At 38.5% G+C, this 41319-nt stretch carries 35 protein-coding genes, 2 rRNA genes and 1 riboswitch (1 of these 38 cut by a window edge); of the genes, 15 read left to right on the forward strand and 22 right to left on the reverse strand.

Annotation, left to right across the window (positions count from 1 at the left end; genetic code table 11):
• Both A37Q_RS0103015 and rsmB read left to right on the forward strand, forming a co-directional pair.
• Window positions 1-703, forward strand: the 3' portion of a protein-coding gene (locus A37Q_RS0103015) for an inositol monophosphatase family protein (RefSeq protein ID WP_018298794.1). It extends 89 nt beyond the left edge of the window; 703 of the gene's 792 nt are visible here — the last part of the coding sequence; its start codon lies beyond the left edge, outside the window; it ends in the stop codon at window positions 701-703.
• Window positions 704-706: 3 nt separating this feature from the next.
• On the forward strand, window positions 707-2005 hold the full coding sequence (rsmB, locus tag A37Q_RS0103020; protein WP_018298795.1) for a 16S rRNA (cytosine(967)-C(5))-methyltransferase RsmB: 1299 nt from the start codon (window positions 707-709) through the stop codon (window positions 2003-2005).
• Here the strand turns inward: rsmB and A37Q_RS0103025 are convergent.
• A complete protein-coding gene (locus A37Q_RS0103025; protein WP_018298796.1) occupies window positions 1995-3332 on the reverse strand; it encodes a hypothetical protein in 1338 nt (445 codons plus the stop codon). The genes rsmB and A37Q_RS0103025 overlap by 11 nt on opposite strands.
• A gap of 243 nt (window positions 3333-3575) precedes the next feature.
• The gene (glnA, locus tag A37Q_RS0103030) at window positions 3576-4988 is read right to left on the reverse strand and encodes a glutamate--ammonia ligase (RefSeq protein WP_018298797.1); all 1413 of its coding nucleotides are present in this window, start codon (window positions 4986-4988) and stop codon (window positions 3576-3578) included.
• 155 nt (window positions 4989-5143) lie between these two features.
• Here glnA and A37Q_RS0103035 point away from each other — a divergent pair, with 155 nt between their 5' ends.
• Together A37Q_RS0103035 and ptsP are read left to right on the forward strand one after the other, a co-directional pair.
• Window positions 5144-5617 (forward strand): RNA pyrophosphohydrolase, encoded by a 474-nt coding sequence (locus A37Q_RS0103035; RefSeq protein WP_026196484.1) that lies wholly within the window; start codon window positions 5144-5146, stop codon window positions 5615-5617.
• 15 nt (window positions 5618-5632) lie between these two features.
• Complete coding sequence (ptsP, locus tag A37Q_RS0103040) at window positions 5633-7897, forward strand: phosphoenolpyruvate--protein phosphotransferase (RefSeq protein ID WP_018298799.1); 2265 nt, start codon at window positions 5633-5635, stop codon at window positions 7895-7897.
• A gap of 22 nt (window positions 7898-7919) precedes the next feature.
• Here ptsP and A37Q_RS0103045 read toward each other — a convergent pair whose 3' ends face one another.
• From A37Q_RS0103045 to trpC, 7 genes are all read right to left on the reverse strand, one after another.
• The gene (locus A37Q_RS0103045; RefSeq protein WP_018298800.1) at window positions 7920-8222 is read right to left on the reverse strand and encodes an HU family DNA-binding protein; all 303 of its coding nucleotides are present in this window, start codon (window positions 8220-8222) and stop codon (window positions 7920-7922) included.
• A 112-nt stretch (window positions 8223-8334) separates the two neighbouring features.
• Window positions 8335-9261: an arginine deiminase-related protein gene (locus A37Q_RS0103050; RefSeq protein WP_018298801.1), complete on the reverse strand. Its 927-nt coding sequence runs from the start codon at window positions 9259-9261 to the stop codon at window positions 8335-8337.
• Window positions 9258-10559, reverse strand: a complete 1302-nt coding sequence (locus tag A37Q_RS0103055; RefSeq protein ID WP_018298802.1) for an arginine deiminase — start codon at window positions 10557-10559, stop codon at window positions 9258-9260. Before A37Q_RS0103055 ends, A37Q_RS0103050 begins: the two co-directional genes overlap by 4 nt.
• 10 nt (window positions 10560-10569) lie before the next feature.
• Window positions 10570-11646 (reverse strand): ornithine cyclodeaminase, encoded by a 1077-nt coding sequence (locus A37Q_RS14500; RefSeq protein ID WP_154648609.1) that lies wholly within the window; start codon window positions 11644-11646, stop codon window positions 10570-10572.
• A gap of 221 nt (window positions 11647-11867) precedes the next feature.
• Window positions 11868-12227, reverse strand: a complete 360-nt coding sequence (locus A37Q_RS0103065; protein ID WP_154648610.1) for a hypothetical protein — start codon at window positions 12225-12227, stop codon at window positions 11868-11870.
• 16 nt (window positions 12228-12243) lie between these two features.
• Window positions 12244-12678, reverse strand: a complete 435-nt coding sequence (locus tag A37Q_RS0103070) for a hypothetical protein (protein ID WP_018298805.1) — start codon at window positions 12676-12678, stop codon at window positions 12244-12246.
• A 250-nt stretch (window positions 12679-12928) separates the two neighbouring features.
• Window positions 12929-13678, reverse strand: coding sequence for an indole-3-glycerol phosphate synthase TrpC (gene trpC, locus A37Q_RS0103075; protein WP_018298806.1), 750 nt, complete (start codon window positions 13676-13678; stop codon window positions 12929-12931).
• Window positions 13679-13829: 151 nt separating this feature from the next.
• On the opposite strand from trpC, the gene cdd reads away from it, so the two are divergent.
• Entirely contained in the window at window positions 13830-14246 is a 417-nt protein-coding gene (cdd, locus tag A37Q_RS0103080) for a cytidine deaminase (RefSeq protein WP_018298807.1), read from the forward strand.
• Here the strand turns inward: cdd and A37Q_RS0103085 are convergent.
• The 3 genes from A37Q_RS0103085 to nrdA are packed head-to-tail and all read right to left on the reverse strand — an operon-like array spanning window position 14222 to window position 17913.
• Window positions 14222-14467 (reverse strand): 2Fe-2S iron-sulfur cluster-binding protein, encoded by a 246-nt coding sequence (locus A37Q_RS0103085; RefSeq protein ID WP_018298808.1) that lies wholly within the window; start codon window positions 14465-14467, stop codon window positions 14222-14224. The genes cdd and A37Q_RS0103085 overlap by 25 nt on opposite strands.
• 2 nt (window positions 14468-14469) lie before the next feature.
• Window positions 14470-15618, reverse strand: coding sequence for a class Ia ribonucleoside-diphosphate reductase subunit beta (nrdB, locus tag A37Q_RS0103090; protein WP_018298809.1), 1149 nt, complete (start codon window positions 15616-15618; stop codon window positions 14470-14472).
• A 15-nt stretch (window positions 15619-15633) separates the two neighbouring features.
• Window positions 15634-17913, reverse strand: coding sequence for a class 1a ribonucleoside-diphosphate reductase subunit alpha (gene nrdA / locus A37Q_RS0103095; RefSeq protein WP_018298810.1), 2280 nt, complete (start codon window positions 17911-17913; stop codon window positions 15634-15636).
• Window positions 17914-18086: 173 nt separating this feature from the next.
• Window positions 18087-18295, reverse strand: a riboswitch (cobalamin riboswitch).
• 142 nt (window positions 18296-18437) lie between these two features.
• Here nrdA and A37Q_RS0103100 point away from each other — a divergent pair.
• Genes A37Q_RS0103100 through A37Q_RS0103110 form a run of 3 tightly spaced genes read left to right on the forward strand, consistent with a single transcriptional unit; the run spans window position 18438 to window position 24683 of the window.
• Window positions 18438-19085 (forward strand): alpha/beta hydrolase, encoded by a 648-nt coding sequence (locus A37Q_RS0103100; protein WP_018298811.1) that lies wholly within the window; start codon window positions 18438-18440, stop codon window positions 19083-19085.
• Window positions 19070-20005: an oxygen-dependent coproporphyrinogen oxidase gene (gene hemF, locus A37Q_RS0103105; protein ID WP_018298812.1), complete on the forward strand. Its 936-nt coding sequence runs from the start codon at window positions 19070-19072 to the stop codon at window positions 20003-20005. The genes A37Q_RS0103100 and hemF overlap by 16 nt, the downstream gene beginning before the upstream one ends.
• Window positions 20006-20063: 58 nt before the next feature.
• Entirely contained in the window at window positions 20064-24683 is a 4620-nt protein-coding gene (locus A37Q_RS0103110) for an EAL domain-containing protein (protein ID WP_018298813.1), read from the forward strand.
• A gap of 199 nt (window positions 24684-24882) precedes the next feature.
• Here A37Q_RS0103110 and A37Q_RS0103115 read toward each other — a convergent pair whose 3' ends face one another.
• Entirely contained in the window at window positions 24883-25323 is a 441-nt protein-coding gene (locus tag A37Q_RS0103115; protein WP_018298814.1) for a hypothetical protein, read from the reverse strand.
• 90 nt (window positions 25324-25413) lie between these two features.
• Window positions 25414-25752 (reverse strand): P-II family nitrogen regulator, encoded by a 339-nt coding sequence (locus A37Q_RS0103120; RefSeq protein WP_018298815.1) that lies wholly within the window; start codon window positions 25750-25752, stop codon window positions 25414-25416.
• Between the two features lie 76 nt (window positions 25753-25828).
• Between A37Q_RS0103120 and A37Q_RS0103125 the strand changes: the two genes are divergently transcribed.
• The 6 genes from A37Q_RS0103125 (at window position 25829) to A37Q_RS0103150 (ending at window position 33036) form a co-directional block, all read left to right on the forward strand.
• Window positions 25829-26089: an accessory factor UbiK family protein gene (locus A37Q_RS0103125; RefSeq protein ID WP_018298816.1), complete on the forward strand. Its 261-nt coding sequence runs from the start codon at window positions 25829-25831 to the stop codon at window positions 26087-26089.
• Window positions 26090-26091: 2 nt separating this feature from the next.
• A complete protein-coding gene (locus A37Q_RS0103130; protein ID WP_018298817.1) occupies window positions 26092-27594 on the forward strand; it encodes a YifB family Mg chelatase-like AAA ATPase in 1503 nt (500 codons plus the stop codon).
• A gap of 13 nt (window positions 27595-27607) precedes the next feature.
• Entirely contained in the window at window positions 27608-28528 is a 921-nt protein-coding gene (locus tag A37Q_RS0103135; protein ID WP_018298818.1) for a lysophospholipid acyltransferase family protein, read from the forward strand.
• Window positions 28525-29583, forward strand: a complete 1059-nt coding sequence (gene hemE / locus A37Q_RS0103140) for a uroporphyrinogen decarboxylase (protein ID WP_018298819.1) — start codon at window positions 28525-28527, stop codon at window positions 29581-29583. Before A37Q_RS0103135 ends, hemE begins: the two co-directional genes overlap by 4 nt.
• Before the next feature lie 52 nt (window positions 29584-29635).
• Window positions 29636-31390, forward strand: coding sequence for an NAD-dependent malic enzyme (locus tag A37Q_RS0103145; RefSeq protein WP_018298820.1), 1755 nt, complete (start codon window positions 29636-29638; stop codon window positions 31388-31390).
• 293 nt (window positions 31391-31683) lie between these two features.
• The gene (locus tag A37Q_RS0103150) at window positions 31684-33036 is read left to right on the forward strand and encodes a metallophosphoesterase (protein WP_018298821.1); all 1353 of its coding nucleotides are present in this window, start codon (window positions 31684-31686) and stop codon (window positions 33034-33036) included.
• A gap of 1 nt (window position 33037) precedes the next feature.
• On the opposite strand, the gene rlmH is transcribed toward A37Q_RS0103150, so the two are convergent.
• From rlmH to glnE, 5 genes are all read right to left on the reverse strand, one after another.
• A complete protein-coding gene (gene rlmH, locus A37Q_RS0103155) occupies window positions 33038-33508 on the reverse strand; it encodes a 23S rRNA (pseudouridine(1915)-N(3))-methyltransferase RlmH (RefSeq protein ID WP_018298822.1) in 471 nt (156 codons plus the stop codon).
• Window positions 33505-34278 carry a peroxide stress protein YaaA gene (yaaA, locus tag A37Q_RS0103160; RefSeq protein ID WP_018298823.1) on the reverse strand — a complete coding sequence of 258 codons (774 nt, stop codon included), beginning with the start codon at window positions 34276-34278 and terminating at the stop codon, window positions 33505-33507. Before yaaA ends, rlmH begins: the two co-directional genes overlap by 4 nt.
• A gap of 83 nt (window positions 34279-34361) precedes the next feature.
• A complete protein-coding gene (locus A37Q_RS0103165) occupies window positions 34362-35405 on the reverse strand; it encodes a YeiH family protein (RefSeq protein WP_018298824.1) in 1044 nt (347 codons plus the stop codon).
• A 121-nt stretch (window positions 35406-35526) separates the two neighbouring features.
• On the reverse strand, window positions 35527-36177 hold the full coding sequence (locus A37Q_RS14505; RefSeq protein ID WP_018298825.1) for a polysaccharide deacetylase family protein: 651 nt from the start codon (window positions 36175-36177) through the stop codon (window positions 35527-35529).
• On the reverse strand, window positions 36174-38894 hold the full coding sequence (gene glnE / locus A37Q_RS0103175; protein WP_018298826.1) for a bifunctional [glutamate--ammonia ligase]-adenylyl-L-tyrosine phosphorylase/[glutamate--ammonia-ligase] adenylyltransferase: 2721 nt from the start codon (window positions 38892-38894) through the stop codon (window positions 36174-36176). Before glnE ends, A37Q_RS14505 begins: the two co-directional genes overlap by 4 nt.
• A gap of 116 nt (window positions 38895-39010) precedes the next feature.
• On the opposite strand from glnE, the gene A37Q_RS0103180 reads away from it, so the two are divergent.
• The gene (locus A37Q_RS0103180) at window positions 39011-39697 is read left to right on the forward strand and encodes a 5'-methylthioadenosine/adenosylhomocysteine nucleosidase (RefSeq protein WP_026196491.1); all 687 of its coding nucleotides are present in this window, start codon (window positions 39011-39013) and stop codon (window positions 39695-39697) included.
• A 10-nt stretch (window positions 39698-39707) separates the two neighbouring features.
• Here the strand turns inward: A37Q_RS0103180 and A37Q_RS0103185 are convergent, their stop codons facing one another.
• The 3 genes from A37Q_RS0103185 to A37Q_RS0103195 all read right to left on the reverse strand — a co-directional run.
• A complete protein-coding gene (locus A37Q_RS0103185) occupies window positions 39708-40685 on the reverse strand; it encodes a lipase family protein (protein ID WP_018298828.1) in 978 nt (325 codons plus the stop codon).
• Between the two features lie 347 nt (window positions 40686-41032).
• A 5S ribosomal RNA gene (gene rrf / locus A37Q_RS0103190) occupies window positions 41033-41147 on the reverse strand.
• Between the two features lie 39 nt (window positions 41148-41186).
• Window positions 41187-41319: ribosomal RNA gene (locus A37Q_RS0103195) — 23S ribosomal RNA — on the reverse strand; the annotation flags it as partial.

A 41319-nucleotide genomic window follows, 5' to 3' on the forward strand; every position in this document is an offset into this window, starting at 1 on the left:
AGTTCATGAAAAGGCAAAAAATAACTATGTGACTAATGTTGATTTAGAAGTTGAAAAACATATTTTATCTGTATTACAAAAAGCCTTTCCAGATCAATATTACATTACAGAAGAGTCTGGATCATTTGGCAACGAAGAGAGTGATCACACTTGGATTATTGACCCAATTGATGGCACAAACAACTTTATCCATGGTTTACCGCACCATTGTGTTTCAATTGCCATGCAATTTAGAGGAAAAACAGATCTTGCAGTAATCTATAACCCTTATCTGGACCAGCTATTTACAGCAACAAAAGGCTCAGGGGCACAGCTAAATGGTCAGAGAATTCGTGTCGCCAAGCGAAAAGAATTCTCAAGTTCTTTATTTTCAGGCGCTTTGAAATACAGCTCAAAAGTATTTAAAGAATCCTACCCACAAGCGATTTTAGAGCTATACAAAGAAATCTCAGGGCTTCGCTACTCCGGCTCATTGGCTCTTGATATGTGCTATGTTGCAGCTGGCTACTTGGATGCAGTTTGGACCTCAAGGGATGCCAAAATATGGGATACTGCTGGCGCTGCGCTGATGATTAAAGAAGCAGGTGGCATGTTATGCGGCCTTGATGGTGGACTTAATTTCCTAGAAGATGGTCGATTAATTGGCGGAAATCCAAAAATTGTTGCCAAATTAACCACCTATTTGGCGCCACATATTCAATAATTCATGTCTTCTCTTACTAACCCACGTGCTATTGCCTGCACGATTATTCATGATATCCTACAAAATAAAGACTCTCTGATTCATCTAGATAAAAGACTGAATGCTTATCAGCTCTCTGAACAAAATAGAAAGCTTGTTTATCTTATTACTTACGGTGTTTTTCGCCACTATTTTTATCTGACAACCTTATTACACTCGATGCTTGAGAAAAAGACAAAAGCAAAAGTGAAAACCATGTTATTAGTTGGGCTTTATCAGCTTATTTTCATGAAAAAAGCCAAGGAAAGCAGCTATGCTATTGTCGATGAAACACTCAAGGGGCTAGATCAACTTCAACTCTCTCAAGCAAAGGGCTTTATCAACGCGCTTCTTCGCAAAATTGATAAGAATAAGCTCACGCAATATACCCCTGATACTGACGCTCCTGATTGGCTCATTGGCAAGCTCAACAAATACTACGGCGCCCAAAAAGCCAAAGAGATTATTCGCGAATCTAACCTACAGGCAAGTACCTTTTTGCGTCTTAATGAAAGGCACAACATCAAAGAAAGTCTACAGCTCCTAAGCGCGGAAAATGTCACCTATAAAGAAACTACACTTCCAAATTGTATTGAGCTTATTGGGAACTATAACATCGCGCAGTTAGCTGGTTTTCCTGAAGGGCGTTTCTCTGTACAGGATTTCTCCGCGCAATTTGCGGCACATATACTAGACCCCAAAGCAGATGAATGTATTTTAGATGCCTGTGCAGCCCCAGGCGGGAAAAGCACACACTTACTGGAAAAGTGTAAAGAGATTTCACTTTATATCATGGATAATAATGAAAAGCGCTTCTCTCGTATTTATGAAAATATTGCTCGCCTACAGCAAAGTGATTTGAATATTCACTATCTTTGTCAAGATGCAAGTTTGCCACTAGATAATACACCTCAATTTGACAAAATTCTCCTTGATGCGCCTTGTAGTGCAACAGGTGTTATTCGCAGACACCCTGATATCAAAGTGCTAAGAGAAGCTGATGAAGTAAAAGAAATCACTAAAATACAAGCTAAAATTTTGCGTAATCTATGGCTCTATTTAAAACCAAATGGTCAGCTGCTTTATGCCACCTGTTCGATTTTACCCGAGGAAAATGAAAAGCAAATTCATGCATTTCTCAGTGAAACAGCAGATGCAAAGCATGAAGATATTGCAGCTCTATCACAACAAACTAAACTCCAATACGGCTATCAGCTACTTCCTCAATCACATAAAGGGGATGGGTTTTATTACTGCCTGCTTAGGAAATCACTTATTGCATAAGTTCACGCTCTTTCTCTTTCGTTAAATCTGTAATTTTGCGCTGAATATAAAGTAATGCCTTATAAAACTCACTTCTATCTGAAGCATTGAACCATTTTTTATTAAACCAGCTAGGCCCTTCATGTAAATAACGAGCTGCTCTATGAGTAACGATCGCTTCATTTACATGATACCTCCAGTTGATTCCTTGACCTCTTGCATTAATAACGCGCCCTCCTAAATGGTGAATTTGATTCTCAATAATCGTTTCAAGCTCATCTGGAGTCTTGCACAGAGGAACTATCTCCCTTATAGCTAAAGCCCTTTCTCTATGATTAATCCTACGCCGGTTTAGATAACCAGACAATAAATTTATCATCATGCGCTTTATCTTTTCAAAATAGACTTCTGATGTCACAATTTCTGTTGCTCTCAGCGGTAATGGATATGGCTCATACAAAGAGTTTCGGTTTTGCTCCGGCTTATCATGCCCTCTGCATAGCACAATTATAACATTAGAAATTGAGAAAATACGCTGATTGTTTAAAATATCAAACAATCTACTAATACGATCTGCTGACTGCTTAGTAATCACACTCACATGGTTATGATATAATGCATCATTCAACAGATTAAAGCAGTCATTTTCAGTCTTTACAAAACTCCAATAGGTCTCTGGTATTTCATCAAGTGCTCCCCCATGGAACTTTGCATACACAGCCTCTTTTACCCTACCAGTACTAAGTTTTTCATTACCTTGCACCTCCTGTTTGACTGTTTCTTTCATCACACGATAACCATATTGACTGGTAGGGTACATTTTTGTTTCATTATTCTTATGCTCAATAGTATAGACATTTGAAACTTGTCCATTATGTTTCCCATAGGCAACAGTTCCTACAGCACTTGCAAATGTAACAGACTTAAAATACTTCCGATCATATCTGAACTTTCCTGCCACAGTTGTACCATGCCCATGCACTCTCATTCTAATTGGTGCTTCTCTTTTAATTGACTCTAGCGTTTCTTCTGTAAAAAAATAACACACCTCATTGTCATCATCTTCCACATAAAATACATTTTGTGCTGAAGTTGCTAACTGACTATTTACTCTGGGATCTTTAACTGCGCTTATTGGAAATTTATGATATGTACATGCAAAACCATTAAAGATAATCTCTCCTATTTCACAGCGTTCTAACTTAATACTCACATATCTACCCACAACAGCGTGACGAGCATTATCACTTCTCTGCTCTGCCTGTATTGGAATATTGATAGACCAATCTTCATTTTCAATTGCACTTTGAGACAGTTCTAGTGGATTTATTTCAATATCTACTGGCATTACTATTATCCATTTAAATTAATGAGTACAGCATAATAAATGAAACTTTGTTCAGGCAAGATAAGATATGCTCTTAGCATGGATTTTTTCGCCTTTATAACAATATGTATAACTTTTGATATCTACATTGGCGAACTGGATATAAATGAGCAATCTTAGACAACCTAAGCTAGCTTGAACCTAGGCCACCTAATATATTGGGAAAGTGCTTGCCCACTATCAGCAAGCATTGTGGTATAAATACTACAGACTATAGTACATTTCAAATTCAACCGGATGTGGCGTCATATTTAAACGCTGCACTTCTTCCATTTTAAGATCGATATAAGCATCAATCATATCATTAGAAAAGACACCGCCTGCTGTTAAGAACTCGCGGTCATGATCAAGGGCAGTTAGTGCTTCTTCTAAAGAAGCTGCAACCGTTGGAATATCTACAAGCTCCTCTGGTGGAAGGTCATATAAGTTCTTGTCCATTGCATCACCTGGATGAATCTTGTTTTTTATCCCATCAATGCCTGCCATCAGCATTGCTGAAAAAGCAAGATAAGGGTTTGCCATTGGATCACCAAAGCGAAGCTCAATACGACGTGCTTTTTCGCTATTAACATAAGGAATGCGAATAGAGGCTGAGCGATTTCTGGCTGAATAAGCTAAAAGGACAGGTGCTTCAAAGCCTGGCACCAAACGTTTATAGCTATTTGTTGATGGGTTACAAAATGCATTTAACGCCTTTGCATGTTTGATCACGCCACCGATATAATAAAGTGCTTCCTCTGAAAGCCCTGCATAACCATTGCCAGCAAAAATATTCTTTCCAGCCTTTGATAACGATTGATGAACATGCATCCCTGAGCCATTATCATTTGGAACAGGCTTTGGCATAAATGTCGCCGTTTTGTTATAAGCATGCGCAACATTGTGAACAACATACTTGAAGGCTTGAATTTGATCTGCTTTGTCTGTCAAGGTAGAGAATTTTGTTCCAATCTCACACTGCCCTGCGGTGGCAACCTCATGGTGATGGACTTCAACTTCCATGCCAACCTCTTCTAGAATGGTACACATCTCTGAGCGAATATCCTGCAAAGAATCAACAGGGGGCACAGGGAAATAGCCGCCTTTTACGCCAGGTCTGTGTCCTTTATTACCATTTTGTGGCAAATCATTTGAAGACCATGCGGCCTCATCAGAATGTACACGATATTCAGAACCCTGCATGTCAGATTTAAACGTCACATCATCAAAGATAAAAAATTCCGGTTCAGGTCCCATCAATACACTGTCGGCAATACCCGTTGATTTTAAATAATTCTCTGCTTTTTTAGCAATAGAGCGTGGGTCACGATCATAGGACTGCATGGTCGCAGGCTCTAGGATATCACAACGTATAATTAAAGTTGGCGCTTCAAAGAAAGGATCTAGCACCAAAGTGCTTGCATCTGGCATCAAAATCATATCTGATTCATTAATGCCTTTCCAGCCTTCAATTGAGGAGCCATCAAACATTTTTCCATCTTCAAAGAAGTCTTCATCTACCGCTTTGACAGGAATGGTGACGTGCTGTTCTTTACCTTTAGTATCGGTGAATCTCAGATCAACAAATTCGACATTATATTCATCAACCATTGATTCAAATTTAACAAAATCTGACATACATTCAGCTCCTTAGACATTATATTGAGAACAAATCACCTTGAATTAGCATTCTAACAGATTTTTTTTGAAAGTTTTAGCAAGATTTTCAAGGAAATATCAGACACTTTACGGTATGCTAGAAGGTAGTATTGAGTAGCTTTTTAGGAATGATCGTGATAGATCAAGAAGGTTTCAGAGCCAACGTTGCGATTGTGATTTTAAACAATCAAAATAAAGTGTTCTGGGGTCGGCGTGTTAACCAAAGCTCATGGCAATTCCCACAAGGGGGGCTTAATTCTGGCGAAACTCCCATTGAAGCTATGTACCGAGAGCTAAAAGAAGAAGTAGGTCTTAAGCCTCATGATGTAGAAGTGATTGCAGCAACAAGAAATTGGTTACGCTATCGATTGCCTAGATTTTTAATTCGGCGTAATTGCCCACTTTGTATTGGACAAAAACAAAAATGGTTTTTACTGCGTTTGAAGTCACCTGATAGCGCAATTAATCTGTATGCAAATAAGAAGCCTGAGTTTGATGATTGGCGCTGGGTGAACTATTGGTATCCTGCTGATAAAGTGGTTGCGTTTAAACAACATGTTTACACCAAGGCACTAACCCATTTTTTTCCTTTTATAAAACAAAAGTAAGGTGTTACGCTTAGCATGTTTTGGCAGCCACTTATAAAAATTGTTGAGTCTAGACAAGAGCTAGATGTTATGCTGTCACTTATGGTTGAAGAGCTGTGCAAACTAAGTGAGGTCAATGCTTGCAGTATTTTTACACTTGAGGAGCATGAGCATATCTATACACTGGGCGCATCCACTTTAGCCCCAAGCATCAAACATGGCATGATCTATCTTGATGCCAATGAGGACTTGATTGGTAAGGTGGCTTTAAGAGAGGAGCCTATTGCGATTGATTACACCAGTCAATCAAATGTCTACAGCATGCTCTACACGCTTTCACGAAAGCGCTTTCACTCCCTTTTTGCGACGCCGATTGTCTATAAAAGTGAAGTCATTGCCATCTTAGTACTACAGCATGTAGACAAACAGGCTATTTCAGAGTCAATTAAGACTGATATTATTACCTTTTGCGCTAATGTCTCTTTGCCATTAAATCGTGCTTTACATGCCGATGACATTCTTGAGCAAATTGAAGAAACACCAAGTAATGCATTATACTTTAACGGTGTGAGTGCAAATGATGGCGTTACCAGAGGGAACGCGTTTGCACGGTACAATATTACAGACATAGATAACATCCCTGATAAAGGCACTCAAGTAGAGGATGAGGAGACGCTTTTTATCAATGCTGTCAATGAAGTGAAAGCAAATATCACTGAGATGCTAAGGCGTGTAACCAAGATGGCTGGAGAAGATGAAGGAGCGCTTTTTGATGCCTATTTACAAATTATTGACAGCCGCAGATTCTATGATGCTATTATTAATCTAATCAGAGAAGGCATATGGGTACAAAGTGCTGTAAAACAAGTGACCCTAGAGCAAGCATCTATTTTTGAAAAAATGGATGACCCTTATTTAACCGAGCGCGCAAGTGATATTAAAGATCTTGGCAAACGCATTTTGCTTGCACTTGAGAATAAAAGCATTAAAAAAAGCCTTTATCCACAAAAGACAATCCTTGTTGCCAACGAAGTCACCGCATCGATGATTGCAGAGGTTCCAAAAGGAAAACTCAAAGCAGTAATCACAGAGCATGGCTCAGCTTATTCACACGCCGCTATTATTGCAAAAGCACTTTCTATTCCATTTATCACCAACATCAATGCCTTACCGGTAAGTTTTATCGATGGAAAAGAAGTGATTGTTGATGCTTATCGCTCACGCATCTATGTCAACCCAACAAAAGGGGTCGTGCAGGCTTATGATCGCATTATTGCTGCCGAATCACAAAAAACCTCAGAGCTTCAACTGATTAAGAATCTGCCAAGCAAAACCACTGATGATCATCTTTTAATATTAAATGCAAACGTTGGCCTCATTGCAGATTTGGATTTAGCTATCTCTCAAGGTGCAAACAGTATTGGACTTTATCGCTCTGAAATACTCTTTATGATAAGAGACCGCTTTCCAGGAGAAGAAGAGCAGCGCATTATTTATCAACAAGTTCTTTCCTCCTTTCCAAACCAAGCGGTGACGTTGCGCGTACTTGATGTTGGCGCAGATAAAACCTTGCCTTACTTTTATGAAGAAGAGCACAATCCAGCCCTAGGCTGGAGAGGCATTCGAATGATGCTCGATCAATCAGATTTGTTCCTGACACAAGTAAGAGCAATGCTAAAAGCCAGTGTTAATGTTGATAATTTAAATATCTTGTTACCGATGGTCAGCACCATTGATGAGATTAAAGAGGCTAAGACCCTTATCCACCAAGCATATCAAGAAATCATCGAGGAAGGGCTTAATATTGCTATGCCAAAAGTTGGTGTTATGATCGAAGTGCCCTCTCTTTTAATCCTTATTGATAAAGTTTTCGAGCAGGTGGATTTCATCTCTATTGGCTCGAATGATTTAACACAATACATGCTTGCTGTTGATCGCACAAATGAAAAGGTCTCTTCATTATACAGCCAGCTGAGCCCTGCTATGCTAAAGGTATTTTATTATCTTGCCAAACAGGCGCATAAGCATCAAAAGCAAATCTCTCTATGTGGTGAGATTGCTGGAAACCCACTTGCTACACCACTTCTTATTGCCATGGGCTTTGACAGCCTTAGCATGAATAGTAGCAGCCTACTCAAAGTGAAGTATGTGCTTCGCCATTTGAGTAAAAAGAGGTGTAATGCAGTTCTAAAGAAAGTGATGATGATGTCTACAACTGAAGATGTGAAAGCCTATTTGGAAAACTTTCTTATGAAGAATAATCTTGGCCAGCTGATAAGAGCTGGCATTCTAACAAATTAAAGTATACCCTAAGATAGATTTTTTATTTATTCACTGCTTCTTTTAGCACTTTTCCTGGGCTAAATTTAACAACATTTGAGGCTTTAATCTTAATCTTTTGTCCTGTTTGCGGATTACGCCCATCTCTTGCAGCGCGATGTCCAACTTCAAATGAACCATAGCCGACAAAGCTCACCCTATCTCCTTTAGCTAAAACTTCCTCCAGTGAATCAAATACGGCATTAAGCGCTTTGGTTGCATCCGCTTTTGTCAGGCCTGATTTTTCTTTCACTAGGTTTAAAAATTCATCCTTACTGTAAGATTTTACTTGTGATTTTTTTGCCATGTTAGCACTCCTTGATTGGTTTATCCTCTTAAAACATAGTGAGTAAAGAGAATATTATCAACCCAATCACCTAGTTTTTTGCCTTTTTGACAGATAATTTGTCTAAATTAGCCTAAAAAACCTCTGCCAACATACATCTAACACTGCCGCCACCTACTGTTTCAATTGTTGGAATGTCACAAGGAAGGCGCGTAACATATCGATCAATTATCTGCGTTTGCGCTTTGCTAAATGCTTGATTTGCACTTTCTGATAATAATAAAAAGTGTTTCTCTTTATCATTAACAAGCTCTAATACATTCGCTGCCATTTGATATATCTGCTCATAGCTTAAAATGATAATTTCTTTACCCATGGCCTCTAAAGCACTTTCTACATTGTCTCTTTCATCTTTATTAGCAATTGACTCCAAACATACAAAAGCAAGCTTCTCTCCTATGCTCATCATCACATTGGTATGGTAAATAGGCGCACCGGTTCGATCAACACTATGAAAACTAATGAGCCGATAGCCCAATTGATCTGTAACCTTTCTTGCCAGCTCTATATCTGCTCTTTGAGAAAGAGATAAAAATGCATATTTCTGCTGATGATCAAAAATAAATACGCCAGTCCCCTCTAGCGCGCGATTACCTGCGTTTTCCCTAAAATCCACCACCTGATAAGGCACATTCATCTTCTGCTCTAAGGCATTTTTCAAGCACGCTATCTGCACTTCAGCCTGCCTATTCTTAGAAAACATAGGATAAATATATAAATAGTGCTTCCCTAAAATAACATGGGTGCTAAACCAGTTATTTGGAAATACAGCATCAGGGGTGTGGCACTTTGGAGAATCAAGCTCAATAACATTAATACCAACAGCTCGCATTTTTTTCACCATACTGGAAAACTCATCCATTGCCAAAGCACTGATATCCAGATTGGTTAATTTGGTTTGAAACGCATTATTCACCGCTGTTTCGTCATTAAAAGAAAAATGCTGTGGTTTGACCATCACGACTGTATTTGCAATCACCCTATTTATTGCATCTATCATAATTTACTACGCTCCAACGGCATTGACATACACCTTGGGCCCCCTCTGCCACGAGAAAGCTCCGAGCATGGCATTTTATGCACGCTAACACCACGATTTTCTAAAATTTGATTTGTCATCCTATTTCTTTGATAAACAAACACTTCACCGGGTTTCACTGCTAAGGTATTTGCGCCATCACTCCACTGCTCACGAGAGCCATTGATACTATCTCTACCACCGCAGTAAATGATCTGAATATCTTTATCCAACTCATTTGCAAGTGTGTTCTCAATTGAGCCTGCAAGTAAACGGGACTCAACATTCCTATGCATACCCGGAGTTAACCTATAGATTTGCGTCTTCCCAACAATGCCTTGATGCATTGTCATCTTATGTAGATCTACTTGTGTCAATACTGTATCAAGATGCATAAATGCACGCGATGATGGGATATGAAATGCTAAAATTTTATTAATTTGATGATGCACTTTTAACTCATCATTAAAGAATAGCTCAAAAGCAAACTTCTCAATTGCATGAGCACTTGTTCTTTGAGAAATGCCAATGGCCAAAGTATGTTTATCAAGCACCAAAATATCTCCCCCTTCAATTGAAGCATTAAAGGCACTACTGTTCAGCACTTTATTGTGTTTAAAACCTGAGTGATGTTTGAATATACTTTCAATAAATAAACTCTCTCGTTTTCTGGTTTTGGCAAACATGCTATTTAAGAGCACCATGTTACCGATACTTGAAGCTGGATCACGCGTGAAATACAGATTTGGCACAGGGTTTAGCCAGAAAAGATCAGCTTTATTTACCTGTCCGTTTAAGCTGACATCTTGATAATCAAGCTCATTTTTTTTGAGGCCAGACATCAGCTTTTGAGCAAGTGCTTTACCTGAATAATCGCTTAAATGTTCGCTTAAAGCATCAATCAGCTTGGGTGTAGTGATATTCGAGACAGACAAAAACTCATGAATAAATGCTCCAGCCACTTCTTTATTTTTAAGCACATCGCCAACAAGGTCTTCTAAATACAATACATTGACACCCAAAGCATCAAGCATATTTGCAAATGCATCATGCTCTTTTTGTGCATTTTCCAAAAAAGGAATATCATCAAATAAAAGCTCATCCAAAGTTTCAGGCGTTAGATTATTCAACTCTTCGCCAGGCCTTCTTAGTAGAACACTCTTTAAGCTACCAATTTCACTGGTGATATCAATATTAATCTTAGTCATTTTTTCAGCCTTCACAGCATGCGTTTGATCCTGACAAGAAGGATTTATTATCTCGATTGCATCTTGATTCATCATCTTATCCTTATAGCGCTTCTTCTTTTGATTGAATGGCTAAAGCCGGATCTTTTGGATTAGCATGATTCAACACTGAAAATAAATCTTTTGGATCTGATAATGTCGGAATCATATTAAGTCCTGTGCCTATATCGTATTTTTGAGATAACTCATAAGTTAATTTAAGCGCTGAAAAATCTTCAAGCGCAAAACCCACTGAGTCAAATATTGTGATCTCCTCATCAGATACACGCCCTTTTTTATCTCCATTTAAAACTTGCCATAGCTCTGCATACACTATTTTTTGCGCTTCTTCTTCCGTGAGTGTTTGAATTTCTCCTTCAATAAAAGATTGCTCAAAAAACTCCACCACAACCTTAGCTCTTGGTAAAATGCTATGCTCAAGCTCTGTTTTTCCCGGGCAATCACCACCTAAGCCATTAATGTGCACGCCTTCTTTTACCCAAGCATTTTCAATCACTTTGGCATGCGCCTTACACGCTGTACACACGGTAATAATATCTGCACCTTTCACTGCCTCTTCATTGGATGAGCAAGGAACAAGCTCAAAGTCATATACAGACATATTTTTATAAAAACGCTCCATCGCTTTTGGGTCAATATCATGATAGCGAATCGTTTTAATATCACGCACAAGCGAGGTCGCTAATGCTTGAAAATCACTTTGTGCACCAGTACCAATAAGCGCAAGTGTTTTAGCATCTTCTCTTGCCAAGAAATCTGTTGCTAAAGCAGAGGTTGCGGCTGTTCTTAGACCTGTTAAAACAGTCATTTCAGAGATTAATAACGGATGACCATCTGACACCTTAGAGAGCTGACCTGTTGCAATAATCGTTTGTTTGTTCTCAAGCGGATTTTTAGGGTGACCATTGACATACTTATAGGCAAATAGCTCTTTATCTGCCGTTGGCATCAACTCAATCACACCATCTGGCACATGAAATGCTGGGCGTGGAATTTTATCAAACTCCTGCCAACGAACAAAATCACTTTTAACCGTTGCCATCAAATCCAACAAAAACTGCTTAAGCGTATGCCTTTTCACCAATTGTGATAGATTTTCTACAGATATTACTTTGATCATATACATTCTCCCCGAAAGTTCCGTTAGTTTATCCTATCAATCAACCCTGAGATAGGTTTTAGCTGTAAAATTTAATCAAGAGAACTATAAAATTAATTTTACTAAAGTTCAAATAAAAGGGAGAAAATTGTCAGAAATAAGTTTGATATCATGTCGTAACTATGCCAGTCAAAAGTGATTTTAAGCTGTTTTATCTATGTGCTATAACTGGCATGCATGGTTTAGCTCCAACCTGAGACTTCATAGCCCTTTTTCTTCAAGCAAATCTCAACATAGCGCTTCATATTCTCCTCGGTATTGGAGGTACTTGCCAGTGCTGCATTATCTCCAATGCGACCTGATTGATATCCATTAGTGGCTGTTCTAGCAACACTTGCCACCATGGCTACTCCAATAAATACATCCCAAGCAGTTTCACCTGCCGTTACTTGGTCTTCTGCTTGTGCTTCACAGACCTTAAAATCTATCATCGCCTGCTTATTACCAACTTTTTGATAGTATTCATTTGGGTAAAATTTCGGTTCAGTTGCACAGCCTACAATTAAAATACTTGAAATAACCACTAAAATTGCTTTTTTCATGATATTTCCTCCCTGACTAACACTTAATTTCATCTAGCTGAATACTTACCACGCCAATATTCACATTATCACGTGAGTTAACAATAATTTTTAATGTGTGCCCGCTGTATAAATCATACACACTTTTGTATTTCTTCTTGGTATCGCATAGCGTTTTTTGTAAGCTAAGCCCCATGTCTTTAGCGCCTGCAATAACATCTTTATCTGTAAACTCAGAATAATTTTCATTAATATGGGTAATAAGTACAATCGTTTTACCTTGTAAGTACCTTGCATCAATCGATGGATCTGAAAACTCTAAAGATGAAAGCAAAAGCAGTGTGTCTTTTGCTACTGTTTGTTTTGGCACAGCCGTTGCCTTAATTCCTGAGGCACTGTAAATAACACTTGCAAATGAGGCACTACAAACCACCCCCAAACAGCATAATACTTTCAACAATAATTTTCGCATATCTATCTCCTCTACAAACATGATTGAAAGTTTAAATGGCCTTTTAGAGTGTAGAGAAATATATGAAGATAACAAATTTTGCCGAGTATACATTATGTTGATATTAAAATTTGCAAATAATGCCAGACTTGACTAGTCACATTACTCTTTAAATCTGGGCATGGTGACAAGAGAGTATTTGCTTAAGCTAAGAACTTATCACAAGTTTTAATTTAGCACTATGGGCTCCCAAAATTGGATTTTCCCCTTTTTATGGATGAATCGCACTTTGTAAAAAAGCCTCTTTATCTTTGGCGCGCATCAAGGCTGTTCCGGCAAGCACACCATCATATTGGGTGGCATAAAAATGCAAATCTGCTGGTGTTTTTGCCCCAGATAAACTTAATAGCATCACATCATCAGGGACAATTTTTGCCAAGCGCTCAATGTTCCCCATATCCATTTCTAAGGTGTCTAAATTTCGATTATTCACCCCAATGATTTTTGCCCCAACCTTAAGCGCACTTTGCATTTCACTTTCATCAAACACTTCAATAAGCGCATCCATACCCAAATCGCTCACGCACTTATAAAGCATAGCTAGTTGCTGCTCATCCAGACAACGCACAATCAACAAACAAGCATCTGCGCCAGCTGCTCGCGCATGATAAATTTGTATTGGATCAATAATAAATTCCTTACAGAGAACAGGTAAGTCACACACTGATTTCACTTTTTTAATATCATCAAAGCTGCCACCAAAAAACTTATTATCAGTTAGAATAGACAAGGCTGAGGCACCGCCTTTTTGATACGCTTTTGCGATTTCCTCTGGATGATAATTTTCATCAATCACCCCTTCAGAGGGTGATTTTGATTTAAGCTCAGCAATAATAGGCACACCAGAGGAACTCAGTTTTTTAGCAAAATCCCCATTCGCATTTGTGAGCATATCTTGATTCAGCTTAGGCAAATTTACGATTTCCTTTCGCTTTTGATCAATGATTTTTTGTAATACCATAATGTTCTATCAGCTTATCTACCATTCAAGTCATCATATCATATGCACTTTTGTAACGTTACAGTTATTTTTGGAAAATTCACCTACTTATTTTGATCTATTGCTATAAAGCGCTTATACTATCTCCCCGTTTATAGCACAGTACACTTTCATGACAGAACAGCATACTTTCAGCCATCATGAGTTAATTAATGCCGCAATATCAGGCATTAAAAACACCTATACACCTTATTCCAATTTCCAAGTGGGCGCTGCCATTTTAACCAATAACAATCAGGTTATTACGGGCGGGAATATTGAAAATGCCGCTTATGGTCTTTGCATGTGTGCTGAGCGAGTTGCAATCTTTCGCGCTTATGCTGAGGGGTTTACTAAAGATACGCTTAAAAAAATTGCCATTGTTGCGGATACTCAAGAAGCTGTGAGTCCGTGCGGATCGTGCCGGCAAGTAATGCAAGAGCTTCTCCCTTCTAGCGCAACTGTGATTCTATCTAACCTATCTCAAAATAACATCAAAGAAACCACAGTTAAAGCCTTACTACCCTATCCATTTGCCAACTTAACATAGGCCTTAACCTTGGCGATACAAATTAAAACATCATCTTTTTTTGTCATGGCAAATGGCGTTTCTTCATAGTTAATCTCGCCCGATAAAAGCTTACATCGACAAGCGCCACAAATTCCATTTCGACATTGGAAGTTCATAATAAACCCTGCCACTTCAAGCGCCTCTAATACGCTTTGCCTTGCTTTAATCGGAATCTTTTGCCCTTGATATTCTATGTGCATATCTATAACTCAAACCCTTTAAATGCATTGTCACCTAAGGAGCTTTCCACCTGACCAACAAGATAAGAGCTAATCTCAGTTTCTTGCGGTGCAACTTGGACATTATCTGAGTTTAGATAACTATTAATCCACGGTATTGGATTGGACTTAGGCGTATCTTTATTGTCATATTCAAGGGAAATAGCCGCCATTCTCTCTTTGGCAATATAATCAACATACTGGCAAAGAATCGCCTCATTTAAGCCTAGTATCGAGCCCTTTTCAAATAAATATTTTGCCCATTTTTTCTCTTGATCAATTGCTTCGAGAAAAATTGCCTTTGCTTGATTTTGATAACGGTGCGCAATTTCAGTTAACTCACTGTCCCCATCACTTCCACTTTGAATAATATTAATCATGTGCTGAGTGCTTGCCAAATGTAACGACTCATCTCTGGCAATCAGTTTCATTATCTTTCCCGAGCCCTCCAACTTTTTTTGCTCAGAGAAGGCAAAAGTACAGGCAAAGCTCACATAAAACCGTATCGCCTCCAGCGCATTAACAGCATGAAGCGCAAAATAAAGTGCCTTTTTCACTTCATAGCGATTGACTCTAAAGCTCTCCCCACTAATCACAAAATCGCCCTCACCTACACTTTGCAAGAGCTGTGTTTTCAAAATCAAATCATCATAGTATCGCGTGATATCCTGAGCGCGTGCTTTAATATTCTCATTGCCAACAATATCATTAAATACAATCGATGGATCATCTAACATCGAGCGCACCATGTGGGTATATGAACGACTATGTATCGTCTCTGAAAAGCTCCAAGTTTCTATCCATGTTTCAAGCTCAGGCAATGAAACCAAAGGCAAAAAGGCAATATTAGGACTTCTGCCTTGAATAGAATCCAAGAGTGTTTGGTATTTTAAATTTGATAAAAAAATATGCTTCTCAACATCACTAAAGTGCTGAAAATCAACACGATCTTTGGAGAGATCCACTTCTTCTGGACGCCAAAAAAATGACAACTGTTTTTCAATCAAGCGCTCGAATATGCTATGTTTTTGCTCATCAAAGCGAGAAACATTGACAGGTTTACCAAAAAACATTGGCTGGGTAAGCGCATTGGTTTGATCGATTTGAAAGGTGGTATAACTAAATTGGTTCATATGTTCTCTCTTACATTAAATCTTACAAGCACCTGACTCACACTCATCAAATGCTTGGCTATCAGTTGCGGATTTTTTAGCTTGGTCGGCATTATCTTTGGTATTGTGATAGTAAAGCGTTTTCAAGCCATACTTATAAGCAATTAAAAGATCACTTAGAAGTGTTTTCACAGGAACCTTATGCTCAGGGAATTTTTCTGGGTTATAGTTTGTATTTGCCGAAATTGATTGATCGATAAACTTTTGAATAATGGCACACAGTTGTAAATAGCCTTCATTATTATCAATCTCCCATAACAGCTCATATTGATCCTTCAGCTTTTCTATCTCCGGCACAACCTGCTTTAATACACCATCTTTACTCTGCTTGATGGAGATAAGTCCACGCGGTGGCTCAATACCATTGGTTGCATTGGATATTTGTGAAGACGTTTCAGAGGGCATAATCGCTGAAAGCGTAGAGTTTCGAAGACCGTGCTTCTTGATACTCTCACGCAAATACTCCCAATCAAGATTTAACTTGTGCGGGCAAAATTCATCTACTGCCTTTTTATAGCTATCAATTGGCAATATCCCTTTCGCATAACTTGTCTCATTAAAAAGACCACAAGCACCTTTTTCTTTTGCTAATTGATTAGAGGCTTTCAGTAAATAATATTGAATTGCCTCGAAGGTTTTATGCGTTAATTCATTTGCACTGCCATCGCTGTATTTAAGCTGATGCTTTGCCAAATAGTAGGCAAAGTTAATGACCCCAACACCAAGTGATCTTCTGTTTTCAGATGAAATTTTGGCAGCCTTAAGTGGATAATTTTGATAATCTAACAAGTTATCCAATGCCCGAACAGCTAAATCAGCTAATGACTCTAACTCATCTAAGCTTTCAAGTGCGCCTAGATTAAATGCTGAGAGTGTACAAAGTGCAATTTCACCTGTTTCATCAAATATGTCTGATAAGGGCTTTGTTGGCAAAGTAATTTCCATACACAAATTAGACTGCTTAATAGGCGCATATTTTGGATCAAATGCTGAGTGGGTATTACAATGATCAACATGCTGAATATACACACGTCCTGTTTGCGCACGCTCTTGCATCAAAAGGGAAAAAAGCGCCGTGGCTGAAATGCGTTTTTTGCGAATAGTATCATCTTTCTCAGCTTCACAATATAAACGCTGAAATTCATCTTGATCTGCAAAAAATGCCTCATACATCCCCGGGACATCAGAGGGTGAGAAAAGGGTTATCTCCTGTTGCTCAATCAACCGCTGATACATAAGCTTATTAAGCTGTACCCCATAATCAAGGTGGCGAACTCTGTTCTCATCAACACCACGATTATTTTTAAGCACTAACAATGACTCCACCTCCAAATGCCAGAGTGGGTAGAAAAGCGTTGCAGCGCCTCCTCTTACGCCCCCTTGTGAGCAAGATTTTACTGCCGTTTGGAAATGTTTATAAAACGGAATGCAGCCCGTATGAAGCGCTTCACCGCCACGAATTTCACTGCCAAGTGCGCGAATTTTCCCCGCATTAATACCAATGCCCGCACGCTGAGAGACATATTTAACAATCGAAGAGGCAGAGGCATTAATGGAATCTAAAGAGTCATCCGTATCAATCAATACACATGAGCTAAATTGTCTTGTTGGTGTACGCACGCCTGCCATAATCGGCGTTGGCAGTGAAATTTTAAATTGACTGACCGCATCATAGAATTGCAGCACATAATCCATTCGCCTAGTCGACTCATAATTGGCAAAAAGTGCTGCACTTACGAGCATATAAAGCATTTGTGGTGTTTCATACATCTGGCCTGTCACACGATTTTGCACCAAATATTTCCCCTGCATTTGATTAATCGCCGCATAAGTGAAGTTCATATCCCGCCAATGATCCATATGCCTGTTCATTTGATCAAATTCATCTTGTGAGTAGTCTTTTAACAAATGCTCATCATACTTACCCAGTTCAATAAGATGTTTCACATGATCATATAAATGTGGTGGCTCAAATTGCCCATAGGCAAGCTTTCTTAAATGAAAAACCGCCAAGCGTGCGGCCATATATTGATAATCTGGGGTATCTTCAGTGATTAAATCGGCCGCTGTTTTAATGATAATGGCTTGAATATCAGCCGTTTTCATTCCCTCATAGAGCTGTATATGTGATTTTAATTCCACCTGAGAGACTGACACACCCTCTAAGCCCTCAGCTGCCCACGTAAGTACTCTGTGAATTTTATCTAACATCACAGGCTCTAGAGAGCCATTTCTTTTCATTACATTAACTTGCATGCTTACCCTTAAATTGCATTGAATTGATTAGATAGCTAAGCTTTCACAAAACAGCCAAAGTCAGTGAATATCTACAATAAGAGCCTGAAATAGAAATGATATTACGTGCGAGCGCACATACCTTTGGGTATTGATTCATGGCCTTGTTCCTCGAAAGCTTAAACATACTCATTGCTGAGATAATAACCATGGCAGGTATTCGGGCTTATGGACAGATTTTGCCTACTTGACACGGCTTCCCAGGTCACCCCAGTGCCAAAGTGTGTCTTTCGTTTCCATTTACCGCTGCGGGCCAGCTCTGGATTTACACCAGATTCCCTCTTGCGATGTTTTAAAACTTAACTTGAAAGTAATAAAACAAACCATCGTTCATTACGCTTTTAAGTGTAATTAAAATTCCACCACTTTGCCAGTGAAGAATCAGTTGATCTAGATCAAACTTGCTAACTTATCAGCACAGTAACCCTTAGCTTAAGCATAAGAATTTGTTACACTAGAGCCATCTTAACTATCGACTTTTAACCATGAAAACACTGAGTATTTCAGGCAGAGAGGGCAAAATTGAAGCACTGTTAGATGCGCCCAAAGTAAGCGCATTTGACGATATTAGCGTTGTCAGCTGTCACCCTCATCCACTTTATCAAGGGACGATGCATAACAAAGTGATCAGCACCATCTCACGGAGCTTTAATACCCTTGGCATCGAGGTCATTCGCTTTAACTATCGAGGTGTCGGTCAAAGTGAAGGAGTATATGGACAGGGTGAAGGCGAAGTTGAGGATGCTTTAAGTGTGATTGATTTTATTCGTCAAGAAAAACCAAAGCAAAAGATTATTCTTGCTGGCTTTTCTTTTGGTGGCGCTGTTGCTTATAAAGCACAATCGAAGCGGGATAATATCCTCTCTTTATTAACCATCGCTCCTGCTGTGGTGAACTTTCCTCTTAAGGAGTTTCAAGTACCCTCAATGCCTTGGTGCGTTATTCAAGGCACGGATGATGAAGTAGTCGATCCAACAGCGGTTTTTAGCTTTAGCGCACTTGAGAGTAAAGCACCTTGCCATATCATCAAACTGAATGAAGTTGGGCACTTTTTCCATGGGAAACTGATTGAGCTTAGAAATGAAATTAACGCATATTACCAACCAAGGTTACCATTATGGAACAACAAATAAACACCAACAAAGTCGAAGAAGTTAAACACTATCTATTAACCTTACAAGATACCATTTGCGAAGAACTTTCCACTGTTGATGGAAAAAATTTTCAAGAGGATAACTGGCAGTATGATAAAGGCACAGGAGGTGGTCGTACACGCGTATTAGAAAATGGCTATGTCATTGAAAAAGGTGGGGTGAACTTCTCTCACATTCAAAGTGAAAAACTGCCACAAGCGATATTAAAAATGAAGCCTGAGCTACAAGGTTATCGCTTTCAAGCTATGGGCGTTTCTTTGGTCATTCACCCTTTAAACCCTTATGTGCCAACCTCACACATGAATGTGCGGTTTTTCCTTGCTGAAAAAGAAGGTAGTAAACCCATCTGGTGGTTCGGTGGCGGCTTTGATTTAACGCCATTTTATGGATTTGAAGAGGATTGCATCCACTGGCACCAAATGGCATATGATGCCTGCAAAGACTTTGGTAAGGATGTTTATAACAACTATAAAAAACAGTGTGATCAATATTTCTACCTCCCACATAGAGATGAATGCCGTGGTGTCGGTGGCTTATTTTTTGACTACTTGAGTGAATGGGGATTTGATAAGTGTTTTTTATTTATGCAATCTGTTGGCAACTACTACATCAAAGCCTATTTACCCATTATTCAAAAAAGAAAAGAGACACCTTATACCCAAGAAGAAAGAGATTTCCAGCTTTATCGTCGTGGACGTTATGCTGAATTTAATCTTGTTTATGACAGAGGCACGCACTTTGGTCTTCAATCAGGTGGGCGAACAGAATCTATTTTGATGTCAATGCCCCCCCTTGCCAAGTGGCTTTATAATTACGCCCCAGAGGAAAACTCTAAAGAAGCCAAACTGTATACAAACTTCCTGCCCATAAAAGATTGGATTTCACCGGCGAATCACTAACGAAATCCTCACTTTTGTATATAATTGAAATATCATCCACTGTTGGAATAAAGCCACCATGGCAGAAAAAGATAACAAGGATATAAAAAAAAATAGTTCATTACATTATTACACCGTTGGCATTGGTGCCTCAGCAGGTGGATTGGAAGCGATTCAAAAGCTTTTTGCAAACATCCGTGAGGCAGATAATGTTGCCTATATTGTTGTGCAGCATTTATCTCCTGAATTTAAAAGTTTAATGGATGTTATTTTAAAAAACTATACACCCCTTCCGATTAAAGTTATCAAAGATAAAATGAAAATTGAACCGGGGAATATTTATCTGTTGTCATCTAACCATATTATCCGCATTGAAAATGAGCGCTTTATTCTAGAGGAATATGGAGCCTCTCGCTATGAATCTTACCCTATTAACTCTTTTTTAAACTCACTTGCCAAAGCATATAAAGATAAAAGTATTGGCGTTATTCTCTCTGGGACTGGCTCAGATGGTTCCATTGGTGTTCAGACGATTAAAAAATTTGGTGGCATTACATTGGCTCAATCTGTAACAGAGGCAAGCTTTGATGGCATGCCAAAGTCTGCTCAAGATACTGGCGCTATTGACCTTGTACTCCCCGTAAGTGAAATTGCTGATACCATTCACTCTATTATCATTGATCCTGATTATGCCGAAGAGTATTTCAAAAAGGCTGATGATGAGGAAGAAAAAGAGTTTAATGCGATTATTGAGCTGTTGTCAAAGCACTTTAAGATTAATTTTTCCTGTTACAAACGTGGCATTATCTCACGTCAGATTAAAAAGACGATGATGCTGCATAAGATTAAAACTGTCACTGAGTATCATAACGCTTTGGAAAGCTCCAAAAAAATGCGTGATGAGCTTTATCAAAAATTTTTTATCGGCGTGACTGAATTTTGCCGAGATCATGCTGCATTTGATGGCGTGGAGAAATATGTCTTTCCTCATTTATTAAAAAATCATGCTACTAAACCACTTAATGATACCACTTTACGCTTTTGGGTTGCTGGTAGCTCTACTGGTGAAGAAGTTTATACGCTGGCCTATTTGTTTTTAGAGTTTTTGGAGAAAAATGCTCAGGAAGATCTGTCCTATAAAATCATCGCTACCGATATCAATCAAAGAGCCATCGATATTGCTAAACAAGGAACCTATCCAAAAAAAGCCTTTAAATCACTACCTGAAGATGTGATTAAAAAATACTTCACTGAAACTGCTAACGAATATACAGTTGTTCCTTCGCTTCGCCATCGTGTTATTTTTGTACAACATGATCTTTTAAGAGACCCTCCTTTTTTGCATGTTGATTTAATTCTATGTAGAAATGTACTTATTTATATCAAACCTGAGTTTCAAAAGGAAATTATCGAGCGCTTCACACATGCACTTAATTTAAATCGATTTATTATGTTAGGAGCAAGTGAGTCTGTTGGTGTGTTAAGTAACTACGATTTAATCGATAGTAAATGGAAAATATATAAAAAGACCTCACAGATTAAAAAATCTAAGTACAGTGATAATGTGTTAGAAAAAATTTCTCAAGGCAATGTTAAATTCCCACATATCACCCATGAAGCACTTGAAAATTTTGATAATTTATATCAATTCGATGAAGAGTCTAAAGAGAAAAAAAATCTAACCGAACAGCTCTACCAAGAAATGCTTGCCTGCTTTGGCATCGTTGGTTTTATTATTGACAGTCGAGATCTTTTAATCGGTATATTAGGCAAGGCAAGCCAATACCTTAACTCAAGTGCTATGCAAGGTGTGATCTCAAATTTAAAAATCACCAACGCCATTTGTAAAGAACTTAAAGAACCTATTTCACAGTTGATTAATATTAACGGAGACACAAAAAATACAGCTAAAAGCGCTAAAGCAACATTTACAAACCAAAATATGCAGCAAACCCTCTTACTTGAACGCTATTTTTTACATCATGACAATCTTAGTTATTATTTAATTCAAATCTCTGAGATAGAAGACAACCTCCCAGATCAAAAAAGCACTGTCCATACACTACATACAAACAGCCGAGAATATGAACTTGAAGAGCGTAATCTACAACTACAAAGAAACTTAGATATACTAACTAAAAAGCACTCTTCGATGCGCCAAGATTTCATGTCATTTAACGAGGAGCTACAATCTGCAAACGAAGAGCTACAATCTGCAAACGAAGAGCTCTATTCAGTTAATGCTGAGTATCAGCAAAGCATTGAAAAGCTGCAACTTCTTAATAACAACATGGATAACTTACTATCTAGTACGCATGTTGGCGCTGTTTTTCTCGATCGAGAGCTCAAAATACGCTTTTATACCCAAGCAGTAACCCAGATTTTCGATTTACTTGAGTCTGATGTAGGTCGGTCAATTAAAAACTTCAATCATGCTTTAGTTTTCCCTGATATGCTAACACATATTTACAATGTCCTTAACACACATGAGCCATTTTCAAAAGAGGTAAAATCCAAAGAAGGAAAATCCTTTCTTGTCCGTATTTTACCTTACCTTTCTGAAAGTAGAGAAGTCTCCGGTGTGATTTTAATTGCCATTGACATTACCTCTTTACAACAGACCAAACATCAGCTAAAGATTTCTGATGAGTATCTAGCACTTGCACTTCAATCAGGAAAAATGGGCATTTGGCGTTGGGAGTTGGGTAATGATATTTTCTATGTTGATGGCATGATTATGAGCATTTTTGAGCTTGAAGATGCAAGCTCCCTTAGCTCTTATCAGAAGTTTGAAAGCTTTATTCATCCCGATGACAAACAACGTATCCATCAAGAGATTCACTCTGCAATCGATAATAAAAGCATCCTCAATTGCGATGTACGTATTGTCCTTCAAGGTAAGGTTAAGTATTTACAACTAAGAGGCAGCACACTACACGAAACTGAAAATAGAACAAAGCTTATTACTGGCGTTTGCTGGGATATCACTGAACGTGTGTTACTGGAAAAAACGGCTATTGATACCGAAAGCCGGAAAGTATTACTCGATGAAATTTGTGATGGGTGGTGGGATTGGAACTTAAAAACAAACGAAGAGTATCTCTCCCCTAGATTTAAAGCTATATTAGGGTATAAAGACCATGAACTCCCTAATACTGTCGAAAGCTGGCAAAAAACCATCTTTCCTGAAGATTTAGAGATTGCGGTTGATAATTTTAATAAACACATAGAATCGGATGGAAAATACCCTTATTATCAACAAGTACGCTATAAGCACAAAGATGGACACACTGTTTGGGTTATCTGTCGAGGAAAAGGCATTAAAGATGCTTCTGGCGAATTTGTTCGCATGGTTGGACTTCATAGTGAAATCACGCATTTAAAAGAAAAAGAAAATACATTTGAGCAACAAGCCAACTCCGATTACCTCACAGGGTTACCCAATAGACGCCAATTTATCTCTATGCTTGAACAGGATCTGAAATATACAAAAAAAGATGACTTTTTTGCATTAGCCGTTGTTGATGTTGATAACTTCAAGCAAGTGAATGATGCCCTTGGTCATGATAGAGGCGATGAGCTTTTGATCTCTATTGCCGAGTACTTACAATCATCTTTGCAAGAAGGAGATTATGTTGCCAGAACAGGTGGAGATGAATTTTCTATCGTATTAAAAACCCCCTCGTCGAAAAAAGAAGTCGCTACTATCGCCACAAAAATCATCTCCAATACAAAGAATATTCAATTCAACCAACACCATAAGTTAAGTATTACATTAAGCCTTGGGTTTGCACTATACCCACACGCAGGGAAAACGCCTAATCAACTTATCCGGCATGCTGATCTTGCCATGTTTCAAGCAAAAGCAAAGGGGAAAAATCAATTTGTGATATTCAATGAGCATATCCATGCACAAAAGCAAAGGGAGAACCTGCTTGAAGTTGAACTAGGTCGAGCTATTGAGACCAAAGCGCTAAGTATCGCCTATCAACCCATTGTTTGCGCTAGATCACAAAAAATAAAAGGGCTTGAGGTGCTTAGCCGGTGGACACATGAGAAACTAGGGGAAATCCCTCCAAGTGAGTACATTCCCATTGCCGAAAAATCACAACTTATTATCCCTTTAACTAAGCTATTATTTGAACAAATTGCAGATGATTATCAAAAATTCAATACTCTTTCATTCTTTGATGATGCTTTTATTACCATCAACATTTCAGCCAAACACCTACAAAATACTTCATTTGTCACAGGGGTGAAGAAACTAATTGATACGGGTGTTAGGGCTGAGAGCCTCATTTTAGAAGTAACTGAATCTGCTCTAGTTGAATATTTAGAAGTGATTCAAGCCAAACTATATGACTTACAATTATTGAAGGTTAGAACTGCAATCGATGATTTTGGAACAGGCTACTCATCACTACAGTATCTAAAAGATTTGCCGGTTCAGGTATTGAAAATTGACCAAACCTTCGTCGCTGAGCTTTGCCAAAATAAATACAATGAGGCGATTGTAAAATCGGTTGTAAGCCTAGCACAAACACTGGGGCTTAAAGTTATTGCTGAAGGGGTTGAGACAAAAGAGCAATTTGAATACCTGAAAAATATCCACTGTGATATGTTACAGGGATATTATTTTGCAAGACCAATGTATCTGAAAGACTGTTTAGAGTTTATTCGAAAATATCAGCCCAAATGACAAGGACACAAACATCCATAGCTTATGTTCCCTAATTACGCGATAGATGGGGGCTATCCGCAGACTAGGCCAGCAAGGCATGCATAAAATGGGGGTATATTCACACCAAGCTTATTTGTGTCCAGTGAAGCTAAAGCATACTCAATAGCAACAATCACGTCTACATTCTCACACAAAAAGTATCGAATGGTTACTCCAGCTAGTGTAGCGTTCTTGTTTGCGCTGCCATAACATCATAGCTAAAGCCTTGAGTACGACTTAACTCCTCATCAACAAACTCACGCCAATTTAATAGATCATCAACATCCATTTGAATGGCAATAAATTGCTCATAATCTTCAATAAAATGATCCAACGCTTGCTCAAGTGAGCAACTTTTTTCCTTAGCATGTATATATAACTGGTACATTAGCTCCATCTTTTTATGAAACTCATCTAAAGAAAGTGCCGTAAAGATACGGTGCTCTTGCCCTTCATAAAAGACATGCACTGCATACAAAATCACCTTATTTTTGTCATTGACATAACATTGGGCTTGCGCATTATAATTGAAATATGAGAGGGAAAATTCGAAATATTGACAGCAACTGTCAAACACCAAACGATCAGACTCATTGAATACTTGTTTGCTCTCTAACATAGCACAGCTCCCACTTCAAGATTGACCTACTTTCTAGTATAGCAGTAAATCTCAAGCTGCAAGAGCTTTTATGGTTTATTTACAAGATGTTTAGACAGAGTTTTCATCCTTCTCACCTGTACGAATACGAATCACTTCATCTAAAGTAATTACCGTAATTTTACCGGCGCCTATTTTTTCACTTCTATTGGCTTCTAAAATCGTCTCTACAACCAATGATTTTTGCGCATCAGTACAGATAACTTCAAGCTTCACCTTTGGCAAAAAATCAACTGCATACTCAGCACCACGATAAAGCTCAGTGTGCCCAAGCTGCTTACCAATCCCTTTGATCTCATAAACCGTCATCCCATGAATGCCGACGTTAATCAATGCTTCACGCGTTTCATCCAATAAAAAGGGTTTTATATATGCACTAACTAGTTTCATTCGCCAATTCATTTTGCTAATAGATGGACTCCTATGCTACATTATCAATGAGTGTTTAGTAAAGAACAAAGGCATCATGATGAAGATGAATCATAAAATTATCGATGATATGGCAAACAAAATTTCAAGCTCAGTGCCACAAGGGTTCAAGTCCCTCGCTGGCGAATTTGAAAACAACTGTAAAAGTGTTTTAAAGGCCAGTTTTGAAAAGTTAGACTTGGTGACCAGAGAGGAATTTGATATCCAAAAGGAAGTTTTGTTAAAAACGCGTAAAAAACTTGAAGACTTAGAGAAAAAATTAGACGCCCTTTTGCAGGAAAGTGGCGACGATAAATAACCATGGCACTGGCAACGGTTTACTCTCGCGCACTTTTGGGCATGAACTCTCCTTTGGTCACCATAGAAGTGCACCTATCCAATGGACTGCCAAGCTTATCGATTGTTGGCTTACCTGAAGCTGCGGTTAAAGAGAGCAAAGATCGAGTGAGAAGTGCCATCATTAACTCAGGTTTTGATTTTCCAAGTAAACGCATCACCATTAATCTTGCTCCAGCTGATTTACCCAAAGAAGGTGGGCGCTTTGACTTACCCATCGCAATTGGTATTTTAATTGCATCTAAGCAATTAGCTGCGCTTGAGATTGAAAAATACGAGCTTGCCGCGGAGCTTTCACTGTCAGGAGAGCTTCGTGCAGTGAATGGCATTTTGCCTTTTGCACTTCAATGTTATCAAGAAAAACGTGCTCTTATCCTTGCAGAGGATAATGCCAACGAGGTCAGCCTCATTAAAAACCTGCCTGTTTATCCTGCAAATACTTTGCAAGAAGTTGTTATGCACCTCTCCAAGGCACAAATACTAAGACAAGCTTTGTATCAAAGAAATAACGCCCAACAAATCGCCTATGGTGATTTCAATGAAGTGAAAGGTCAATTCCAAGCAAAACGTGCACTTGAAATTGCAGCAGCCGGTGGACATAACCTATTATTTATTGGCCCACCTGGTGCAGGAAAGACGATGCTTGCCTCTCGCTTTAACAGCATCCTTCCCGAGCTTACGCTTGATGAGGCAATTGAAGTTGCTGCGATCTATTCGATTAAAGGCAATGTGCCAGAGCACTTTTTTGAGCGCCCTTTTCGTACGCCGCATCACACCTCATCAGCTGTTTCATTAGTTGGTGGTGGCTCGAATCCTAAACCTGGCGAGATTTCGCTAAGTCATAATGGTGTTTTATTTTTAGATGAGCTTCCTGAGTTTGACCGCACAGTTTTAGAAGTATTAAGAGAACCGCTAGAGTCCAGCAAAGTTGTCATTTCACGTGCTTATGCACAAGTTGAATATCCAGCAAAATTTCAACTTATTGCTGCGATGAACCCTTGTCCATGTGGTTATCTTGGCTCAAAAAACAAATCTTGCACCGACACAGAAACACAAATAAATCGCTACCAGCATAAACTCTCAGGTCCCCTTTTGGATCGCATTGATATGCAAGTTGAGGTGTTAGAAATCGACAGTAATGCCCTAACAAGCTCATTACCTGAAGCAGAATCAAGCCAAGAGATAAAAAAGCGTGTTATTAAAGCCAGAGATAAACAACTTACCCGTCAAGGAATATTAAATGCTTGTCTTGTTGGCAAGGCATTTGATCAATTTTGCATTTTAGGTGATAATGAGCGCCAATTATTACAAAGCGCAATTGAAAAAATGAAACTATCAGCACGCGCCTATCATCGCATTGTGAAAATGGCCAGAACTATTGCTGATCTGAAAGACAAAGAATCTATCGGCGCTGATGATATACAAGAGGCTTTAAGCTATCGACGATTCGATCGCTTTAGCACATAAAAAAGAGATAGTTATGAATGTTTTTAAAAAGCTCGGCGTTGTCATTTTAATATCGCTGCTTTGGCTTTGGAGTCGACTAAGCTTAAATAGCGCACAGAAAATAGGCTATTTTATTGGCAGTATCTTTTTGCGTTTTAACTCAAATACAAAGCGTGTTACCCAAAAAAACATCGCGCTTTGCTTTCCAGAGCTATCCGCTTATCACCAAAAGAGACTTGTTGAAGATTCACTCAGGCAGATGTGCATCACTGGCGCTGAAATGCCTGCTATCTTGTTTCAATCACCCAAGAGGCTTTTACGTAATTTAACCGTTGAAGACGAGGATATATTACAGCAGCTTTATAGTGAAAATAGAGGACTTCTGGTGCTCGGTGCACACCTTGGCTGCTGGGAAATTGGCTCAATGTATTTTCCCAAGCACTTCCCCTCCAGCATGCTCTATACGCCACCTAAAATTGCGTTTATTAATAAATTGATTCATCGTGCACGCTCGCGCTTATGCAAAAACATGTCCCCTGCCAATCACAAAGGGGTAAAAATGCTGTTTGCAGCACTGAAAAGAAAAGAGCTTGTGGCTATGCTGTCAGATCAGGTGCCGACGGGAATTGGCGGAACCTACCTTGATTTTTTCAATGTGCCAGCAAAAACTATGAACTTTCCAGGCAAGCTCTACGAGCGCTTCAAACCTGCGGTAATTGTTGGCTACCCAATCAGAAATAAAGGGAAAAAGGGCATTACCATGTATATTGAAAACTTGGAGCCCGACATTATTGAAGCCATGCAAAACCCTGATATTGAGGACCCATGTGCTTATGCTTTCACCAAAAGCTTTGAGAAAATGATCGAGCGCTTCCCTGATCAATATCAATGGAGTTATAAACGCTTTAAATATAATCCTGACGGCATTGATTTTTACAAAAAGGATGAACAATGAGAACAACCTACTTAGATGTTTTACAAAATAAACCATATACACACACACCGCTATGGATTATGCGCCAAGCTGGTCGCTACTTGCCAGAGTATCGACAAGTAAGATCAAAGTTTACAGATTTCATGGAGATGTGTAGAAATGCGGATGCTTGTGCAGAGGTTGCCTTGCAACCCATTACACGCTATGACCTAGATGCCTCCATTGTCTTTTCAGATATTCTGACTATCCCTGAGGCCATGGGCATGGATTTACAGTTTATCTCCGGTCAAGGTCCTGTTTTTTCATCACCACTTCAAGATAAGCAATCGATTTGCAACTTGCTGGCACCAGAGGAGGCCATGGGGAAACTTGAATATGTCGCTAACGCTGTCCGTACAACCAAAGCTGCCCTGCAAGATAAGATCCCTTTAATTGGATTTTGTGGCAGCCCTTGGACACTTGCAGCTTATATGATTGAAGGTCATGGCTCAAAGCAATTTACCAAGCTTCGAAAAATGATGTATAGCGCCCCTAGCACACTTCATTTACTCCTAGAGAAACTTGCTGAAATTTCCAAGTTATATCTAGCGTCACAAATTCAAGCTGGCGCAAATGCGCTGATGATCTTTGACACTTGGGGTGGATTGTTATCCGCGCAAAACTATCCTTTGTTTTCTCTACAGTATATGGATAATATCTGCCAATATATCAAAGAGAAATATCCACATATCCCAGTGACATTTTTCACTAAAGGTGGCGGCATCTGGCTTAAGTCTATTGCCGAGAAAAGCTGTGATGGAGCAGGTGTTGACTGGAGCATCTCAATGCATGATGCTGCGCTTAAAATCGATGGCAAAGTCGCACTACAGGGAAACCTTGATCCTGCCGCACTTTATGGTTCAAACCAAAGCATTCAAGAGGCAGTCAAACAGATTTTCCAACAAAAAGTACCAACTGCACGTTATATTTTCAACCTTGGGCATGGTATCTATCCAGATATCGACCCTGATAAGGTAAAAGTGATGGTAGAAGCTGTAAGAGAATATGGCAATATTAGCCAAAAAAGTGCGGTATAAATCCGTAAATATCTAGAAAAATTCAATAATTAATCTAATGAGTACTAATCTAATGAAACAAGTAAAACGATTCGAATTTAAGCGCAATGAAGAAACTGGTGAAATGTGGGTGGAAACCGATCTTCATGGTAAGAGTTTATTAACACTTGCCTCTCTCAATAAAGGCACCGCATTCTCTGAAAGAGAGCGTGAGGAGTTTGGTCTTTTAGGAAAATTGCCTTATCAAATCGAATCATTAGAAGAGCAAAAAGCACGCGCTTATAAACAGTATAAATCTTTTCGCAGTAACATTGGCCGCCATAGTTTTTTAAAGAATCTGCATAATATTAATGAAACACTTTTTTATCGTTTGGTTCGTGATAACTTAAATGAAATGCTACCGATTATTTACACCCCCACGGTTGGTGAGGCTGTGATGCATTATAGTGAGAAGTTTCTCTCACCACGCGGGCTTTATATTGCTTATCCAGATCGCTATAAAATGCGTGAGATATTAAGAAACCGCACAAACTCTGATATCGACATTTTAGTGGTAAGTGATGCTGAAGGTGTCCTTGGCATTGGCGATCAAGGTGTTGGCGGCATTGAAATTCCCGTTGCCAAATTAATGGTCTATACGCTGTGTGCTGGCATCAATCCCGGGCGTTACTTACCTGTGTTTTTGGATGCTGGCACCAATAACCCACACCTTTTGGAGGACCCTTTATATCTTGGTTGGCGCCATAAGCGTATTCAAGGTGAGGCGTATGATGAAATGGTGAAGCTCTTTATTGAAGCTGTACAAGCTGAAATGCCTGAGGCCTTTTTACACTGGGAAGATTTTGGGCGTGATAATGCTAGAAAAAATCTCGTTAAATACCAAAATGAAATCTGTAGTTTTAATGATGATATGCAAGGCACGGCAGCGGTAGCTTTGGCTGCACTTATCTCAGCCTGCAAAAAAGCTAAACTTAAGATGATAGATCAAAAAATTGTGATCTTTGGGGCAGGTACAGCAGGACTTGGAATCGCTGATGAAATTGTCAACATGCTGGTTGATAATGCTGGTTTAACACGTGATGAAGCTTATAAACATTTTTGGTGTATTGATAAAAATGGCCTATTAGTCGATGATCAAGAAATGATGGATTTCCAACGCCCTTATGCAAGATCTAGAAAGGAAGTCTCAGCATGGCAAAGTGATGATAATGGTCATATTGCCCTAACAGAGGTCGTCAAGCAAACTAAGGCAACCACTTTAATCGGCTGCTCTGGTGTTGCCAATGCATTTAATGATGAGATTATTTTAACCATGGCAAAAAATAATGCGCGCCCGATTATCTTTACACTCTCTAACCCAACAAACCGCTGTGAACGAGCACCTAGTGATATTATCCGCTTAACTGATGGTAAAGCATTGATTGCAACAGGTAGTCCGTTTGAAGATGTGGGCTATAAAGGAAAAGTCTATCGTATTGCGCAATCAAACAATGCCCTTGTCTTTCCGGGCATTGGACTTGGTGTTGTTGCCATTCAAGCAAAATGTTTCACTGACAAAATGCTATGGGCTGCTTGTAAAGCGCTTGCCAACTACTCCATTCAAGATGAAGCACTATTGCCACAACTCAGTGAAGCATATAGCGTTTCACGCCAAGTTGCTTTTGCTGTTGCAAGGCAGGCAATTGAAGAGGGAGTTGCTGAGGATGTCGATGATATCTGGCGTAAGATTGATCATGTTGTATGGAAACCAAAATACTACCCTTATTATTACAATGGCGTAAATGAAGCAGATAATACAGGCAGAATGCCTGAGCGAAATGTTGGATAATTTGCTGACTTTTAGTGTTGACTATTTAGCCTAAAGATCGTTACCATGGAAGGATAGTCATAATTAGTTATTACTAATTTTTGACTTCAATCTAATAACAATGTGGAATATAACAGTTGCAAAGCATTTGCACGTTTTATAACAAGGAAGGGCTATATCGTTTTATCATCTTACTCTGCTAATGATAGTTGCTTCTATTATATAAAGACTGTGATGGTGAAAACATATAGAACACACGTTAGGAACGCTGATATATACTTTGTAGCTGCTATGTAATTAATAAGGATATAATTATGGCAAAAGCACTGAGTGAAGTTTTATTATCCCGAGACTATCAACAAAAATTTGCACATTATAGTCAGGAGTTTCAAAGAAAATACGCGCGGAATATCATTAATAACCGTGAACCTGAGCTTGTACATGACAGAAGACACTCAAGGCTGCTTTCTATTGACAATGATGAGTCTTCTGATGAAGCTGCTACTGCTGATTTTAGTCTTCAAATAGGGAATGTTGAAAGGTTTGATTTGGTAGGTTGTCATGGTATTAGTGGTTGGAGTGGCTCATTTTCAAACTCAAGTAGCAAGGGGAATCTGTTCACGCAGGAAAATGAACAGTGGCAAGTTGCTTGCATGGTATCTGAGAACAGACAAAACTGGCGAGTACGTCCTGAAAACTTTGCACCACAAGGTGGACAGCTTAAGCCTCATCATACAAGAGAAGCTGTCATGGCAAGGACAATGACATTACTACTTGGAGACAACTTTTACTCTAATGGATTGGGTTATAAGAAATGGTTTTCTAGCTTTAACCCCTCTACATCAAAAACTTTCAATTATAACTTTACCCGTTTGCCTTACGGTCGATCTTTCTCCATATTGGGGAACCATGACTGGGGTCTTTGGTCGCATGGTGGATCTGATGACAGTGAATATAAGCTCAACCTAGCACTTAACCAAGTAAATGCCTGTTATGATGGCTCCAGTCAAACAGCAAACTGGCATATGCCAAATCGTTATTATCATTTCACCACAAAAAAGGCAGATTTTTATTGTATCGACTCAAGCAGTTTTCCTTATGATGAAGCGCAGCAAAGGTGGCTAAAGGCAGTTTATAATCTTCAACAGCAAAAAAAAGAAGGTAAATGGCAAATTCTTGTCTCTCACCACCCTATTATTGGTCTTGGTAAAAGAAATCCATTTCACCCTAAAGCGCAACATGATGCTTATAAGTATTCAAAATATTTCAACCCATCGCAAAGAAAATCAAGCTTCCCTGAGAATGCTCCTTTTCTCTCACACAATGAAATTTTAAGAGAAAAATTGAAAAGGCTAAGCTTTGATGTTGTACTATCTGCCCATGATCACACGCTGGCTGGGTATTATCTAGATCACAATAAGCATCCAACTTTTCAAGTGGTATCTGGAGGTGGAGGCGCCAATATTGAGACAACAACAAGACGGCATATTGAGCCATTGGTTCTTGGTCGCCATATCTATGCCGATAAAAAAAATGTCTGTAGAAAATATGGTTATTTCTTGGAAGATGGTCATGGTTATGTATGCATGTACTTACATACCAACTACATTGATTTCGACTATTATTGGCTTGGCAGTGGTCATAAGAAAATAACGGTTACACGATAGGTTATTTATGATAAGGGTGGTTCTGTAAAATACTCCAAGCACGATAGAGCTGCTCTGCAAGAATGACCCTGACAAGCGGATGTGGGAAGGTCATTTTTGACAGGGAGACTTTTTCTTTTGCTTTTTCTTTAATCGTATTATCAATGCCATCTGGTCCACCAATAACAATCACAACAGAAGGGTGATTTTCCTGCCAGTTAGCAAGTTTTATCGATAAATCTTCTGTGCTAATCAGCTTTGATTTCACATCTAGAATCACCAAATGATCCTGCTTATCTAATTTTGCCAAAATAAGCTTGGCTTCTTCTTCTAACCACTTATTCACTGAGCCAGTTTTTGTTCTTTTGGCAATCGGAAGCTCCATAAAGCTTACATCCATCTGCCCTTTTGGTAGTCGTTTTGTGTATTCACTAGCACCTTCAAGCACCCATTTTGGCATTTTCTCGCCAAGGGCAATAATCTTTATTTTCATGGCTTAACACGACTAAAGCATAGATTTTTGGCATGTGAAAGCTGAGGGTTATATTGATAACCGCCATAATTAAACCCTTTTAAGGCATCTTGATCTTCTATCTTATGATCAAGGATATATCTCACCATCATTCCACGCGCTTTTTTGGCATACAATGCGATTGTTTGATATTTATCTTTATGATATTCCTTAAAATCAATATCAAGCCATTCAGCCTGCAAGTTTTTTTTATCAATTGCTTTTGAATATTCATTTGAAGCAAGATTAACAATCACTTTATGCTTGTGCGCACTGATTGTTTTATTTAAAAATTGCGTTAACTTATCACGCCAGAACGCATATAAGCTTATGCCATCAATGGAAATCTTTGTTCCCATTTCTAAACGATAAGCTTGCAATAAATCAAGCGGACGCAAAAAACCATACAGCCCAGATATCATCAAAAGGTGATTTTCAGCAAAATCAATTTCTTTTTCCGTTAAGCTATTGGCATCAAGCCCACGATAGACATCACCACTAAAGGCAAACATCGCCTGCTTTGCATTTTGAGTCGTAAAGCTTTCAGGATCAAAATCAACATACATTTCAAAAACACCGCTGGCAAGTTTTGGTGAAATTTTCATTAGAGATTCAAATTCAGCCGGCTCGTAATGCTTTAATTGGTGCACCAGTGTTTCAATTTCACCTTTAAAGATTGGCTGTGTCACCTTTGTTGTCGGCGCTTTCGTTTTAAAATCCTGACTCTTGGCAGGAGAGATTAGACTTAACATAAAAACCCACTTCACATTTAGAAATAATGTCAGTATACAAGCATTGTCGGTTTCAGTAAATTATAACGCTTACCGAGTGAGAATCAAAAAACCATCAAAGAAAGATGGGTAATAAGAAGACCCCCAAAGATTAACCAGATAAATAATATTAAGGATAGTAAAGCTGGCTTTAATCCTGCTTGTTTAAACTTTGAAATATGTGTTTCAATGCCTAGTGCTGTCATTGCCATAGTCAACATAAACTGATCGATATGTAAAATGCCAGAGACAAGTGATTGTGGCAATAGGTTGAAAGAATTAAAGCCTGCCACAACAATAAAACCCACTGCAAACCAAGGAATGACTAACTTTACTTTTGCATTGTTACTAGAGGCACTGGCTTTACCAATAACACGCTTTGCTTGATAGGCAATAACCAGCCCCACAATAATTAATAAGGGTGCAATCATCATCACACGGATCATCTTGACCGTGACGCTAACCACTTCAGCATGATGATTCACAGCACTTCCTGCTGCGACAACCTGCGCCACCTCATGAATACTACTGCCAGCATAAATACCATAGCCTGTATCACTTAAATGCAGGATGCCGCTTTTCATCAGAAGAGGATAGATAAACATCGCAAGCGTTCCAAAAATGACAACCGTTCCGACGGCCATCGCTGTTTTGTAAGCTTCTGATTTTAGAACAGACTCAGTGGCAAGTACAGCCGCAGCGCCACATACTGAGCTTCCAGAGGCAATTAAAATACTGCTATCTCTATCTAAACCAAAAACTCTCTGTCCCAATACAATTCCGATGATAAAAGTACTAGCAAGAACCAAGATAGAGGCGACAAGACCTGCCATTCCTACAGAGATAATTAACTGGAAGGAAAGATTAAAGCCAAAGAAAATAATTGCGATTCTTAAAACACGTTTTGCTGAAAAAATCACACCTGAAGACCATCGAATTGGCGTTTTGTGCTTTAATGTATGTGCATAAATTATACCGATGATAATGCCAATAATAAGTGGGCTTATGCCAATGCTTTTAATTGCAGGAATCATTGCAATTAAATACGCAATGAATGATAAAAGCATCACTGTTAAAAGCCCTGCTAAAAATCCAATCTTCTCTGCCATAGTATAAATACCTTTTATATTTTGATATCAATACTATATCTGGCGCACATCGATAAATATATTTTAATTTATCTATAGTTAATATAGATATTTTTTATATTTAAACGTCCATACTACAAGCTTAAAATTGGTTTTTTTGCGATAACACCAAAAGCGCATTAGATACTTCTCCTGAACACATAACAACAGAACTTTCTGGAAAGAATTGAGTAAATTGATGCCCCTGCTCTAATGCCTTTTGAATAAAGTGATCCAAGGTTTCAGGCATGTAGGCTAAGAAGTCATGCAGCACAATCAAAGCATGCTCCAAATTAGCAACTTGTTGTAATGTGCCCTCTATCCAGTTTTGATCTTCCCAGTCATATGCAATACAATTCCAAAGGACACAGCTATATTGATTGGCAGCTAAATATTCGATACTCGCTTCATTAAAAAGTGCTGGAGAGAGAATACCACCAGCGCCATAAGGTCTAAAATATTTGCATGGATGTGAAAAGGAGGAAATAAGCCTCTGACACTTTTCAATTTCATCAATTGCCTGCTTCGCACTTTTTGTTTCACCCAATTGTACTGTATGTGTATAGGTATGATTACAAATCCAATGTCCTTGGTCATAAATATTATTTAGAAGATGCTCATCTTGCAAAGCCTCTATTGATGTCCCAACCATAAAAAAGCTGGTCTTGATGTGATATTTTTTCAATATCGAAAGCACTTTAGGGGTAATTATAGGATCTGGGCCATTATCAAAACTTAAAGTAATCGTGCTCATATTTGGCCCTCACAAAAGGTTTTATTCCATATATTAATCACCTCTTTAGCATAGTTTTTGACCAACTCAACATCAACAATTTCTTTTTGCTCATCAAGGTAGCAATAAAATGCACATTGGCGATAATAACAGTAGTTGTTGATCAAACACTCGGCATCTTGCTGTGAAATGAGTTTTGCAGTCTCGACTGTTTGAATAATTCGTATACTGTCACTAAAGTAGGCTATAGCTGGGATTGACTGGCTATAAGCAAGAGCGTAGAACTGAGCAATAAACTCTATATCAATCATTCCGCCAGCTGATTGCTTTAAATCAAATACTCCAGCTTCAACTTGCAAGTGATGTGAGCGCATTTTTTGACGCATTGAGAGAACATCTTTTTCCAACTGCTCAATGTCACGCACTTGTCTTAGCACTTCAAGACGAATCTGATCAAACTCTATTTTTAACTTCTTTCCACCTGCAATAAAACGCGCCCTTGTTAATGCTTGGTGCTCCCATGTCCATGCACTTTTTCTTTGATATGCCTTATATCCATCAATAGAGTGCACTAAGAGCCCCTGTTCTCCATCTGGTCTTAATCTTAAATCTATTTCATATAGCGTTCCATGATAGGTTTGAATCTGCATATAGTGGGTGAACTTTTGAATCACTCGGATATAAACACTACGCTTGAGTAAAGCTGAGACATCATCGATTAAAAATACCAAATCTAGATCAGAGGATACACTTAGCTCCAAGCCACCTAGCTTACCATAGGCAATTACTGCAAAAGAGTTAATATACGCTGCTTTTGTTTCTTCATTGAACTTTTGATATTTAAATACCTCTCGCCATGCCCCTTTTAATACACTTTCAGTAATCACCGTTGCCAAATAACTAAATGAATCAGAAGATTGCATCAATGAGATACGACCTTGCAACTCAGCAACAGAGATATTAAAAACTTGCTCAATTTTAAACTGCCTTAATCGCTCAAGATACTGCTCTGTATCATTTAAATCAATTTTCTCAAGTAAAGATATAAGCTTATTTTTCAAGCTTTCAAGGCTAAATTCATCACAGTTAAAGCACTGGGTATTGAGTATATTCTCCAATAGAAATGGGTGCTTCAAAAGTGTGTTTTTAAGTCGCTTTCCATAGGAAAATATCTCTAAAATGGCATCTAAATTTGACTGCTTCTCACATAGTAGATATAAATAAGTTTTTCTCCTATAAAGCACACGAAATAACTGTAAAACACTCTCAACCCCAGACACTAGATTACGCTCTTTTGCTTTTTCAATCAGCAAATAGAAAATATTAAGCACATCTTCTGTTAATGGATGCTCATCAAGAAATAGCTGAATATCTGCTGTATATTGATCTGTGACAGCAAAGCTGGCCACTAAAGATGATACGCTATTTGGTACTACTTCGTCTGCCTCTACTAAAGCACTCTCTGCACTGAAGTGTGTGAGTTTATCAAATAGCTTTTGGATATTTTCTCGTGCACAAGCAAGCCTTTTTACTAATGATGTCCAATCTTCAAACCTTGCTAAATTTGCCACTTTAGCTCTGTGTATTTCCTCTTTTGGCAAACTATGAACCTGCCTGTCATCAAACATTTGTAGTGCATTTTCAATATCACGCAGTAGGATATATTCTCGATATAAAATCTCAGCTTCTTCTTCCTCTATATGCTCTGCACTGCTCAGTGTGAAAAGCGCTTCTTTTAATGAACATGTTTGCAAATGCTTATTCTGACCACCATAAACCAATTGAAAACATTGACAAATAAACTCAATTTCGCGAATGCCTCCACGACCGAGTTTGATATTCTCTTTTAGATTCTCTAAAGCCATCTCATCGATAATCATCTGTTTCATATTGCGAATGGATGAGATCATCTTAAAGTCAAGATAATGGCGATACACAAAGCTCTCAATCATACTTTTCACATGTGCTTTTTGGTGATTTTCACCTGTGATAATATCCGCTTTCACATAAGCATAGCGCTCCCATTCTCTTGCATGCTTAATAAGGTAATCAGAAAAGTTAGCAACATTTACAACAAGCGGGGCCCCTTCTCCAAAAGGGCGAAGTCGCATATCAACTCGATACACAAAACCATCTGCGGTTACACTATCTAGCATGGCAATCAGCTTTTGCCCCACTTTAGTATAAAACTGTAAAGACGAGAGTGTTTTGCCATTTTTACGCTCAAAGTGTTGATCCTTCCCATATAAGAAGACTAGGTCAATATCCGATGAAAAATTAAGCTCATTTCCCCCTAATTTCCCCATTGCTAGAATCATCAAATCTGAAGGCGTCTCTAACAGCTGATAGTGTGCTATAAACAGCTCCTTAGTATAGATGTACGCTTTTTTGAGTAACTCTTTTGCCAAGGTTGAGAGCACCCATGCGACTTGCTCAAAATGTGCATAGCCATGTTGCTGCTGGAATATCAGCTTTGCGCAAATACCTTTTCGAATTTGCCTTAATTTTTTCTCTATTGCTTCAGCTGTCATATCCAAAGTACAATCAGATAATAGAGCATGTAAACTCTCAAGCGTTTCAAGTCTCTCCCAATCGATTGTCTTTAGCTTATCAACACTCTCTTGGAGATATTGTGCAAAAAAGTAGCTTGATTGATAGGATTGATATAGTTTTTGTGAAAGCTCACTCTTGTCATCTAATACAAAGAGTGAACAAAAATCATCAAATTGCACTGCCATAGAATAAAACACACACGATTTATTAAAAAGCCATTAAAAGCATTTTACACAAAGATAGCAACTTAGACATAATTTAGGTATATTACTTGCCAATTAAATGTAAAAAACTATCACAAATGAAAATTGCAATTTTAGGCGCAATGGAAGAGGAAATTACACCTCTACTTGCTAAATTAAAAGACTATGGTCAAATTCAATATGCAAATAATACATACTATCAAGCTGAATACCATGGTCATACATTAATTATTGCTTATAGCAAAATAGGCAAGGTGTTTTCAGCACTAACCGCTAGCGCAATGATACAGCATTTTGGTGCTGAAGTCGTCTTATTTAGCGGTGTTGCAGGCGGAGTTGGCGAGGATATCAAAATAGGTGATTTAGTTATTGCCACAGATACCGTTCAACATGATATTGATATTACAGCATTTGGCAAAGCATATGGGGAAATCCCAGGTTCAACGGTTTCTATTTCAACTGATCATCAGCTTAGAGACAAAGCAAAAGCAGTTGCAAGCATTCTGTCTTTAGATCTCAAAGAAGGGGTTATTGCCACTGGAGATCAATTTATTCACAATAAAGCAAAAAAAGACACTATTCAATCTCGCTTTAAGGCCTCAGCAATAGAAATGGAAGGCGGCAGTGTGAACCTTGTCTGTCAGCAAATGAATACGCCTTGTTTGATCCTTAGAGCTATAAGCGATACAGCTGATGGCAATGCAACTGAGGATTTCCCTGCTTTTGTTGAAATGGCAGCAAAACGCTCGGCTGAATTTATTTTGTCTATTATTAAATCTTTATAGAATCGAGTTTCTATTGAATACAATCTATATAATTATCTAGTAAATGCAAAGAAGCTAAAGTCTGTAGCCCATTGTTTTTAATTGCACCTATTTTATTATTAAGGCAACTGATCGTTATTTTTTGCCCAAAATGCTGAGCTCCTACTAGTGTTGTTGATATGGTAACAGGATCTTGATAAATTCCACTGGTGTTTTGATACCACTTATAACTTGCAAATGCAGATTGAAATTTCTCTGCAAAGCTCGAATTACCTGGTGCTGGTTCACCAAAGGTCTCTAAGGCTATATGTTTAGCTGGAACAGATAATTGACTAGAAAGGTATGCAGCCAATAGAACGGCTTCTGCACCGCCTAAGCTATGCCCTGTAATTGTAAAATATGCACCTCTGTTTGCATCATAGCTTAACCTTTGAGAAAAGCTCTGTGAGCTATTCGTTGCACTACTATTTAAAATCGTATTAAATACATTCATAAAGCCATGCAACACTTGTGTATTTGTATTATAAAAAGGCACAAAGCCAGCATTAAAGTCACTTATCCAGTTATCAATGGTCTTGCTTCCCCTAATTGCGATAATAACACGCTCCCCAAGTGAGGCATAAAGCACCTGTGTACTCAACATCCAACTAGGTAGTTGAAATTGAGCGCCCATGGTTGTATCAGCGATAGGCGTATGCGTTATATTTTGCTTATCTCTTTGAGTATTTGCATTCATAACTTGAGTTGCAGCTTGTACAGCAACACTGTTTGATACATCCTCAACACTTTCATTAGAAACTTGTGTATTCAAGCTTAGTGCCGAAACATGACTAAAAATTGTTACTGGGTATGACTGACCATTAACATCAAAGTTACTTGGACAATTAACTCCTATACTGCAATAAGCCTGCTCAGAAAAATAAACATTTTGCTTATTGCTCACCTCAAAAGAAAATGACGTTTGAAATAAAATAACACATAAACATAACACACTTGATAAATATTTCATGGCAACCTCGCTGCATATCATAACAATGAAAATTTGTATTAAATATGATCATACGCTGCTATATTTAAAAAACTACTAGAGATATGCTATCCAAGAAATGGAGTAATGCTCACAAACTGATTTTGTACCATAACAAATGTAATGGGCAATGAAGTACCCAAATATGATTTGGTGCTATTAACGTATAATTAATATTTTGTTGTGTAGTGTAGTGTTTATGATGTGCTTATTGTGTTGTTCTTTTGTGATTGAAATAGCGTTTGTGCGTATAGAGAATCTTTATTGATTGTGATGTATTTCTGTGATCTGGTATTGAATAAATAATGAAAGCCTGTTGGCTTGGAATAACTTGGCGGTGACCTACTTTCACATGGCGAATGCCACACTATCATCGGCGTAACTGAGTTTCACTTCTAAGTTCGAAATGGAATTAGGTGGTGCCTCAGCACTATTACCGCCAAAACTTTTAAGCATAAAGCTTTAACAATCTATCATAGAGTAATAACCAAGTCTCTCGGGCAATTAGTACTGGTTAGCTTCATACATTACTGCACTTACACATCCAGCCTATCAACGTCGTAGTCTTCAACAACCCTTTAGGGGAATTTAATTCCCGGGAGATCTCATCTTGAGG

It is taken from the genome of Fangia hongkongensis FSC776 = DSM 21703 (assembly GCF_000379445.1).
In the GTDB taxonomy this organism is placed as follows: domain Bacteria; phylum Pseudomonadota; class Gammaproteobacteria; order Francisellales; family Francisellaceae; genus Fangia; species Fangia hongkongensis.

What these genes read in the sequence shown, in the direction of transcription:
- A37Q_RS0103085 (WP_018298808.1), bottom strand. Translation starts at nt 14,467, where the DNA reads ATGCACATAGAATATCAAGGGCAAAAGATTCCGATTAAAGCAAGGCAA.
- A37Q_RS0103070 (WP_018298805.1), bottom strand. Translation starts at nt 12,678, where the DNA reads ATGCGAAAATTATTGTTGAAAGTATTATGCTGTTTGGGGGTGGTTTGT.
- A37Q_RS0103110 (WP_018298813.1), top strand. Translation starts at nt 20,064, where the DNA reads ATGGCAGAAAAAGATAACAAGGATATAAAAAAAAATAGTTCATTACAT.
- rsmB (WP_018298795.1), top strand. Translation starts at nt 707, where the DNA reads ATGTCTTCTCTTACTAACCCACGTGCTATTGCCTGCACGATTATTCAT.
- nrdB (WP_018298809.1), bottom strand. Translation starts at nt 15,618, where the DNA reads ATGAACCAATTTAGTTATACCACCTTTCAAATCGATCAAACCAATGCG.
- trpC (WP_018298806.1), bottom strand. Translation starts at nt 13,678, where the DNA reads ATGGTATTACAAAAAATCATTGATCAAAAGCGAAAGGAAATCGTAAAT.
- A37Q_RS0103180 (WP_026196491.1), top strand. Translation starts at nt 39,011, where the DNA reads ATGAAAATTGCAATTTTAGGCGCAATGGAAGAGGAAATTACACCTCTA.
- A37Q_RS0103150 (WP_018298821.1), top strand. Translation starts at nt 31,684, where the DNA reads ATGGCAAAAGCACTGAGTGAAGTTTTATTATCCCGAGACTATCAACAA.
- A37Q_RS14500 (WP_154648609.1), bottom strand. Translation starts at nt 11,646, where the DNA reads ATGATCAAAGTAATATCTGTAGAAAATCTATCACAATTGGTGAAAAGG.
- cdd (WP_018298807.1), top strand. Translation starts at nt 13,830, where the DNA reads ATGACAGAACAGCATACTTTCAGCCATCATGAGTTAATTAATGCCGCA.
- A37Q_RS0103045 (WP_018298800.1), bottom strand. Translation starts at nt 8,222, where the DNA reads ATGGCAAAAAAATCACAAGTAAAATCTTACAGTAAGGATGAATTTTTA.
- A37Q_RS0103130 (WP_018298817.1), top strand. Translation starts at nt 26,092, where the DNA reads ATGGCACTGGCAACGGTTTACTCTCGCGCACTTTTGGGCATGAACTCT.
- A37Q_RS14505 (WP_018298825.1), bottom strand. Translation starts at nt 36,177, where the DNA reads ATGAGCACGATTACTTTAAGTTTTGATAATGGCCCAGATCCTATAATT.
- A37Q_RS0103125 (WP_018298816.1), top strand. Translation starts at nt 25,829, where the DNA reads ATGATGAAGATGAATCATAAAATTATCGATGATATGGCAAACAAAATT.
- A37Q_RS0103185 (WP_018298828.1), bottom strand. Translation starts at nt 40,685, where the DNA reads ATGAAATATTTATCAAGTGTGTTATGTTTATGTGTTATTTTATTTCAA.
- A37Q_RS0103165 (WP_018298824.1), bottom strand. Translation starts at nt 35,405, where the DNA reads ATGGCAGAGAAGATTGGATTTTTAGCAGGGCTTTTAACAGTGATGCTT.
- hemE (WP_018298819.1), top strand. Translation starts at nt 28,525, where the DNA reads ATGAGAACAACCTACTTAGATGTTTTACAAAATAAACCATATACACAC.
- rlmH (WP_018298822.1), bottom strand. Translation starts at nt 33,508, where the DNA reads ATGAAAATAAAGATTATTGCCCTTGGCGAGAAAATGCCAAAATGGGTG.
- ptsP (WP_018298799.1), top strand. Translation starts at nt 5,633, where the DNA reads ATGTTTTGGCAGCCACTTATAAAAATTGTTGAGTCTAGACAAGAGCTA.
- A37Q_RS0103135 (WP_018298818.1), top strand. Translation starts at nt 27,608, where the DNA reads ATGAATGTTTTTAAAAAGCTCGGCGTTGTCATTTTAATATCGCTGCTT.
- A37Q_RS0103065 (WP_154648610.1), bottom strand. Translation starts at nt 12,227, where the DNA reads ATGAAAAAAGCAATTTTAGTGGTTATTTCAAGTATTTTAATTGTAGGC.
- A37Q_RS0103145 (WP_018298820.1), top strand. Translation starts at nt 29,636, where the DNA reads ATGAAACAAGTAAAACGATTCGAATTTAAGCGCAATGAAGAAACTGGT.
- A37Q_RS0103025 (WP_018298796.1), bottom strand. Translation starts at nt 3,332, where the DNA reads ATGCCAGTAGATATTGAAATAAATCCACTAGAACTGTCTCAAAGTGCA.
- A37Q_RS0103055 (WP_018298802.1), bottom strand. Translation starts at nt 10,559, where the DNA reads ATGAATCAAGATGCAATCGAGATAATAAATCCTTCTTGTCAGGATCAA.
- A37Q_RS0103115 (WP_018298814.1), bottom strand. Translation starts at nt 25,323, where the DNA reads ATGTTAGAGAGCAAACAAGTATTCAATGAGTCTGATCGTTTGGTGTTT.
- yaaA (WP_018298823.1), bottom strand. Translation starts at nt 34,278, where the DNA reads ATGTTAAGTCTAATCTCTCCTGCCAAGAGTCAGGATTTTAAAACGAAA.
- A37Q_RS0103100 (WP_018298811.1), top strand. Translation starts at nt 18,438, where the DNA reads ATGAAAACACTGAGTATTTCAGGCAGAGAGGGCAAAATTGAAGCACTG.
- A37Q_RS0103120 (WP_018298815.1), bottom strand. Translation starts at nt 25,752, where the DNA reads ATGAAACTAGTTAGTGCATATATAAAACCCTTTTTATTGGATGAAACG.
- glnE (WP_018298826.1), bottom strand. Translation starts at nt 38,894, where the DNA reads ATGGCAGTGCAATTTGATGATTTTTGTTCACTCTTTGTATTAGATGAC.
- nrdA (WP_018298810.1), bottom strand. Translation starts at nt 17,913, where the DNA reads ATGCAAGTTAATGTAATGAAAAGAAATGGCTCTCTAGAGCCTGTGATG.
- hemF (WP_018298812.1), top strand. Translation starts at nt 19,070, where the DNA reads ATGGAACAACAAATAAACACCAACAAAGTCGAAGAAGTTAAACACTAT.
- glnA (WP_018298797.1), bottom strand. Translation starts at nt 4,988, where the DNA reads ATGTCAGATTTTGTTAAATTTGAATCAATGGTTGATGAATATAATGTC.
- A37Q_RS0103050 (WP_018298801.1), bottom strand. Translation starts at nt 9,261, where the DNA reads ATGATAGATGCAATAAATAGGGTGATTGCAAATACAGTCGTGATGGTC.